This is a genomic window from Helicobacter sp. 16-1353 (assembly GCF_003288815.1).
GTDB lineage: Bacteria > Campylobacterota > Campylobacteria > Campylobacterales > Helicobacteraceae > NHYM01.
This window is the reverse complement of sequence record NZ_NHYM01000002.1, coordinates 115,343-173,013: the sequence shown is the minus strand read 5'-3', so window position 1 is coordinate 173,013 and position 57,671 is coordinate 115,343. Positions and strand designations below refer to the sequence as shown.

49 protein-coding genes (2 of these 49 running past the window's edge) are annotated in these 57,671 nt (G+C 34.8%); 31 read left to right on the top strand and 18 right to left on the bottom strand.

The genetic code is table 11. The features are described from left to right. The 8 genes from rplJ to polA form a co-directional block, all read left to right on the top strand. On the top strand, positions 1-301 hold the 3' portion of the coding sequence (rplJ, locus tag CCY99_RS02130) for a 50S ribosomal protein L10 (protein ID WP_112059760.1). The gene continues 179 nt to the left of window position 1, outside the view; 301 of the gene's 480 nt are visible here — the last part of the coding sequence; its start codon lies off the left edge, out of view; the stop codon is at positions 299-301. A 22-nt stretch (positions 302-323) separates the two neighbouring features. After that, a complete protein-coding gene (gene rplL / locus CCY99_RS02125) occupies positions 324-701 on the top strand; it encodes a 50S ribosomal protein L7/L12 (RefSeq protein ID WP_112059759.1) in 378 nt (125 codons plus the stop codon). 173 nt (positions 702-874) lie between these two features. Next, positions 875-9,529 (top strand): DNA-directed RNA polymerase subunit beta/beta', encoded by an 8,655-nt coding sequence (locus CCY99_RS02120; protein ID WP_112059758.1) that lies wholly within the window; start codon positions 875-877, stop codon positions 9,527-9,529. Between the two features lie 88 nt (positions 9,530-9,617). Further along, positions 9,618-10,004, top strand: a complete 387-nt coding sequence (gene rpsL / locus CCY99_RS02115; RefSeq protein ID WP_112059757.1) for a 30S ribosomal protein S12 — start codon at positions 9,618-9,620, stop codon at positions 10,002-10,004. Positions 10,005-10,014: 10 nt separating this feature from the next. Further along, the gene (rpsG, locus tag CCY99_RS02110; RefSeq protein WP_112059756.1) at positions 10,015-10,482 is read left to right on the top strand and encodes a 30S ribosomal protein S7; all 468 of its coding nucleotides are present in this window, start codon (positions 10,015-10,017) and stop codon (positions 10,480-10,482) included. A 29-nt stretch (positions 10,483-10,511) separates the two neighbouring features. Next, complete coding sequence (gene fusA / locus CCY99_RS02105; RefSeq protein ID WP_112059755.1) at positions 10,512-12,590, top strand: elongation factor G; 2,079 nt, start codon at positions 10,512-10,514, stop codon at positions 12,588-12,590. Positions 12,591-12,661: 71 nt separating this feature from the next. Continuing rightward, positions 12,662-13,411, top strand: coding sequence for an exodeoxyribonuclease III (locus CCY99_RS02100; RefSeq protein WP_112059754.1), 750 nt, complete (start codon positions 12,662-12,664; stop codon positions 13,409-13,411). Between the two features lies 1 nt (position 13,412). Further along, positions 13,413-16,094 (top strand): DNA polymerase I, encoded by a 2,682-nt coding sequence (polA, locus tag CCY99_RS02095; RefSeq protein WP_112059753.1) that lies wholly within the window; start codon positions 13,413-13,415, stop codon positions 16,092-16,094. 32 nt (positions 16,095-16,126) lie between these two features. Here polA and CCY99_RS02090 read toward each other — a convergent pair whose 3' ends face one another. From CCY99_RS02090 to CCY99_RS02065, 6 genes are all read right to left on the bottom strand, one after another. After that, positions 16,127-16,663, bottom strand: a complete 537-nt coding sequence (locus CCY99_RS02090) for a hypothetical protein (RefSeq protein WP_112059752.1) — start codon at positions 16,661-16,663, stop codon at positions 16,127-16,129. Next, the gene (locus CCY99_RS02085) at positions 16,660-17,169 is read right to left on the bottom strand and encodes a hypothetical protein (protein WP_112059751.1); all 510 of its coding nucleotides are present in this window, start codon (positions 17,167-17,169) and stop codon (positions 16,660-16,662) included. Before CCY99_RS02085 ends, CCY99_RS02090 begins: the two co-directional genes overlap by 4 nt. Further along, complete coding sequence (locus CCY99_RS02080) at positions 17,166-18,095, bottom strand: hypothetical protein (protein ID WP_112059750.1); 930 nt, start codon at positions 18,093-18,095, stop codon at positions 17,166-17,168. The genes CCY99_RS02085 and CCY99_RS02080 overlap by 4 nt, the downstream gene beginning before the upstream one ends. 99 nt (positions 18,096-18,194) lie before the next feature. Next, the gene (locus CCY99_RS02075; RefSeq protein ID WP_112059749.1) at positions 18,195-18,854 is read right to left on the bottom strand and encodes a lysophospholipid acyltransferase family protein; all 660 of its coding nucleotides are present in this window, start codon (positions 18,852-18,854) and stop codon (positions 18,195-18,197) included. Next, positions 18,847-20,157, bottom strand: a complete 1,311-nt coding sequence (gene miaB / locus CCY99_RS02070; protein ID WP_112059748.1) for a tRNA (N6-isopentenyl adenosine(37)-C2)-methylthiotransferase MiaB — start codon at positions 20,155-20,157, stop codon at positions 18,847-18,849. Before miaB ends, CCY99_RS02075 begins: the two co-directional genes overlap by 8 nt. Before the next feature lie 13 nt (positions 20,158-20,170). Further along, entirely contained in the window at positions 20,171-20,419 is a 249-nt protein-coding gene (locus CCY99_RS02065) for an HP0268 family nuclease (RefSeq protein WP_112059747.1), read from the bottom strand. 126 nt (positions 20,420-20,545) lie between these two features. Between CCY99_RS02065 and nusA the strand changes: the two genes are divergently transcribed. Further along, on the top strand, positions 20,546-21,709 hold the full coding sequence (nusA, locus tag CCY99_RS02060) for a transcription termination factor NusA (RefSeq protein WP_112059746.1): 1,164 nt from the start codon (positions 20,546-20,548) through the stop codon (positions 21,707-21,709). Between the two features lie 45 nt (positions 21,710-21,754). Here the strand turns inward: nusA and CCY99_RS02055 are convergent, their stop codons facing one another. Genes CCY99_RS02055 through CCY99_RS02045 form a run of 3 tightly spaced genes read right to left on the bottom strand, consistent with a single transcriptional unit; the run spans position 21,755 to position 24,647 of the window. After that, positions 21,755-22,318: a DJ-1 family glyoxalase III gene (locus CCY99_RS02055; protein WP_258443052.1), complete on the bottom strand. Its 564-nt coding sequence runs from the start codon at positions 22,316-22,318 to the stop codon at positions 21,755-21,757. 2 nt (positions 22,319-22,320) lie between these two features. Then, positions 22,321-22,977, bottom strand: a complete 657-nt coding sequence (locus tag CCY99_RS02050) for a metallophosphoesterase (RefSeq protein WP_112059744.1) — start codon at positions 22,975-22,977, stop codon at positions 22,321-22,323. A gap of 8 nt (positions 22,978-22,985) precedes the next feature. Beyond that, a complete protein-coding gene (locus CCY99_RS02045; protein ID WP_112059743.1) occupies positions 22,986-24,647 on the bottom strand; it encodes an ATP-binding protein in 1,662 nt (553 codons plus the stop codon). Positions 24,648-24,821: 174 nt separating this feature from the next. On the opposite strand from CCY99_RS02045, the gene CCY99_RS02040 reads away from it, so the two are divergent. After that, a complete protein-coding gene (locus CCY99_RS02040) occupies positions 24,822-26,387 on the top strand; it encodes an inorganic phosphate transporter (RefSeq protein ID WP_112059742.1) in 1,566 nt (521 codons plus the stop codon). Positions 26,388-26,428: 41 nt separating this feature from the next. Here CCY99_RS02040 and CCY99_RS02035 read toward each other — a convergent pair whose 3' ends face one another. Further along, entirely contained in the window at positions 26,429-26,923 is a 495-nt protein-coding gene (locus CCY99_RS02035) for a ferritin (protein WP_112059741.1), read from the bottom strand. Positions 26,924-27,080: 157 nt separating this feature from the next. Here CCY99_RS02035 and CCY99_RS02030 point away from each other — a divergent pair, with 157 nt between their 5' ends. Continuing rightward, complete coding sequence (locus CCY99_RS02030) at positions 27,081-27,857, top strand: transporter substrate-binding domain-containing protein (RefSeq protein ID WP_112059740.1); 777 nt, start codon at positions 27,081-27,083, stop codon at positions 27,855-27,857. Positions 27,858-27,861: 4 nt separating this feature from the next. On the opposite strand, the gene trpA is transcribed toward CCY99_RS02030, so the two are convergent. The 5 genes from trpA to CCY99_RS02005 are packed head-to-tail and all read right to left on the bottom strand — an operon-like array spanning position 27,862 to position 34,830. Beyond that, positions 27,862-28,620 (bottom strand): tryptophan synthase subunit alpha, encoded by a 759-nt coding sequence (gene trpA, locus CCY99_RS02025; RefSeq protein ID WP_112059739.1) that lies wholly within the window; start codon positions 28,618-28,620, stop codon positions 27,862-27,864. Then, positions 28,621-29,859: a tryptophan synthase subunit beta gene (gene trpB / locus CCY99_RS02020; RefSeq protein WP_258443043.1), complete on the bottom strand. Its 1,239-nt coding sequence runs from the start codon at positions 29,857-29,859 to the stop codon at positions 28,621-28,623. Positions 29,860-29,868: 9 nt separating this feature from the next. Next, positions 29,869-31,635, bottom strand: coding sequence for a bifunctional indole-3-glycerol phosphate synthase/phosphoribosylanthranilate isomerase (locus tag CCY99_RS02015; protein ID WP_112059738.1), 1,767 nt, complete (start codon positions 31,633-31,635; stop codon positions 29,869-29,871). Beyond that, positions 31,628-33,235 (bottom strand): bifunctional anthranilate synthase component II/anthranilate phosphoribosyltransferase, encoded by a 1,608-nt coding sequence (locus CCY99_RS02010; RefSeq protein WP_112059737.1) that lies wholly within the window; start codon positions 33,233-33,235, stop codon positions 31,628-31,630. The genes CCY99_RS02015 and CCY99_RS02010 overlap by 8 nt, the downstream gene beginning before the upstream one ends. Beyond that, entirely contained in the window at positions 33,232-34,830 is a 1,599-nt protein-coding gene (locus tag CCY99_RS02005; protein ID WP_112059793.1) for a chorismate-binding protein, read from the bottom strand. Before CCY99_RS02005 ends, CCY99_RS02010 begins: the two co-directional genes overlap by 4 nt. Before the next feature lie 132 nt (positions 34,831-34,962). Between CCY99_RS02005 and CCY99_RS02000 the strand changes: the two genes are divergently transcribed. The 18 genes from CCY99_RS02000 to CCY99_RS01915 all read left to right on the top strand — a co-directional run bounded on the left by CCY99_RS02000 (position 34,963) and on the right by CCY99_RS01915 (position 53,744). Further along, entirely contained in the window at positions 34,963-35,664 is a 702-nt protein-coding gene (locus CCY99_RS02000; protein WP_112059736.1) for an amino acid ABC transporter permease, read from the top strand. Continuing rightward, positions 35,651-36,457 carry an amino acid ABC transporter ATP-binding protein gene (locus CCY99_RS01995; RefSeq protein ID WP_112059792.1) on the top strand — a complete coding sequence of 269 codons (807 nt, stop codon included), beginning with the start codon at positions 35,651-35,653 and terminating at the stop codon, positions 36,455-36,457. Before CCY99_RS02000 ends, CCY99_RS01995 begins: the two co-directional genes overlap by 14 nt. A gap of 15 nt (positions 36,458-36,472) precedes the next feature. Then, a complete protein-coding gene (locus tag CCY99_RS01990; protein ID WP_112059735.1) occupies positions 36,473-37,225 on the top strand; it encodes an SDR family NAD(P)-dependent oxidoreductase in 753 nt (250 codons plus the stop codon). 219 nt (positions 37,226-37,444) lie between these two features. Further along, the gene (locus CCY99_RS01985; RefSeq protein WP_112059734.1) at positions 37,445-37,834 is read left to right on the top strand and encodes an NAD(P)H-quinone oxidoreductase subunit 3; all 390 of its coding nucleotides are present in this window, start codon (positions 37,445-37,447) and stop codon (positions 37,832-37,834) included. Further along, on the top strand, positions 37,816-38,325 hold the full coding sequence (locus CCY99_RS01980; RefSeq protein ID WP_112059733.1) for an NADH-quinone oxidoreductase subunit B: 510 nt from the start codon (positions 37,816-37,818) through the stop codon (positions 38,323-38,325). The genes CCY99_RS01985 and CCY99_RS01980 overlap by 19 nt, the downstream gene beginning before the upstream one ends. Positions 38,326-38,339: 14 nt before the next feature. Next, complete coding sequence (locus CCY99_RS01975) at positions 38,340-39,095, top strand: NADH-quinone oxidoreductase subunit C (protein ID WP_112059732.1); 756 nt, start codon at positions 38,340-38,342, stop codon at positions 39,093-39,095. Between the two features lies 1 nt (position 39,096). Continuing rightward, on the top strand, positions 39,097-40,326 hold the full coding sequence (gene nuoD / locus CCY99_RS01970; protein WP_112059731.1) for an NADH dehydrogenase (quinone) subunit D: 1,230 nt from the start codon (positions 39,097-39,099) through the stop codon (positions 40,324-40,326). A 23-nt stretch (positions 40,327-40,349) separates the two neighbouring features. Further along, complete coding sequence (locus CCY99_RS01965; RefSeq protein WP_112059730.1) at positions 40,350-40,643, top strand: NADH-ubiquinone oxidoreductase subunit E family protein; 294 nt, start codon at positions 40,350-40,352, stop codon at positions 40,641-40,643. 8 nt (positions 40,644-40,651) lie between these two features. After that, positions 40,652-41,428, top strand: coding sequence for a hypothetical protein (locus CCY99_RS01960; protein ID WP_112059729.1), 777 nt, complete (start codon positions 40,652-40,654; stop codon positions 41,426-41,428). Between the two features lie 13 nt (positions 41,429-41,441). Continuing rightward, on the top strand, positions 41,442-43,940 hold the full coding sequence (locus CCY99_RS01955) for an NADH-quinone oxidoreductase subunit G (RefSeq protein ID WP_112059728.1): 2,499 nt from the start codon (positions 41,442-41,444) through the stop codon (positions 43,938-43,940). A 3-nt stretch (positions 43,941-43,943) separates the two neighbouring features. Next, positions 43,944-44,924, top strand: coding sequence for an NADH-quinone oxidoreductase subunit NuoH (gene nuoH / locus CCY99_RS01950; protein WP_112059727.1), 981 nt, complete (start codon positions 43,944-43,946; stop codon positions 44,922-44,924). 9 nt (positions 44,925-44,933) lie between these two features. Next, entirely contained in the window at positions 44,934-45,677 is a 744-nt protein-coding gene (locus CCY99_RS01945; protein WP_112059726.1) for an NADH-quinone oxidoreductase subunit I, read from the top strand. An 8-nt stretch (positions 45,678-45,685) separates the two neighbouring features. Next, positions 45,686-46,243 (top strand): NADH-quinone oxidoreductase subunit J, encoded by a 558-nt coding sequence (locus CCY99_RS01940; RefSeq protein ID WP_112059725.1) that lies wholly within the window; start codon positions 45,686-45,688, stop codon positions 46,241-46,243. Further along, positions 46,240-46,542 (top strand): NADH-quinone oxidoreductase subunit NuoK, encoded by a 303-nt coding sequence (nuoK, locus tag CCY99_RS01935; RefSeq protein ID WP_112059724.1) that lies wholly within the window; start codon positions 46,240-46,242, stop codon positions 46,540-46,542. The genes CCY99_RS01940 and nuoK overlap by 4 nt, the downstream gene beginning before the upstream one ends. A gap of 9 nt (positions 46,543-46,551) precedes the next feature. Continuing rightward, a complete protein-coding gene (gene nuoL / locus CCY99_RS01930) occupies positions 46,552-48,390 on the top strand; it encodes an NADH-quinone oxidoreductase subunit L (RefSeq protein WP_112059723.1) in 1,839 nt (612 codons plus the stop codon). A gap of 9 nt (positions 48,391-48,399) precedes the next feature. Further along, the gene (locus CCY99_RS01925; RefSeq protein ID WP_112059722.1) at positions 48,400-49,923 is read left to right on the top strand and encodes an NADH-quinone oxidoreductase subunit M; all 1,524 of its coding nucleotides are present in this window, start codon (positions 48,400-48,402) and stop codon (positions 49,921-49,923) included. After that, positions 49,923-51,407 (top strand): NADH-quinone oxidoreductase subunit NuoN, encoded by a 1,485-nt coding sequence (gene nuoN / locus CCY99_RS01920; RefSeq protein WP_112059721.1) that lies wholly within the window; start codon positions 49,923-49,925, stop codon positions 51,405-51,407. The genes CCY99_RS01925 and nuoN overlap by 1 nt, the downstream gene beginning before the upstream one ends. 48 nt (positions 51,408-51,455) lie before the next feature. Then, a complete protein-coding gene (locus CCY99_RS01915; RefSeq protein WP_112059720.1) occupies positions 51,456-53,744 on the top strand; it encodes a tetratricopeptide repeat protein in 2,289 nt (762 codons plus the stop codon). A gap of 86 nt (positions 53,745-53,830) precedes the next feature. Here the strand turns inward: CCY99_RS01915 and CCY99_RS01910 are convergent, their stop codons facing one another. Then, complete coding sequence (locus tag CCY99_RS01910; RefSeq protein ID WP_112059719.1) at positions 53,831-54,409, bottom strand: hypothetical protein; 579 nt, start codon at positions 54,407-54,409, stop codon at positions 53,831-53,833. 175 nt (positions 54,410-54,584) lie between these two features. Here CCY99_RS01910 and CCY99_RS01905 point away from each other — a divergent pair, with 175 nt between their 5' ends. After that, positions 54,585-54,974, top strand: coding sequence for a hypothetical protein (locus CCY99_RS01905; RefSeq protein ID WP_112059718.1), 390 nt, complete (start codon positions 54,585-54,587; stop codon positions 54,972-54,974). Positions 54,975-55,159: 185 nt separating this feature from the next. After that, a complete protein-coding gene (locus tag CCY99_RS01900; RefSeq protein WP_112059717.1) occupies positions 55,160-55,852 on the top strand; it encodes an FkbM family methyltransferase in 693 nt (230 codons plus the stop codon). A 189-nt stretch (positions 55,853-56,041) separates the two neighbouring features. Here CCY99_RS01900 and CCY99_RS01895 read toward each other — a convergent pair whose 3' ends face one another. Beyond that, positions 56,042-56,272, bottom strand: coding sequence for a hypothetical protein (locus CCY99_RS01895; RefSeq protein ID WP_112059716.1), 231 nt, complete (start codon positions 56,270-56,272; stop codon positions 56,042-56,044). Positions 56,273-56,497: 225 nt separating this feature from the next. Continuing rightward, positions 56,498-57,671: the 3' portion of a TonB-dependent receptor gene (locus tag CCY99_RS01890; protein ID WP_258443086.1), read on the bottom strand. It continues 848 nt past the right edge of the window; only the last 1,174 of its 2,022 coding nucleotides appear in the window; the start codon falls outside the window, past its right edge — the gene reads right to left on this strand; its stop codon occupies positions 56,498-56,500.

The window sequence follows — 57,671 nt, the reverse complement described above, 5'->3', positions numbered from 1 at the left end:
ATTTAAAAACGCAAAAGTCGAAGGCATCGCACTCAAAGACACAAATATATTTTTGTGGAGCAAAGACCAAATTTCACTTGCCAAAAGTGCGCAGAAATTCGCAGATGACAACAAAGACAAGTTTGTTATAAAGGTCGGCTTTTTTGATGGGCAAGTTGTGGATTCTAAACATATAGAATCTGTTTCAAAACTGCCAAGCAAAGAAGAGTTAATCGGTATGTTGCTTTCGGTTTGGACTGCTCCTGCACGATATTTCGTCACTGGACTTGACAACCTAAGAAAGCAAAAAGAACAAGCATAAAAATTAAAAATAGGAGTTAAAAATGGCTATTACAAAAGCAGATGTTTTAGAATATATTTCTAATCTTTCAGTATTGGAATTATCAGAATTAGTTAAGGAATTTGAGGAAAAATTCGGCGTTAGTGCCGCTCCAACCGTGGTCGCTGGAGCAGGTGGTGGAGCTGGAGCAGCAGCTGCAGCAGAGGAAAAAACAGAATTTAGCGTAATTATCACAAATAGTGGTGAAAAGAAAATCAATGTAATTAAGGTCGTTAGAGAAGTTACAGGACTTGGACTAAAAGAGGCTAAAGATGCCACAGAGCAAGTCCCTCATACGCTAAAAGAGGGCATAAATAAAGAGGAAGCCGAGAGCATTAAGAAAAAGCTTGAAGAGGCTGGAGCAAAAGTGGAAATAAAATAGCCCTAAAAAATTAAGATATAAAGAAGTGTAAATTTATAAGAATATTCTAAATTGAAATAGTCTCTCAAAGACTATTTCAAAGATAATTCTTTTGAATATGAAATATTTTAAATATTGTAAATATTTATTTATAATATTTAAGGAATCTAAAACTACAATAGAGGTTATACAATATGCCAGCAACAATAAAATCAGGTAACAGGATACGATTAAATTTTGTTAAATCGCAAGAAGAATTACCTATCCCGGATTTATTACAATTACAACGAAATAGCTACGATTCATTCATATCTACGCAGAATCCAGAGGAAAGCGGAATAGATAAGGTTTTTAAATCTGTATTTCCAATCCACGATGCTCAAAATAGATTAACCCTTGAGTATGCTGGATGCGAATATGGCAAACCAAAATATACTGTTAGAGAGGCGATGGAGCGAGGTATAACATACTCAATACCTTTGAAAATTAAAGTTCGCTTAGTTTTATGGGAAAAAGATGAAAAAACTGGTGAAAAAATCGGCGTCCAAGATGTTAAAGAACAAAGTATTTATGTTAGAGAGATTCCGCTTATGACGGATAAAACTTCGTTTATCATAAATGGCGTTGAGAGAGTTGTAGTAAATCAGCTATATCGAAGTCCGGGTGTGATTTTTAAAGAGGAGGAGTCTGTTACTTCGTCAAATAAGCTAATCTATACAGGGCAGATTATCCCTGATAGAGGCTCTTGGCTGTATTTTGAATATGATACTAAAGATACACTTTTTGTTAGAATTAATAAGCGAAGAAAAGTTCATGTAACGATACTTCTTCGTGCTTTGGGGTATAATAAACAAGATATTATTAGAATCTTTTATCCACTCCTTGATGTGAAGTTTGAAAAAGGAAATTATTTAATTCCTTTTAATCCCAATGATTTTATTAATGGAAAGGTTAGCTTTGATGTTAAGGATAAAAATGGTAATGTAGTAGCTCAAGCTGGTAAAAGATTGACACCTAAAAAAGCTAATGCACTTAAAGAAGAGGGATTGGATTGGATTTTATATCCAACTGAGACGCTAGAGAATCGCTATTTCGCAGAGCCTATTATTGACAAAAATAGCGGAGAAATTATATTTGATACGCTAACCCAAATCGATGATGCGAAATTAAAACGATTAATTGAATTAAAAATAAATAAATTTAAAGTTATTAACGATACTGCATCGGGATACGATTCGTCTATTATCAATTCATTTATGGCAGATGTAGAATCCTTAAAATTGCTAAAACAAACCGAAAAAATTGATGATGAAAATGATTTAGCAGCTATTAGAATCTATAAGGTTATGAAGCCCGGCGACCCTGTAACAAAAGATGTCGCAAAGAATTTCGTCCAGCAGTTATTTTTTGATACTGAGCGATATGACTTAACCAAAGTTGGTCGAATGAAAATGAATCATAAGCTTGGCTTAAATGTTCCTAGCTATGTAACAATCCTAACTAGAGAGGATATTTTAGAGAGTATTAAATATCTAATTAAATTAAAAAATGGCATTGGGCGAATCGACGATAGAGACCACTTGGGTAATAGGCGGATTCGTGCTATTGGTGAGCTTTTGGCAAATGAATTGCACACTGGATTAATGAAAATGCAAAAGGCAATCCGCGATAAGCTTGCTAGCACAAACACAGACCATGAAAATATTATGCCACACGAGTTGATTAATTCTAAAACAATTACTAGCACTATTTTAGAGTTTTTCACTGGTGGACAATTATCTCAATTTATGGACCAAACAAATCCTCTCTCCGAAATTACGCATAAAAGGCGATTATCCGCACTTGGCGAGGGTGGTTTGGTAAAAGAGCGAGTTGGATTTGAAGCTAGAGATGTTCACCCTACTCATTATGGGAGAATCTGCCCTATTGAAACGCCAGAGGGGCAAAATATTGGGCTTATTAACACACTCTCTACTTTTACGCGTGTAAATGACTTGGGATTCATAGAAGCCCCTTATAAAAAGGTCGTAAATGGCAAGGTTACAAATGATGTTATGTATGTAACAGCTTCGCAAGAAGAGGGTTTATCCATAGCTCCAGCAAGCACGAAGTTAAATAGTGATAATAGCATCCAAGAAGATTTAATTGAGGTAAGAAAAGATGGTGAAATAATCTTAAGCGAAAAAAACAAGGTTGATTTAATCGACCTAAACCCTAGAATGCTAGTTGGCGTTGCCGCTTCGCTTATACCATTTTTAGAACATGATGATGCAAATAGGGCTCTTATGGGCTCAAATATGCAGCGTCAATCTGTGCCACTTCTAAAGCCAGATGCACCGATTGTTGGAACAGGAATTGAAAGTATTGTTGCAAGAGATTCTTATGAGGCTATAAAAGCCACAAGAAGTGGAGTCGTAGAGCTTGTAGATAGTAGAAATATTTATATAATGGGTGAAGATGAGAATGGTGCATATATAGACCATTATTCATTGCAGAAAAATCTACGAACAAATCAAAATACTTGTTTTTCGCAGATTCCAATAGTGAAAAAAGATGATTTTATACATAAAGGGCAGGTTATCGCAGATGGTGCGAGTATGGATAAGGGTGAGCTTGCCTTAGGGAAAAATATCAAGGTCGCATTTATGCCTTGGAATGGCTACAACTTTGAAGATGCGATTGTTGTAAGTGAGAAATTGATTAGAGAAGATGCTTTTACCTCGATTCATATCTATGAAAAAGAGATTGAAGCAAGGGAGTTAAAACACGGCACAGAAGAGATTACCGCTGATATTCCGCAAGTTAAAGAAGAGGAAATCGAGCATTTAGATATTAGCGGAATTGTAAAAGTGGGAACTTATGTTAAAGGCGGTATGATTTTAGTTGGTAAGGTATCTCCTAAAAGTGAGGCTAAGCCAACGCCTGAGGAGAGATTACTTCGAGCTATTTTTGGCGAGAAAGCTGGGCATGTGGTGAATAAATCGCTTTATTGTCCGCCGAGCTTAGAGGGTGTTGTAATTGATGTTAAAGTCTTTACTAAAAAAGGATATGCAAAGGATGCTAGAGCAATAAAATCCTATGAAGATGATAAAAATCGCCTTGACAGCGAATATCGTGATAAATTATCTATGCTTGATAAAGAAGAAACACTTAGAATGGTTTCGCTATTAAGTAAGGAAAAGCTATCTTCATCATCTACGATTAATAATGTCAAATATAAAAAAGGCAGTATTGTAGATAAAGATGATATAACTGCACTTGGTAGATTTGGACTTAATGCATTTGTGAAAAATTACTCAAAAGATATACAGAATCAATATGAGCATATAAAAAATAATTTTGCAAATCAAAAAAAGATTCTAGGTGAAGAATATCAAGAAAAGCTCTCTATTTTGGAAAAAGACGATGTTTTACCAAGTGGTGTTGTTAAAAAAGTCAAAGTTTATATTGCCACAAAGAGAAAGCTAAAAGTCGGTGATAAGATGGCTGGACGACACGGAAATAAGGGTATCGTTTCTACGATTGTTCCTGAGGTTGATATGCCATATACAGCAGATGGTGAAAGTGTAGAAATAGTGCTAAATCCGCTTGGTGTGCCATCTCGTATGAATATCGGGCAGATTCTAGAAACCCATTTAGGACTTGTAGGCAAACAACTTGGAAAAGATATAGAAAATATATTTAATTCTAATAAAAAAGATTTCATCACTAGCTTAAGAAATAAAATGTTAGATATTATAAAGGTGGTAAACCAGCCACAAACTATACAATTTATCAAAGATTTGAGTGATGAGGAATTAATTAAATATGCAAGAGATTGGAGCAAGGGTGTTAGATTCGCAACTCCAGTATTTGATGGTGTAGATGAGGAAACATTTAAAAAGCTTTTTGAATTAGCCAAAATTGATATGGATGGTAAAACCGAGCTATATGATGGCAAAACTGGCGAAAAGATGAAAGAGCGTGTAAATGTAGGATATATGTATATTTTGAAACTCCATCACTTAGTCGATGAAAAAGTCCATGCAAGAAGCACAGGACCTTATTCGTTAGTAACACAACAACCTGTTGGTGGAAAGGCATTATTTGGCGGACAAAGATTCGGTGAGATGGAAGTTTGGGCGTTGGAGGCATATGGAGCATCGCATACATTAAAAGAAATGCTTACAATAAAATCCGATGATATTGATGGTAGATATAATGCATATAAAGCTATTACAAGCAATAAATTAGTTGGAGAATCTGAGATTCCACAAACCTTTTATGTTTTGACAAAGGAATTGCAATCATTAGCACTTGATGTTATTGTTTATGATAAAGAAAATAATCAAATTCCACTATTTGAAGAGAATAAAGATTCTAAGACAAAGAGAGATTTTACTTCATTGCAATTAGTTTTAGCTAGTCCAGAAACTATACGAAGTTGGAGTTATGGAGAGGTTAAAAAACCAGAGACGATAAACTATAGAACGTTAAAGCCAGAGCGAGATGGGTTATTTTGTGCGAAGATTTTTGGACCTGTTAGGGATTATGAATGTATTTGTGGAAAATATAAAAAGAAAAGATTCAAAGATACTGTTATGGTATGTGAAAAATGTGGCGTTGAGATTACAAGCTCCAAAGTTCGTAGAAATAGAATGGGGCACATCGAGCTAGTTACGCCAGTAGCGCATATTTGGTATGTAAATTCACTTCCAAGTAGAATAGGAACATTGCTTGGTGTGAAAATGAAAGATTTAGAGCGAGTTCTATACTATGAAGCATATATTGTAAAAAATCCCGGCGAAGCATATTACGACCACGAGGGCACAAAGCCAGTTTTAAAATATGATGTGCTAAATCAAGAGCAATATGATAGCTTACACCAGCGATTCGAGCATACGAATTTTATCGCTGAAATGGGCGGAGCAGCAGTAAAAGAATTATTAGAAGACCTTGACATCGTTGATTTATTGACTAAATTAAAAGAGGATATTAAAAATACCAATAGCGAGGCAAAAAAGAAAAGTATTGCTAAGCGATTAAAAGTCGTTGAGAGCTTTATCAATTCTAAATCCAAGCCAGAGCATATGATGCTAACTGTGCTTCCAGTGTTGCCACCGGATTTGCGTCCATTGGTCGCACTTGATGGCGGGAAATTTGCCGTTAGCGATGTGAATGATTTATATCGTAGGGTGATTAATAGAAATCAGCGATTGAAGCGATTAATGGAGCTAGATTCCCCAGAGATTATCGTTAGGAATGAAAAGCGAATGTTGCAAGAGGCAGTTGATGCCTTATTTGATAATGGCAGAAACGCAAATGCCGTAAAAGGGGCAAATAAACGACCTTTAAAATCACTTTCAGAGATTATCAAAGGTAAGCAAGGGCGATTTAGACAGAATCTACTTGGAAAAAGAGTGGATTTCTCTGGACGAAGTGTTATAGTCGTGGGTCCAAATTTGCGAATGGACCAATGTGGATTGCCTAAGAATATGGCATTAGAGCTTTTCAAACCACATTTATTAGCGAAATTAGAGGAGAAAGGCTATGCCACTACTCTAAAACAAGCAAATAAAATGATAGAGCAGAAAAAAGATGAGGTTTGGGAATGTTTGTCGGATATTGTCAAAGGTTATCCTGTGCTATTAAATAGAGCTCCAACATTGCATAAGCAAAGTATCCAAGCATTTCACCCAAAACTTATCGAGGGCAAGGCAATCCAGCTTCACCCACTCGTTTGCTCGGCGTTTAATGCGGATTTTGATGGCGACCAAATGGCAGTGCATGTTCCGCTTTCTCAAGAGGCAATTGCTGAGTGTAAGATTCTAATGCTTAGCTCTACAAATATTTTGCTTCCAGCGAGTGGAAAGGCGATAGTTGCACCATCTCAAGATATGGTTTTGGGATTATATTACATTTCTTTAATAAAAAATAATGTTAAAGGGCAACATAAGTTATTCGGTAATATTGATGAAATAATGATTGCTATAGATAGTGATGAATTAGATATTAATGCTAAGATTAGGACTTATATTGGCAGTCGATTGATTTATACAACAGCAGGTAGAATGATACTATATTCTATTATTCCTGATAGCGTTCCAATTGATTTATGGAATAGGGTTATGAAGAAAAAAGATATTGGGAATCTAATAGATTATGTAAATAAAGAAAATGGACTATCAGTTATGGCTAAATTCCTTGATGATTTAAAGGATTTAGGATTTAAGTATGCCACAAAAGCTGGAATTTCCATTTCGGCTTATGATGTTTTAGTTCCTAATGACAAGCAATCAATAATCAATGAAGCCAAAAAGAAGGTTAAAAATATTCAATCCCAATTTGATAGTGGATTATTAACCGAGCAAGAGCGATATAATAAAATTATCGATATTTGGACAGATACAAGCAACTCAATGGGCAAAGATATGATGAAGTTAATTGAATCCGACAAAGACGGCTTTAACTCCATTTATATGATGGCAGATTCTGGGGCTAGAGGAAGTGTAGCACAGATTCGTCAGTTGTCTGCTATGCGTGGACTAATGGCAAAAGCCGATGGAGCGATTATCGAAACACCGATTATCTCTAACTTTAAAGAGGGCTTGAATGTATTGGAATACTTTACTTCAACGCACGGAGCGAGAAAAGGTCTAACAGATACGGCACTTAAAACCGCAAATGCGGGATATTTGACTAGAAAATTAATTGATGTTAGTCAAAATGTGAAGATTGTAACAGATGATTGTGGCACTCACGAGGGTGTAGAAATATCTGATATAACTGTGGGAAGTGAGCTTATAGAACCACTAGAAGAGCGAATTATAGGCAGAGTTTTGGCTGAAAATGTTATAGATTCTATAACAAATGAGATTCTGCTAATTGAGGGAACTCTAATTGATGAAAATATGGCTAAAAAAATAAAAGAAGCTGAGGTAAAATCTGTAATAATAAGAACCCCAGTTACTTGTAAAGCAGAGAAAGGAATCTGTGCTAAATGCTATGGATTAAATCTTGGTGGTGGAAAAATGGTAAATATCGGGGAGGCTGTAGGCGTTATCGCCGCACAATCCATCGGTGAGCCGGGAACCCAGCTAACTCTTCGAACTTTCCATGTCGGTGGAACTGCCTCAAGGTCGCAAGAAGAAAGACAGGTTATAGCGGAAAAAGAGGGCTTTATTAGATTCTATAATATAAAAACTTATACCAATAAGCAAGGTAAAACCATTGTTGCAAATAGGCGAAATGCAGCGATTTTAGTTGTTGAACCAAAAGTGAAAGCCCCATTTGATGGTGTTGTAAAAGTTGAAAATATTCACGATGAAACCATCGTAAGCATTATTGGTAAAAAAGAAACTGTAAGATACACAGTTAGAAAAAATGATGTAGCCAAGCCAAACGAATTAGCCGGAGTAAGTGGCAAGATTGAAGGTAAGATATTTATCGCTCACGATAATGGATATAATATAAAAAAAGATGGAAGTATTATTGAGATTATAAAAGATGGTTGGAATATCCCACATAGGATTCCATATGCTAGTGAATTAAATGTCAAAGATAATGCTCCAATTGCACAAAAGATAATTGCTAAAGAAAAAGGGGTATTAAAAATCTATAAATTAGTAGGCAATACCTTAGAGAGAATGAAAGATGTTAAAAAAGGGTTTAAAGTTACAGAGAAAGGAACTTTTGCTATTATCGCTGATGAAAATGACAGAGAAGCAGCTAGACATTATTTAGCAAGAGGTTCTATAATGCAAGTTGCTGATAGTGTTGAGATTGATATTGGAACATTGATAGCTAAGCCAGAATCCGATGAGCAGAAAGTAATCGCACAATGGGACCCTTATAATACGCCTGTTATTAGTGAAGTTGATGGTGTTGTGAGCTTTGAGCATATTATTTCTGGACTAACTGTAACAGAACAGATAGATGAAATCACAGGACAAAGTAACTTAGTTGTAAATGAATATCTACCTTCCGGATATAAACCTGCAATAGTAGTTACAACCAAAAAAGGAGAATCTTATAGATATCCAATTGACCCTAAAACCTCTATCGTAGTTGATGAGGGTAGCAATGTATTTGTTGCAGATATCTTAGGTAGAGCACCTAAAGCACTTGTCAAGTCTAAGGATATTACAGGAGGTCTTCCACGAGTATCCGAGCTATTTGAGGCTAGAAAGCCAAAAGACCCTGCGATTTTGGCTGAAATCGATGGCTCAATTAGCTTTGGTAAGCCGTTAAGAGGCAAGGAGCGATTAATTATCACTTCGCAAGATGGTAGAACTAGTGAATATTTAATCGATAAAAATAAACAGATTCTAGTTCGCGAGGGAGAATTCATGCATTCTGGGGAAAATATCACAGATGGAATTGTCTCTTCCCACGATATTTTGAGAATCTTGGGTGAAAAGGAATTGCATAAATATATCGTAAGCGAAGTCCAGCAAGTTTATCGTAGGCAAGGCGTTACAATCGCTGACAAGCATATTGAGATTATCGTCTCTCAAATGCTTCGCCAAGTTAGAATCGTAGATTCTGGGAATACACGATTTATCGAGGGCGATATAATCTCTAAGCGATTCTTCAAAGAAGAGAATGAATCTAAGATTAGATTGGGTGGAGAGCCAGCGATTGCTGAGCCGATATTGCTTGGAATTACACGAGCTGCGATTGGAAGTGATAGTATCATTTCTGCGGCATCATTCCAAGAGACTACAAAGGTTTTAACAGAGGCATCAATTGCCGCAAAAATCGATACATTGAAAGATTTAAAAGAAAATGTGGTTTTGGGTAGAATGATTCCGGTTGGAACTGGAATCTATAAAGATAGGATATTTAGGATTAAGAATAAACAAAGTTAAACTTATAAAATGCTTATTTTAAGAGAAATAAAAGATTTTGTTATATAAAATAAGTGTTTTTAAAATTTTTTGATAAGGAAATAAAGTCGTGCCAACTATAAATCAATTGATAAGAAACGAGAGAAAAAAGATTACTAAGAAATCTAAATCTCCAGCATTAATGGAATGTCCGCAAAGGAGAGGGGTTTGCACTCGTGTTTATACCACTTCACCAAAGAAGCCAAACTCAGCTTTAAGAAAGGTAGCAAAAGTGAAGCTAACTAGCAAGATTGAGGTTATTAGCTATATTCCGGGCGAGGGGCATAATCTACAAGAGCACTCTATAGTATTAGTTAGAGGCGGCAGGGTAAAGGATTTACCGGGTGTAAAATACCATATTATAAGAGGTGCACTTGATACTGCAGGTGTGGCGAAAAGAACTGTTTCGCGAAGTAAATATGGTGCTAAAAAAGTAAAAGCAGAATCTAAAAAATAAAGGAGTATGAGTGAGAAGGAGAAAAGCAGCTAAAAGAGAGGTATTAGGCGACCCTGTTTATCATAATAAGGTTGTTACAAAATTTATTAATAAAATGATGTATGATGGCAAAAAGAGTGTATCCGAAAAAATCATATATGATTCTTTTAATAAGATTGAGGAAAAAACTAATGAAAAAGGAATTGATATATTTCAAAAAGCTTTAGAAAATGTTAAACCTCTAGTTGAAGTTAGAAGTAGAAGAGTTGGTGGTGCTACATATCAAGTTCCTGTTGAAGTGAGGCTTGATAGACAGCAATCGCTCTCCATTCGCTGGATTCTAGAATCTACTAGAAAGAGAAATGAAAGAACGATGGTTGATAGATTGGCAAATGAGTTAATTGATGCTGCAAATGAAAAAGGCAATGCTTTTAAAAAGAAAGAAGAAGTTCATAAAATGGCTGAAGCAAATAAGGCTTTTGCTCATTATCGATGGTAATAAAAATTTATAAATAGGGGGACTATATTATGGCAAGAAAAACACCTTTAAATATGTTGAGAAATATAGGAATTGCCGCTCATATCGATGCGGGGAAAACGACTACATCTGAGAGAATCTTATTTTATACTGGTGTTAGCCATAAAATAGGTGAAGTGCATGATGGTGCTGCGACAATGGATTGGATGGAGCAAGAAAAAGAACGCGGGATTACTATTACTTCTGCGGCTACTACTTGCTTTTGGAGAGATTATCAAATAAACTTAATCGACACTCCAGGCCACGTGGACTTTACTATTGAAGTTGAAAGGTCTATGAGGGTTTTAGATGGAGCAATAGCGGTATTCTGCTCGGTTGGAGGTGTGCAACCACAGAGTGAAACTGTATGGCGACAAGCAAATAAATACGGCGTCCCTAGACTTGTTTTCGTAAATAAAATGGATAGAATCGGGGCAAATTTTTATAGTGTGGAAAATCAAATTTCCCAACGCTTAAAATCCCGCCCAATCCCAATCGCTCTGCCAATTGGAGCTGAAGATTCCTTTAAGGGCGTAGTTGATTTAGTGGCGATGAAAAGCTATATTTGGAATGATGAAACAATGGGTGCGAAATACGACACACTCGAGATTCCAGAGGATATGAAAGAAATATCTAATAAATATAGAGAAAAGATGATTGAAGCAGCCGCCGAGCAAGATGAAACTTTAATGGAAAAATATCTAAACGGCGAGGAATTAAGTGTCGAGGAAATCAAAAAGGGCTTAAAAATCGGCTGTCTTAATATGTCAATTATCCCTATGCTTTGCGGTTCATCGTTTAAAAATAAGGGCGTTCAAACACTACTTGATGCAGTTATTGATTATTTGCCTTCGCCAACGGAAGTTGCCGACATCAAGGGCATTAATCCAAAAAATGACGAGGATATCCGCGTAAAGTCTGGCGATGAGGGCGAGTTCGCCGGCTTGGCGTTTAAGGTTATGACAGACCCATTCGTAGGGCAGCTTACATTTGTTCGCGTGTATCGTGGGTCAATTGAGAGCGGAAGCTATGTGTATAACTCCACCAAAAAGACCAAAGAGCGAGTAGGGCGACTTCTTAAAATGCACTCAAATAAAAGGGAGGATATTAAGGAAGTTTATTCCGGTGAAATTTGTGCGTTCGTGGGGCTAAAAGATACGCTTACTGGCGATACGCTCTGCTCGGAAAAAGACCCAGTGATTTTAGAGCGAATGGAGTTCCCAGACCCAGTTATCTCAATTGCCGTTGAGCCAAAAACCAAGGCAGACCAAGAGAAAATGTCAATTGCACTCTCAAAGCTTGCCGAGGAAGACCCAAGCTTTAGGGTGAAAACCGACGAGGAAACAGGGCAGACGATAATCTCCGGTATGGGCGAACTCCACCTAGAAATCATTGTCGATAGAATGAAGCGAGAATTCAAGGTCGAAGCAGAGGTTGGAGCCCCACAAGTGGCATTTAGAGAGACTATCAAAGCTCCCGTTCAAAAAGAGTATAAATACGCCAAGCAATCTGGCGGTAGAGGGCAGTATGGGCATGTATTTATCAAGCTTGAGCCGACAGAGCCGGGTAGTGGCTATAAATTCATCAATGAAATTAGCGGCGGGGTCATTCCAAAAGAATACATTCCAGCCGTTGATAAGGGAATCCAAGAGGCAATGCAAAGTGGCGTCCTAGCGGGATATCCAGTGGTTGATTTCCAAATCACACTATATGACGGAAGCTACCACGATGTGGATTCCTCAGAGATGGCGTTTAAAATCGCCGGCTCAATGGCATTCAAAGAGGCTTGCAGAGCAGCTACTCCAACACTCCTAGAGCCGATTACAAAAGTTGAAGTTGAGGTGCCAGAGGAATATATGGGCGATGTTATCGGCGACTTGAATCGAAGAAGAGGGCAGATTAACTCAATGGACGATAGAATGGGGATTAAGCTAGTTAATGCATTTGTGCCGTTAGCCGAGATGTTTGGCTACTCCACAGATTTGCGCTCTGCTACGCAAGGGCGCGGGACTTACTCTATGGAGTTCGACCATTATGGCGAGGTTCCGGGCAATATTGCAAAAGCAATTATTGAAAAGCGACAGGCTTAAGATTCTCTAAAATTGCCAAATCTAGTGCATTTTTAAGAATCTAAGCGAATCTAAAGCGGAATCTAAATTTTATGAAACTTATATCGTGGAATGTCAATGGTTTAAGAGCGTGTTTAAATAAAGGATTCCGCGATTTTTTCGACGAAGCGAACGCTGATATTTTTTGCATACAAGAAACCAAAATGCAAAAAGAACAAGCCGACTTCACCTTCCCAAACTACCACAGCTTTTGGAATAGCGCGATTAAAAAGGGCTATTCCGGAACGCTCATCTTAACTAAGCAAGAGCCACTCTCACACTCCTATGGCATAAATGTCGAAAAGCACGACAACGAGGGCAGAGTAGTAACGCTCGAATATGATAAATTTTTCCTAGTAAATGTCTATGTGCCGAATTCGCAGAGGGAATTAGCGAGGCTGGAATATCGCATGAGCTGGGAGGACGCATTCCGCGAGTATTTGCACTCATTTAATAAGCCAGTTATCGTGTGCGGAGACCTAAATGTCGCCCATAAGGAAATCGATTTAAAAAACCCAAAGCAGAATGTAAAAAATGCTGGATTTAGCCCAGAGGAGCGAGAGAAATTTGGCGTTTTGCTAGATTCTGGCTTTGTGGATTCTTTCCGCCACTTTTACCCCGATAAAGCCGAAGCCTACACTTGGTGGTCGTATATGGCGAACGCTAGAGCGAAAAATATCGGTTGGCGGATTGACTACTTTCTAGTCTCCAAGGGTTTTGAGAAACATCTAAAATCCGCTACCATTTATAGCGAAATCTATGGGAGCGACCACTGCCCAGTGGGTATCGAGCTAACATTGTAATATGAAAACTTTATCCATTATTGATACATTTGGTTATTTTTTTCGTAGCTTTTATGCTATGCCAAAACTAAAAAGCAAAGATGGGCGACCTACTGGAGTTTTGCTTGGCTTTGTTAATCTCATTAATCAACTTTATAATGATGATTCCTCTTATATCGTTTTTGCATTAGAGGGAGAGGGGGATAAGATTAGACGACAAATTGCCCCAGATTACAAAGCAAATAGACCTGAAGCCGACCAAGAATTAGTTGAGCAAATCAAAGTTTCAATCGAGTGGATAAAAAAAATGAAACTTGCATATATTTCTATTGATGGATATGAGGCTGATGATGCTATTGCTTCATTAAATAAACTAGCAAATTCAAAAAATATTATTGTAAAAATTGTTAGTGTTGATAAAGATTTATATCAATTAATAGATTCTAATACTTATATTTATGACCCAATTAAAAAGAAAGATATTAGGGAGGCGGAGTGCTTTGAGAAGTTTGGCGTTTATCCAAAGCAATTTGTGGATTATCAAAGTTTGGTTGGCGATACCAGCGACAATATATCAGGAATCAAAGGCATTGGTGCGAAATCCGCCCAAAAGTTAATAAGTCATTTTGGCTCACTTGATGCAATATATGAAAATAAAAAGGAATTACAACATTTTTTAACCCCAAAGTTAATTGATAGAATTATTAATGATAAGGATTCCGCATATAGAAGTAGAGAATTAGTTATTTTAAGGGATAATTTATTGGATTTTTTTGATTTAGAATCTATGATTAAACCAACTCATAATCCATTATTTTTAATAGAAGAAGAGCTGAAATCCTATGATATAAATATACTATCAAAACTTACTCAAAATAGTAATTTTAAGGTTCCAAATAAGAGCCTTAATCTTAAAGATAATAATAATATTCATACAATCAAACCTTTTGCGACAAAAGCAATCTTAGATAAAAATGAGCTTTTCGATATTATTAATGCATTGAGTAAAGATTGTGTTGTGGCTTTCGATACAGAGACAGATTCACTTGATACAAAGAGTGCTAATATCATTGGGTTTTCATTCGCATCTAATTTGGATATAGGATATTATGTCCCATTAAATCATTTTTATCTTGGTGTTGAAAATCAAATCTCAATATCCGATGCAAAAATTGCACTACAAAAACTATTTTCAAACCATCACATAGTAGGACATAATCTTAAGTTTGATATAGCAGTAGTTTCACATAATTTTGATTTAGATATTTTAAATTATAGCGATACTATGATTTTAGCTTGGTTGGAAAATACTTCTCAAGTGTTGAATTTAGATTATCAAGTAAAGAAAAATTTTAATTACATTACGATTAAATTTGATGAGATTGTCCAAAAAGGTGATACATTTTCTAGTGTAAATATTAATACTGCTACTAAATATGCCGCACAAGACGCTATCTGCACTCTAGCACTATATTATTTTTTTCAAAATACCTTAGGTAAAGAGCAATTAGACATTGCTTTGAATGTTGAGTTTCCATTTGTAAAAACCATTATAGAAATGGAAAGTAATGGCATTAGCATCGATAGAGATTTTTTTGTTTTACTTAAAAATGAGCTTGGAGATAGGCTAAAAGAAGTTAGCAATGAGATTTATAGGATTGCAGAAGTGGAATTTAATATTAATTCCACAAGACAATTAGGCGAGATTCTATATAATAAATTAGGTCTAAAAAAAGGCAGAGCTTTAAAAAATAGTGGTTATAGCACTGATGAAAAAACATTGGAATCTTTGATTGATACTCATATAATTATTCCATTTTTATTGGAATATAGAGAATTAAATAAGTTGCTTAGCACCTATGTTTTACCAATCCTAAATCTTGCAAATAATAATAGAATCTATACTTCGTTTTTACAAACAGGAACTAGCACAGGACGACTTAGCTCTAGGAATCCAAATCTACAAAATATTCCAGTTAAAACTGATATTGGAAGAAAAATTCGTTATGGCTTTATTGCTAAAGATGGATATAAATTATTATCTGCGGATTATTCGCAAATAGAATTAAGGCTTTTAGCACATTTTTCAAAAGACCCAAATCTAATAGCTGCTTTTATGAATGATAAGGATATACATTTAGAAACAGCCCTAAAGATTTTTGGAGCATCTTTAGCTCAAAGTAAAAGGAATGTGGCAAAAAGTATTAATTTTGGATTGATTTATGGAATGGGGGTTAAAAAACTAGCCCAAACATTAAAGATTTCACAAACGCAAAGCAAAGAATACATAGAGAGTTATTTTAAGAATTTTCCCACAGTTAAAGATTATCTAAACAAACAAGAAGCAATAATATTAGAAAATGGATATTCACAAACTCTGTTAGGAAGACGAAGAATCTTTGATTTTCATAATATTGCAGAATATGAGAGATTGGCATTTTTACGCGAAGGTGTAAATTCTATTTTTCAAGGAAGTGCTGCTGATTTAATAAAATTATCAATGAATGAGTGTTATAAACAATTTAAAAATCGTGATGTTAAATTGCTTTTGCAAGTTCATGATGAGCTTATTTTTGAGATAAAAGAAGATGAAATAGATGTAGTGTCAAAAGAGATTCTAGAGATAATGAATAATATCTATAAACTAAATGTTCCCCTTAAATGCGGGATAAACATAGGCAAACGGTGGTCAGAATTGAAATAATAAGTAGAATCTATTTTAGTTTCAATCTAAGATTAGAATTGATAACTACTATGATAAATCTTAATCCCAAATTCTACTTTTAATATATTATTTTGTTTTGTTATATTTATAGGGAAATTTATCCTTACACTATTATTTACCAATTTTAAGTTTTCTATCAATGATATTATTTCTTGTGTGTTTTTAGCCTCTCCGCTAATATATATTTTATTGATTTCTATATTATCATTGTTAGATTCTGTCCCCTCATCAACTATCTTTACATTATTTAAAAATTTTGAAATATATTGTTGCAAATCCTCTACATCAATCTTATTTCTTATATTTTTATAAACTTGTTTATCTTTTTCTAGCATTGTTTGTAGATTATGATTTAGAATCTCGACATTATTATTGATTGTATAGTCTAGATTCTGTATTTTTTTGTAATCCAATGTCTGCATTCTATGATTTTGAATAATTGGCATTAAATAAAACAATATGCAAAATACTACAACCATTATATATACAATAAATAATATAATATTTTTACTCCAATCAATATCATTCAAAAATTCTAAGATTCTCATTGTTCCTCTTTTAGCACACTAATTGATGTGAAGTTATACCAACCATTTGGCAGTGGAAAGAAATCTACCCTACTTGTTGTAAAGATTGATTTTAATGGAGCTTGAAGTAGGAATGAATAAATTTCTCTAGATGGTGTTATGCCCTTTAAAACAAGTCTCTTTTCTTCTAAACTTATTTGTGTTATTGTAATTTGGTTTGGTATGAGTTCAAATAGCTTTAAGAGAGCGGATTTTAATTCACTATTGTAGAATTTATTCGTATTATCAAGATTTAGTTCATATTGAAGTCTATTTATATCTGCTTGTATTTTCGCAATTTGCTCATCTTGCGTGTTTATATTGCTTTCTGCTATCTCCATATTACTTCTTAATGTATTTCTTTCTATATTTAGATAAAGCCCACTTAGATAAACTATCATAACGCTTAAGATAATATAAAAAATCCAAATCTTTGTTAATCGTGAAATAATAGATTTTGGTAATGGTGAAGTAAAGCTATATCTCATAATTTTAATTCCAATTTGACTAATTTTTCTATTTCCTCACAAATATCAATTCGTAAAAAATGCGTTTCCATCATTGTATTATTTTTTAAATGTATTAGTGCATTATCATTTATGCCATATCCATCTAATATTAAAAGTTCATCAATGAAATCACTAGCATATCTATCATCTTTGTAAAAATTATTTAATGTTTCTTTTATGATTTCTATCATATGGTTTGCAATGGAGAGCTCACTCAAGCCACCTGTTGAAGAAATTTCATAATTTGTTTTATCAAAATCCTTGATTATTATATTTTCATCAATATCATCTATAGCATCAAATTCTATTGTATCATTTTGTTTTGTATCATTTTCTTTTATTTCATCTACAAAATTATCTTCTTCAAAAATAATATAATTACCAAAATAAATGCCATCTTTATCGGCTACAAGCAATGATGTAGAAGTTTTTTCTTGTAATATATATAATTTTTTTGCTTCTTCTAATCGATTTTTAATTTTTTCATAGATAATTATAAAAGGTGAAAATATAAAATCAACCCCATTTACCTTATTGAATTTATTTTTATAGTTTTGTATGCTTTCTTTGGATATATACACAAACCATTTTTTATTAATCAACATAATTGTAAGAGCATTTATATCTAATCCAAATTTATTAAATATATCTATTTTATTGCCATTTATTAAGCCTTGATTCGCACTTCTTGACATCGTCCCAATATAAGTAAAAGGATATTTATTTTTAATTCGTCTTATGTATTTTGCAGCCTCTATTGGAAAATCTGCATTAATAGTTTTATATGAACGCTCTTCTTGTTTCATATGTTTATTATTATGATAGGTAATTCTCAATCTACAAGTTTTCATATCTAAATCAATCGAGATAATGACTTTTTGATACATTCTACTAAAAAATGACAAAACCTATCCTTCAAAATTTATTTAAGATTCTACAATGTTGTGTGTAATTTTAAGATAAAATTAATTAAAAATATAGCTTATTGCAAATGCATACGATTTTTAAGTATCGTTGAAAATATCTTCTGGTTTGAGTGTCATTTTTTTATAAACTAATTCTTTTGCATTATCCAAATTCATTTCTTTATCTATCTTAAAACTTGGCATTGAATAGTATTTTATAGTGGAAAAAGGCTTTGGAATCTGGAATCTATCCCAAGTTTTCAATTCCCAGAATCTACTTGGAATAGTATGCACAACTACGATATTTATATTTGTTTTTTGTGCCATCGCTACCACACCATCGGCAATGCTATGATAGGGACCTTTTGGACCATCGGGTGTTATTGCCGTATCGTAGCCATTTCTTAGCTTTTCAAATGCTTGGATAAGCACCCTCCTCCCACCTTTTGAGCTTGAGCCTCGAATCGTCTTAAATCCAAAATATCCATATAATTTCACCATCAATTCCCCATCAAAATGCTCACTTGAGATAACAAATATCTTTGGAATTTTTCGCATTTTACGATATAAAAATGGGAGCATTAAAAACTCTCCGTGCCAAAATGTAAGAATAGCATTTGACTTTTTTATATCATTATGAATGTAGAATCTATTTTTGCAACTTATATATAAAACCCATAAAAATATCCAAACAAGTCTTGGTGCAATAAGTAAAATGATTTTTCTTTTTATTTTTTTACGCTTTTCTTTATCAAACATTAACTAAACTACCAAATAAGCTTCCATTTTCATTATTTGTGATGACTACATTATAGATTTCGCCAAGATTTAGTTTTTTATTTTGGATTTTTATTACGCGCCCATTATCACTTCGCCCTTCGCTCATTGTATCTTTGATATTTTCAATCATAACTTTGTGAATCTTATTAATCTCATTTTTTGCTTTTTTCTCTAAAATCTGCTTATGTAGATTCTGTAATATTTCTAATCTATTTGTCGCTATTTTAGAATCTATTTCTTTGAGATGAAACGCCAAAGTGTCCTTACGCGGTGAATATATGAAGCTATACATTGTGTCAAATTCTACTTCTTTTACTATCTCAAGTGTATCGTAAAAATCATTTTCATTTTCATTTGGAAATGCCACTATTATATCTGTTCCAATGCCTACATTAGGGCAGAGAGATTTTATCTTATTCACTCTATCTAAAAACCATTCTCTACTATATCCTCGTTTCATATCCTTTAGCACTTTATTTGAGCCACTTTGTAAAGGCATATGTATATATTTTACGATTTTTTCATTTCTAGCAAATTCCTCTATAAATTCATCGTCCATATGCAATGGATGCGGAGAGACAAATTTTATTCGTTTTATTTCTTTAATCTTGCTAATTTCTTGTAGTAAATATGTGAAATTAATTTTCTTATCTGTGGTTTTTGGCGGTGTGGAGAATCTAGCCCCATAATTATTTACATTCTGCCCTAGTAAGATTATCTCTTTTGCTCCGTTTTTAACTCGAATCTCAGCTTCTTTTAGAATCATTTCAAGTGGGATTGAAATCTCTTTTCCCCGCGTATGTGGCACAATGCAATAAGAGCATTTTTTATCGCAACCTATAGAAATATTTATCAAAGCCCTTATATTGGATTCCGTATTCATACAAAATTCATAATTCGATTCATCATAATTTATTTCAACTTCGACTGCTTTTGGATTTTTTATTATATTAGTGATTTTAGATACATTTCTAGCACCTAAAACAAAATCCACACTCGGGGCTTTTTTGATAATCTCCGCTCCCAACGCACTCGCCGTGCAACCACAGATTCCAATTTTTGCATTTGGTTTTTTAATATTTGCATAGATTCCAATTTCGCTAAAAAGTTTTCTTTCTGGTTTTTCTCGCACACTGCAAGTGTTTAATATGATTAAATCTGCTTCTTTTGCATTTTCTGTTAGGGAGTAATTTTCTTTCTCTTTTAATTCTGCTATGATGTGGTCGCTATCTCGCGTATTCATAGCACAACCAAAGGTTTTGATAAATAATTTTTTACTCAAATGCTACAATCTTTTAATAATTAATAATATGCAATTCGTATAAAAAACTATCTTTGTCAAGTCCGAATCTTAGCTCATTCCAATGAACTGATTTTGAGTTTTTCTCTAGTTGGGTTCGCATTTTTTGAATATCTTTTATGGAATTATCTTTATCAAGATAGAAAGTCGCACTTCCTTTTTCTTCAACTTGTTTTTCTATTTCTTCTAAAGAAATCATTTTTTGCTTTTCATTTGAATCTTTTCTAGCCAATTTTAAATCCATATAATTCCTTTTGTTTAATAAGAAGTTTAAAATTAAAGATTCTAGCAAATTTAGCTTAAAACTTTAAGCCTAATTTGATTATAATCCAAAGATTTTTTAAGCTTCATAAAAATAAGGAAATTTGTATTGGATAAAATTTTAGACATTATAGAGATTATTGCCTATGAAAAAGGGTTGCAAATTGACATAGTCCAAAATATAGTAAAAGATGAGATTTTAAAATTAGCTAAAAATAATATTGATAATGATATGAATTTTGTTGTTGATTTTGATAAGAAAGATAAAAATATTAAATTATTTTATAAACTAAAAGTTGTAGATGATGATGAAAATATATCCAAAGAGGATTCTAAGAAAATTATCAAACTAAGTGAGGCAAAACAACAAAGCGGAGCTGTATTAGTTGGAGATGAGATACTTTTTGAGATGGATATTGATAATTTAGATTTTAATAGAAGCACGATTAGCAATCTTTTAAAAGACCTTGAAAATAATATTGAGAAAAATATCGAAACCCAGATTTTTGATAATCTAAAAAATAGCGTAGATAAGATTGTAAATGGAATGGTTGTTCATATTGACCAAAATAGCGAAGATACTATTATAGAATTAGATTCTATTAGGGCTAGATTATTACGCAAAAATCGCATCAAAGGCGAAACTTTCAAAATAGGACAAAATATTTCTTGTATTTTAAAAAAAATCTATATTGATAAAAAATATGGTATTCAAATTGAGCTTAGTAGGACAACGCCAAAGTTTTTAGAAGAGCTTTTAAAACTTGAAGTGCCAGAAATTAGCGATGGTGAAGTTAGTATTATTAAATGTTCTAGGATTCCGGGTGTAAGGGCTAAGGTTGCTGTTCAATCAAATACTCCAAGAGTAGATGCTGTTGGTGCGACTGTAGGAGTAAAGGGAGTTAGGATTAATGCAGTAAGTAAAAAAATATGTGGTGAGAGCATAGATGCAATTGAGTATTCAAATGTTCCAGAGATTTTTATTGCAAATGCCATCTCTCCTGCTAAAATCACTAGTGTTAAAATAGTAGGAAATGAAAAAGCCATAATCTCTTTACACAGCGACCAAAAATCAAAAGCAATCGGCAAAGACGGAGTAAATATCCGCCTTGCTTCAATGCTACTTGGACTTGAGCTAGAAATAAATGATATTGGTTTAAATCCTTCACTTGAAAATCTAGCAAATTTTGAAACATCTAATCAAGAAAATAAAGACACAAAAGATATAAAAGAAAGCGGAAAGCAACTCTTAGAATCGTTATTCAAATCATAATTTTAGATTAACTTTTATCGATAGATGGCTAGATTCTAATAGAATCTAAGCATATACTTTATCCACTAGCATCTCATTTTTTACTTTATCATATGTTTTATCGCCTTTTAGGTGTCTAACGATTTCTAAGGCAAATAAGATTCCGCTTGCAGGTCCTATTGATGTTATTATATTCCCATCTATGCAAACTACATCTTCTATATGTTTGGCATTGGATTTTATTGCATTTTCGCAGCCCGGATAACAGGAAAATTTATTTTTTAGGATATTGGCAGCTCCTAGCACTATTGGTGCAGCGCAAATTGCTGCTATTAGCTTATTATTTTTATTTAGATTCTCTAAAATATCCAAAACTTCCTTGCTATTTTTTAGATTCATCATTCCTTCGTATCCGCCGGGTAGGACTATTCCATCTATATTTTTTAGATTTACATCAGCGATTTTACAATCTGCTTTTATGCTTATATTATGTGCTCCTTTTATGGAATCCTCATTTATAGCGGAATCTTTGGCTACTACTACATTTATCTCAGCTCTTCTTAATGTATCTACAATACTTACAAACTCAATCTCTTCAAATCCCTGCATAAGTGGAACTAAAACATTCATATTCACTCCTTGTAATTTTTTAAAATTTTACCTAATTTTATCGGTGAAAGCATTGTTTTTTCGCAAGATAGATTAATGCAGAATCTATTGTTTGTGTCTTTTGAATGGGTGTGTCCGTGAATGTTTAGTGAGCAATTGCTAAATCGAAAATAATCATCTAACACATCTCTAATCGCATCAAATCTATCATTTATTTTGCGATTAAATACGGGAAAATGGCTAAATAAGATTCTCTCTTTTTCTATATCTACAATAATACCATTTAGAAATATTTTTTCTTGGATTTCCCCATATTTTAGGCGGATTTTTTCCCTTATATGATGTTTTTCTGGAATCTTTAAGATAACCTTATTTTTTGTTTTCCAACCTAATTTCTTAAGATTCTCGAATCTTTTAACATCATTATTGCCGATTATAAGCCGTTTGTTGCCATTTAGTTTTTTGACATATGATAAGCCATCTTTAAAATACACATCTCCTAAATGCAAGATATTATCATCATCGCCTACTTTTCTATTCCAATTATCAACAATTAGTTCAAAATGGTTTTTATATCCCAAATGCCCAGCAATAATATTTCTTGAAGGCTCTTTATGGATTATGCTATCCTGCCCAAAATGTGTATCAGAAATCAAATAAGTGTCAATTGTAATATTCATTTTTACCTTTATTTTGCTATTTGTATGTCGATTTTTACGCCTTCATTAATATTCATAATATTAATTTTTCCAAATAAGATTTCTTCTACTAGCACCTTACAAGTCGGCAATCCAAGTCCAGTAGAATGATTTCTAGTTGGATAAAATGCATCAAAAACTCTACCAATGATACTATTATCTATTCCACCAGCATTATCTTCGATACTAATTAAAACATAATTGCTTAATTCTTCTATTGTAATATCAATCTTGCCATAAAAGTTTGTCCCTTTATTTATATCAATGCTTTTTAAAGAATTATTGATAATGGTTATTAAGACATATTTTATAGCATCTTCATCACAATAAACCTCTTTTACATCGCCTTTTTGGATAATCGTTATTATGGTGTTATTTATAATTTCTTTAAAAAATATTGTTTGTTGTATGGTTTCAAGTAAGGATTTAATATTCACATAGGTTTTTATATTTGCTGGTGTGTAGAATGCAATCAAATCTTTTATAGTTTTATTTATAAATTCCGAATAATCTACAATCTCTTGCGTTTCATCTTTTATATTTGAAAACATATTATTAATAATATTTGCTTGCTCGTTTATGTTTTTTGTGGCTTTGTAGATTCTGGCAAATAAAATATGTAGTAGATATACAACTAATCCTATTTTATTATCTTTTATAGCAATTATTCTATTTTTATCTCGTTTTGCTTCTAATTCTTTTCTTAGTGTAATATCTCTAATGCTTAAATATATGCAATCTTGATTATAAACCTTACACAAATGTGCATTAATTTCTACCGGGAAAACCCGATTTTTATCTAGCATTAATGTTTCAAATAATATAGGTTTTTCATTTACCATATTTTGAAGTATTGCTTCTACTCTTTCTTTTTCACTGATATGTAATAAATCATAAATATTTAATTTACTTAAATCTTTTTTATCTCCATAAAGTATATTTTTTATAATACTATTAGAATCTATATAGCCCAATACTTGCTTGTTAGAGCAATTATATGCAAAGATTAAGATTCCATCTTTGTTATTATCTAATAAATCTTGAAAACTCCTTTGTTTTTCTAATCTATTTTTTACCTCATTACTCATTTGCATTTCTAATTGTGTGCCAAAAAATTCTAACATTTTATTTCGCTCGATTATCTTTTGCAAGTATTCATTCAAAGCTGTTATATCAAGCTCAATATTGGCATAGCCTATAGTTTGTGCATTTTTATTTTTAATACTTTCTTTATATGTGAAATATTGTTTTATTGTATTATCAACCTTAACTTTTATGATTTTCATATCATTTTTAGGATTTAATAGATTAATGTTTATATTTAGATTCTCACAATATTGGCTCATATCTATTGTTTCTAATACCATTCGATTTTTTATATTTGTGGCTATTTGATTGTCATTTTTATCTGTTATTGCTAAATTTATAGGGAGATAGGGAACTAATAGCGAAATATCTTCTAATGAAAGATTTTCACTATGATTTGTATTGGTTTGTTTATAGTGTTTATATTTTATAAGTGCAATAATCAAACTTAAGATAATTACAGAACAGGCGATTAATATATCACCCTGTATTGCTAGATATAAGGATATAAAAATATTTAATATAACAACATATAAAAAACTATTATCACGAATAATAAAGCCCAAAAGCAGAATCCTTGCTATAAATTAAATAGCAAATTTTACATTATTTAATTTTTTAATACAATAAATGTTGATATGAATGATTCATTAAGATTTCTTAAAGTGTATAAATTATAAATTAAGTATTATATAAAGTATAATTATAAAAACTAAATGCTATTAGAAGAGGGTGTATTAATGGATATGAATAATATTGGCACAATAGAAAAAGCCACTCAATTTGGAATGAAAGATGCCAGAAAACTAGGCATAGTTTTGGTTTTTATGTTTTTTGCTTCAGTAGTTGCAATATTTTTCAGCGAAAGTGATAATAATATTCTCCTTATAGTAAGTGTTGTTGTCGGTATGTATATGGCTATGAATATTGGGGCTAATGATGTTGCAAATAATGTAGGACCTGCAGTCGGCTCAAATACAATGAGTTTGGGTTTGGCTATTGTAATAGCTGCTATTTTTGAGGCATCAGGAGCTATTATTGCAGGTGGCGATGTTGTGGATACTATACGCTCTGGCATAGTATCACAAGAAGCCTTTAGTGATATTAATGTTTTTATCTCAGTAATGCTTGGAGCACTTATCGCAGGTGCTTTGTGGCTAAATTTAGCTACATTTGTTGGAGCTCCTGTTTCAACTACGCATTCTATCGTAGGCGGACTTCTTGGCTCATCTATAGCGGCTGGAGGATTTGGAATAGTAAATTGGCGTGCAGTATTAGAAATCGCCTCAAGTTGGATTATATCTCCTATAGTTGGTGGATTAATAGCAGTTATTTTTTTATATATTGTAAAACGAACCATAACTTATCAAAATGATAAAAAACTTGCAGCAAAAAAGAATGTGCCTATTTTAATATTTATTATGTCTTGGTCTTTTTGTTTATATCTTTTGCAAAAAGGGCTATCAAAAATATTGTATATCAATCTACCATCTCAAATAGCCATTTCTTTTGTAGTTGCTATTCTTATTTTTATCATTACAAAACCTCTAATAAATAAAAAAGTTGATTTATTGCAAAATACAAAAGATTCCATTAGTGAGCTTTTTACTATTCCTTTGATATTTGCAGCAGCACTTCTTAGTTTTGCACACGGAGCGAATGATGTCGCAAATGCTATTGGTCCTCTTGCTGCCATAAATCAAGCTTTAAGCAATGTAATGGAGGCAAAGTCTAATGTTCCTATATGGATTATGGTTTTAGGTGGACTTGGAATCTCAATCGGTCTTGCTTTATATGGTCCAAGATTGATTAAAACTGTTGGTAGTGAGATTACAGAGCTTGATAAAATGCGTGCTTTTTGTATTGCATTATCTGCTTCTATAACTGTTTTAGTTGCATCTGCATTAGGACTTCCTGTAAGTTCAACACACATTGCTATAGGGGCGATATTTGGAATTGGATTCTTAAGAGAGTATTTGAAAAGTAATTATAAAAAGATGGAGCAAGAGATAATCCAAGCACATAAAGGCAAAGATGCTATTATTGTTGAGAATTTTTTAAATGATTTTAGAAAGGCATCCATAAAGCAAAAACAAGCTATTTTGCAACATTTAAAAGAAAATAGTAAAGGTGTAAAATTAAACAAAAAAGATAAAAAGGCACTTAGAAAGAGTGTTAAAAGTGAAATAGTAAAACGAGCAGCTATGACTAAAATCGTAATGGCTTGGATTGTAACTGTGCCTGTATCAGCTATCGTTGGTGCTTTTTGTTTTTATGTAATTGTGCAATTTGCAGATAAATTTTAAGTTGTCCTTAAGATTTTAATCTCAAGGACATTTATAGCGGATTATTGTCCAGCTAAGCCTTTTATATATTGGTCTATTAGATATAAGCTAGTATCACTATCACCCGCAAGTTTGATTTTATCTTTAATGCCTCTAAATAATGTTTCTTCTTCGTGTTGCTCGGCTACATACCATTGTAAGAAATTAAAAGTAGAATAATCTTTTGTGGTAAATGCAAGCTCAACTAATTCATTGATTGATTTTGTAACCTTTAATTCGTGCTCGTATGTTCTCTCAAATACATCAAGCAATGATTTAAAATTAGATTCTGGCTTGTCTATTTTATCAAGTGTAAGTAGAGAATCTGTTTCGTTTAGATATGTTATAAGCTTTGTTGCGTGGCTGTTTTCTTCTTTTGCGTGTTCAAATAAAAATAAACCAGCTCCATCATATCGATGAGTATAGCACCAAGAACTCATATTTAAGTATAGATTCGATGCTGACATTTCTTTTACAACTTGCTCGTTTAGCTTTTTAATAACTTCTTTTGATAGCATTGTGTTTCTCCGTTTGATTAATTTAGTATGGATACATTGGGATTATATAGCAAAAAACATAAATACAATATTTAGAATCTCATTTCTAAGTAAAAAATCATTTTAAAATTGTAGAATCTTATTTATATAAATTTGATTTCAATAAAAAGGTTAGCTTATGAATTTTAGAATCTTAATTGTATCTTTAATTGCTGTTATAGCATTCATCGGGTGTAATAAAAAAGATACTTTAGTGATGGCAACTTCGGCAAATTTTGCTCCATTTGAATATATCGATGGTGGAGAGTTTAAGGGGATTGATATAGAAATAGCACAAAGAATTGCTAAAGATTTAGATAAGGAATTGGTAATAAAAGATATGGAGTTTGATTCTGTAGTGCAGTCCATTTCTTCAAATAACGCAGATATAGGCATATCAGGACTAACTATAAATAATACAAGAATGCAAGTAATTGATTTTAGCGATACTTATTTTAGTGCTTCACAAATGATAATCACAAGGGACAATGACGCTAGATTTGCAAATCTAAAAACAAAAGAAGATGTGGTAAAAACTATAAATAGTTTGGAGAATCTAAAAATTGGTGCTCAAGTTGGCACTACAGGAGAATTTTACGCTAAAGGTGATAAGGATTGGGGGTTTGATGGATTCCCAAAAGCACAAACCTTAAGTTTTACAAATGGAGCGATGGCAGTTACTGCTATGCTAAATAATCAAATTGATATAGTGATTATTGATGAGATGCCCGCTAGAGTGTTGGTTCAAACAAATAAAGGTGCAAAATTAATCGATATTTCTTTAACAGATGAGAAATATGCCATAGGTGTAAATAAAAATAAAAAAGATTTATTGGATAATATAAATGCCATATTAAAGAAAATGCAAGAAGATGGCAGTATGCAGGCAATTATCAATAAATATTATGCACAATAATATTTTAAGATTCCGCGCTTACTAGCTCTAGGGCTTTATTTTTTAGCGCGTTGTAGAGATTGTCGCTGTTTGTTTGATTTTTAGCGATGATTTCAACGAAAACTGACCCAGCGACTACGGCATACACATGCGGGGCTAATAGGCTAGATTGTTCTCTTTTAGAGATTCCAAATCCAGCTAGAATCTTTGCTTTATTTTGCCTAATTTTTGCTATAAATTCTAGCGTCTCAGTGCTAATTATGGTTTTCTCCCCAGTTATCCCGCTTCGTAGTGCGGTGTAAATATATGGGAAGTTCGCACTTACTAGCTTTGAAATTCGGCTTTGGCTCATAGATGGGGCAGCCACAGGGATATTTAAAACCCCATATTTAGAGCAAATCGCCCCCAACCCCTCGTCATTATCAAATGGCAAATCTGGGATTATCACCCCACTAACGCCCACATTTTTAGCATTTTTTATAAAGTTTTCTATCCCCGGAGTTACTATAAGCGAGGCATAGGACATTATAAAAATGGGGATTTTTGGGTAGAGATTATGGATAGATTCTATGAAATTTAGAGCATCTTTGGTTTTATAGCCCCTTTCTAAGACACTAGAGCAGGCGTTCTGTATCGCCTTGCCATCGGCGGAGGGGTCGCTAAAAGGGAGCTGGATTTCTAAGATAGAAGCTCCGCCATCGATTAGGGCTTTTGCTGCGCTTAGGGCTAATTCATCGCTTGGATAGCCGGCTACTAGGTGAGTCATAAGATTTATCTTTTTCATTTACTGCCTTAAATTTTTTAGTTCATTTTGTAGGAAATTTTCCCATTCTTTAGGGCGAAAAATAGGCGAAGTGATGAAAATATCCTTATCGCCCCGCCCAGACATATTGATAATAATCGCCTTTTCTTTCTCAATCTCTCTAGCTAATTTTATCGCAATAGCCCCAGCGTGCGCACTCTCTAGTGCGAATAAAATTCCCTCATTTTTGGCAAATAAATTTAGTGCTTCTAGCGCCTCTTTGTCGCTAATAGCATAAAACTCAACTCTGCCTTTTTTGCCTAAATCAGCCAGCTGGGGACCAATCCCGGGATAATCAAGCCCCGCAGAAATCGACCTAGTCTCCGCCACCTGCCCGTCGCCATCAAGTAAGAATCTACTCTTATATCCATGCACTATGCCCTCTTTTGCGCCTCCTTGCATACGAGCGGCATTCTCCCCTACATTCTTGCCAATGCCACCGGCTTCAGCTGCAATTAGGCGGATATTTTCATCATCAATAAAAGCCGAAAAAAAGCCAATGGCATTTGACCCACCGCCCACACACGCACATAGAGCCGCGATATCTAGCGATTTTGCCTGTTCCTTAACCTCTTCGCCAATTATTGCTTGAAAAGTGCGGACAATATCTGGGAATGGCGCTGGACCAAGAGCTGAGCCTATCAAATAATGCGTATCCTTAAAGCTGCTCGCCCAGTCGCGCATAGCCTCATTTATGGCGTCTTTGAGCGTTTTTGCCCCCACATTTACGGCTCTAACCTCCGCGCCATACATCTCCATTGTAAGCACATTTGGTTGCTGCCTTGCGACATCGACTTCGCCCATATACACGACGCATTCAAGCCCTAGCTTTGCTGCAGCTGCCGCACTCGCCACGCCGTGCTGACCTGCTCCGGTCTCAGCGATTATGCGTTTTTTCCCCATTTTTTTAGCCAGTAACGCTTGGGCTATGGCGTTATTTATCTTGTGTGCCCCAGTGTTGGCAAGTCCCTCTAATTTTATATAAATTTTCGCACCGCCTAGCTTTTCGGTGATATTTTTGGCATATATTAGTGGCGTTGGACGCCCGATGTATTCGCTCCTTAGGGCGTTAAGCTCATTTAGGAAGCTAGAATCTTTGATAGCTTTTTTAAAGGCGTTTTCTAGCTCATCTAAGGGCGCTCTTAGCACCTCGGCTACATATTTCCCGCCATAATCGCCAAAATAGCCGTTTTCACTCATATTTTTTTCTATATTTTGCATTTTTGCCCTTTATTTCAATTTCTCAAATAATAGCTTGATTTTATCCCTATCTTTCACGCCCGGCCGTTGTTCTAGCCCACTGCAAATATCAATTAGCTCTGGTTTAAAGGCATTAATGATATTTTCTATATTTTCCACATTTATCCCACCGGCAAGCCAAAGCGGAGCTAATCTCTTTGCTTTTTCTACTAGATTTTTATTGATTTGGATTCCGCTTGTGGAATGCGTGGAATCCGGTAAATTTGTGGAATCTGTGGGGTGCGCGGAATCTTTTAAATGCGTGGAATTCGCCGAATCCAAGCCCGGCTTTATAGAATCTGCCAAGATTCTAGGATTCCCCAAATGTAAAAAATCTTTGATAGATTCTATATCGCTTTCATTTTTTAGGCTCTTTGCCGCATAAATGGGGATATTTGGGTGCTTGGCGGTGAAATTTTTATATTCCTCCAAGCTACAATTATGATATTGTATTGCATCGAAAATCCCATCATTTGCGAGTTGAATCGCAGTTTTGCCCTCTTTGGAATTAGATTCCGTGATGACGCCAATAAATAGCGGAATCTTTTGAGTGCTTTTTTCTAGCTCAATTTTTATTTGTTTGATAGCCTCATAATCTATGTTTCTAGGACTTTTCAAGCTACAAATAAAGCCCAGCATATCGGCATTTATAGCCAAAAGCGCGTCATTTATATTTGTTATACCACAAATTTTTATAAGCGGAGAATTTGGGATTTTTCGCTTATAAATTATATTTGCGATTTTCTCCCAAAATAGGGCGGATTGCGGGATTTGGGATTTGTTAGATTCTATAAATTTCGCGGAATCTATAGAATCTAGCGAATCTAATAAATCTAATGAATCTTTGGAATCCACAAAATCCCCAGATTCCACAGAATCTAGCACATTTGATAAAAAGCTACTAACGATTGATTTTGCTAAATCTGGATTTTTTGCTACAGATTCGCCAACTAGGATTCCATAAAAGTCCCTTTGTGCGATAAATTTAGCAGCTTCCGCACTCCCAATCCCAGATTCAAACACGATTTTTTCGCCCATTTTGTATTGATAGAGCAGATTGCGATAAACAGAGGGTTTTAGCGTATCAATGCTAAAATTCCGCAAATCTCTACTATTTATCCCAACCACAATTTGAGCGGACGAAATGGCGGAATCCCGCACAGAATCCGCCGAATCTAGCGAATCCGCAGAATCCGGCGAATCTGCAAAATCTAGCGAATCTAGCGAACTCGCCACATATCGCAGTTTCTCCACACATTCCAAACTTGCAATTTCAATAAATGGCGTTAAGCCAAATTTTACGCACTCCGCGCTAAAAGAGAGCAATTCTTCTTTACTTAAGATTCGAGCGATTAGCAAAACCGCATCAGCCCCACAAAGATAGGAAACCCTAATTTCTTCCCTAAAAATTATAAAATCTTTCCTTAAAATCGCAATATCGCTCATAGCCTTTGCGACCTTTTGCAAGTCATCTAATGAGCCTTTGAAAAAGTTCCGCTCGGTCAAAACGGAGATATTTTTTGTGCCAGATTCCCTATAAGTTTGAGCCAGAGTCAGCGGATTTAGATTTATTGCAATATTGCCTTTTGAGGGCGAGGCTCTTTTTATCTCTAAAATTGTGCCTTTTTCACGCATAAATGGCACGATATTCCGCACTCTTTTTAGCGGAATCTCACTCCCCAGCCCAAAGCCCATTTTTGCTATATCTTGCCTTTTTTGGGCGATTATCGTGGCTAAAATATCATTCACATTATTCATTAGCACACTCTTTTATTTCGTTTAATTTTGCTAGTGCTTTTTTTGTTTCTAGTGCATTTTTGGCATTTTCATAGCCCTCTTTTAGGCTACGCGACTTACCCCCGATATATAGCGTAGCAGCGGCATTTAGCAAAATCGCCTCTTTTATTGTTTTATGTTTATTTTCTAGTGGATTATTTAGGATTTCAAGGGCGATTTTTGCGTTATGCTCGGCACTCCCGCCTTGCAATTCATCAGTGGTGCAGCCACTTATCCCAAAATCGCTCGGCGTTATGCTATAAGAGTGCTTGATATTATCCTCTCTAATTTCCGTGATAAATGTCCTAGCACACGGGGAAATCTCATCAAATCCATCTTCGCTACAAACGACCATAACGCGCTTCGCCCCTAGAATCTTAGCTGCCTCTGCGACCACATCAAGCAGTGTCGGGGAATAAACGCCTATCATTTGAAACGTCGCATTTGCTGGGTTTGAAAGCGGACCGATAAGATTCATAATCGTTTTAATGCCAAGAGTGGCACGAACGCTTGAAGCGTGTCTCATCGCACTATGATAGATTGGCGCAAAGAGGAATCCAAAGTTTGTTTTCTCAATGATTTGGGCGGTTTTTTTGGGCGAATTGTCTATTTTTATGCCGAGTGCCTCGTAGAAGTCCGCTGCCCCAGACTTGCTAGAAACGGCTCTATTGCCGTGCTTTGCTATGGCAAGGTTACACGAAGTAGCCACAATTGCTGCCATTGAGCTAATGTTAAAGCTGCCTTTTTCATCGCCCCCAGTGCCCACGATGTCTGTTAATTCTAAATTTTCTTTTAGTGGAATTGGCTGCTTTTTACGAACTAAAACTTCCGCACACCCGGCGATTTCACTCGCACTCGCACCCTTTGCAGCAATCGCCGTTAATATCGCCGCACTCGCTCCCTCACTTGCAAAGCCGTCTGTCAAATCCTCCATAAACGCCATTGCACTCTCTTTTGTCAAATCTTTTTTGTTTATTAAGGTGTTTAAAATAATCGTCGTAGGGAGATTTTCCTTTCTATAATTTAAAAACGCCTTAAAAAGCTCATCGCTATTTTTTGAAGCAATTGATTCCGGGTGGAATTGAACGCCCTCGATTTGGTATTTCTTATGGCGAATCCCCATTATATCGCCATCGCTTGAAGTGGCTGTTATCTCAAAGTCGCTTGATAGGCTACTTTCCTCAATGACTAGGCTGTGGTATCGTGTGAATATTCCCTTTTTGCCAATTAGACGGAAGATTCCCTTGCCATCGAGCTTTATTTCCTCGACTATGCCGTGCTTTATATGTTTGGCATTGATGATATTTGCGCCAAATGCATATCCTATCGCCTGATGTCCTAGACAAACCCCAAGAATGGGAATCTTCCCAGCGTAGTATAAAATCGCATCATTGCTAATCCCAGCACTCTTGGGACTTCCTGGACCCGGAGAGATTATCAAGCGAGTAGGCTTAAAAGATTCAATATCTTTGATAGTGCATTCTTTAGAGCGGAGTGTTTTAATCGGCTCATTTGTGAGCTTGGAGAGATTCTGCACGATATTATATGTAAAGGAATCGTAGTTATCAATCACAATAATCATTTTATTTCTCCCATAGTGTTTGCAAGGGCGTTTGCGGGGTTTAAAGCTTGTGTTAGCACGGAAATCATTGAGTTTAGCTTCTCATTTGTCTCCTCCCACTCTCGCTCTGGGATTGAATCATAGACAATCCCAGCTCCAGCTTGAAGATTCCAAATATTCTCTTGCCTTAGTGCACATCTAATAGCAATGCAAAAGTCCAATCCGCCCTCTATATCCACATATCCTATCGCTCCGGCGTAGAAATTACGCTTGGTTTTTTCTATGCTGGAAAGTAGCTCAATCGCTCTTATTTTAGGCGCTCCGCTAACTGTGCCGGCTGGGAAAGATGAACGCAACACTTGCATAGAAGAAATATCTTTTTTCACCTTGCCATTTACTTGGGAGACTAGATGAATCACATGGCTAAAAACCTCACATTGCATAAAGGAAACCACCTCCACCGAGCCTATTTCACACACTTTCCCCAAATCATTCCTAGCTAAATCAACTAACATTAAATGCTCGGCTTTTTCCTTTTCATCGCTTAATAATTCTAGTTTTAGCCTCTCATCTTCGGCGTCGTTTTTCCCTCTTCGTCTTGTTCCGGCGATTGGGCGGATAGTGGCATTCCCACCCCTCACCCTAACCAAGCTCTCAGGCGATGCCCCCACAATCTCAAAATCCCCAAAATTTATGTAAAACAAATATGGCGATGGATTACTTAGCCGAAGTCGCCTATACGCCTCTAGCGCGTCAATCTCGCATTGTATTTGAAGCCGCCTTGACGGCACAGCTTGGAGTAAGTCGCCATTAGTGATACACTCTTTTAAATGCAAAACTTGTGCGATAAACTCGCTTTTAGATTCCTTAATATCAGTTAGAATCTTAAAATCTACTGGATAGCTAGAATCTTGCGAAGCGGGAATCTGGGCGATTTGCGACCCGGAATCTTGTGCGACGGGAATCTGCAAGTATGAAAAATCAAGGTCATTAATGCGTTTTTTTAATCGCTCAATTGCCTTATTTAGGTCGATTTCATGCTCGTTGTAATTTAGCCCAAAGATATGTAGTTCCTCGCTAAAATGGTCGAAAATGATATAAATATGCCCCACGATAAAGATAGATTCTGGAATCTCCAATGAGTCTGTTTGTGTTTCCAATACAATCGTGTCGCATTTCGCACAGAACTCATACCCAAGATAGCCAATGCCGGAGGCTGGAAGCGGGATATTATTATTCGCTCTTTTATTTTGTGCTGCGATGTAGGATAGAATGTCTAAAATGTCCGGGGAGTTTTTATAATCCTTAGAATCCGCCCTAGATTCCGTCGTGGATTCCGTAGATTCCGCCTTAGTCGCAGAATCTGCCATAGATTCCGCAGAATCCACATTAAGATTCGCCGGTTTTTTCTCGCCATTGATGATAAACCACACGCCAGATTTATCTTGGAATATCTTAAACGCCTCCTCCACCATTAGAATCGAATATCGCTCTTTTCCGTGCGAAAAACTCGCAGACTCCAAAATCGCTTTTGCCCCTAGCTTAAAAGCGAGTGAAAATGGCGTATATCTATCGCTTGATAATTTCTCATATATCGCATCATTTCGCTTATCCACAATATCTCCGTTATTATAAATTTCGTTTGGAATTATAATGAGTTTTGCATAACTTGTAATCAAAAATAAAATAAATTCTATACAATACACTTTTACATTTCTTTAAATATCGAAGTTATAAGGGTTTATATTTTGGGTGATAAAATAGATATTTTTTATAATCAATTTATACTGAAAGATGGTTATAAACTAGTTTTAGAGGGGCTTGGAACGACGATAATATTAAGCATTTGTGCTTTGATTATTGGTTTGATTGTGGGGACTTTAGTAGCTATTTTGGTTACAAAAAAAGATAAAACTTTATTGCATAAGATTCTAGTTGTTATTGCAAAAGCTTATGTTGGTTTCTTTCGTGGGACGCCTATAGTCGTTCAATTATTATTTATTTATTTTGTAATTTTGCCTCTTTTTGGACTTGGTGGGCTTAGTGCGTTGATGGTGGCAGTATTTATTTTTGGATTAAATAGTGGGGCATATGTAAGCGAAATAGTTCGTAGCGGAATCTTAAGCATTGATGTGGGACAAAATGAAGCAGCAAGGGCTTTAGGATTAAATCAAAAACAAGCAATGAGATTTGTCGTATTTCCACAAGCGTTGAAAAATTCCCTCCCACCACTTGGAAATGAATTTATCGCTTTATTAAAAGAAACTTCAGTGGCAAATTACATAACTGTGCATGATTTGACTTATGCATTTAAAGCAATCGGTAGTGCGAGTTATGAATTTATGGTGCCTTATTTTTTCCTTGCTTTGTGTTATCTTATGTTGGTATTAATTGCATCATATTTAGTAAAAATATTTGAGGGGAAATTGCGTGCAAGTGATAAATATTAAGCATTTAAGCAAGGTTTTTAAGGATAAATTAGTTCTTGATGATATAAATCTAGAGATTAAAGATAAAGAAAAAGTAGTTATAATCGGTCCAAGTGGTAGCGGGAAATCCACCCTTCTTCGGTGTATGAATCTATTGGAGATTCCAAGTAGTGGTGAAATATGGTTTAGAGATAAGAGAATCTCAAATATTGATATTTCCTTATATGATGAATTTAAGGGCTTAAATAATAGGGATTTAAAGCATAAAATAAAAGAATTTGATAGATATTATAAATGGAATCTTGATGAAGCTAGAACTAAAATGGGAATGGTTTTTCAGCATTTTAATTTATTTAATAATCTAAATGTTTTAGATAATCTAACATTAGCTCCAATAAAGCTTAAAAAATACTCTAAAGATGAGGCAGAAGCAGAGGCATTGCTACTTTTAAAACAAATTGGATTGAGCGATAAAAAAGATGAATTTCCATCTAGATTATCCGGCGGTCAAAAACAACGGGTTGCAATAGCAAGGGCATTAATGAATAAGCCAGAGATTCTATTATTTGATGAGCCTACAAGTGCATTAGACCCAGAAATGGTTGGCGAGGTATTAGATTTGATAAAGAAATTAGCACAAAATGGTATGACTATGGTTTGTGTAACGCACGAAATGGGCTTTGCTAAAGATATTGCAAGTTATGCCATTTTTATGGAAGATGGGAAAATTGTAGAAAAAAATAATGGAAAAGAGTTTTTTAATAATCCAAAAAGTGAGCGATTAAAATACTTTCTAAGTCATATAAAGCATTAGAATCTAAGGAAAATTATGTTTAAAAATATCATAATAACTGGTGCAAGTGATGGCATTGGCTATGAGCTTTGTTTGCTATTTTCACAATATGGAGCGAGAATCTACGCAAATGGCAGAAGTGTAGAAAAACTAGAAAAGTTAAAAGCCAAATGTTTAGAAATCGGTGCAAAAGAGGTTAGTATTTTTGCTTGTGATGTAAGTAATAGGGATTCTATAATCAAATGGTTAGATTCTATTTTCAATAGCAATAAAAATATTGATTTAGTTCTTGCAAATGCAGGTATAGCAAGAGCTAATAATGCATTGGAGAGCGATTTTAATGTCTTAGAAGTAAATATATTAGGTGTTGCTAATACAATCTTGCCGTCAATAAATTATTTAAAAATGCAAAGTATTTCTTCACAAATCGCTATAACAGGCTCTGCTGCGGGATATTTTGTTATGCCTAGCTCGTATTCGTATTCTAGCTCGAAAGTTTTTTGTAATGCTTTGGCAGAAGGTTTATATCTTAATCTTAAAGATTCTAATATCGCTGTGAGTATTATAAATCCGGGCTTTGTAGATACGAATCTTATAAAAAATGCAAAATACAAGATATTTTCTAGTATCTCACCACAAAAAGCAGCTAAAATTATTCTTAGTGGTTTAATTAGGAAAAAAAGAGTAATATCTTTTCCATTCTTTATAGTATTTTTAGCAAGGTTTTATAATATATTACCCATATCTATAAAACGAATGTTTCAATTTATATTACCTAAAGGACTTTAATGATTTTAAATAAAAGATATTAGTAAATAATAATTTTTATTTAAGTTTTTTATTTTAAAATGATTCTTTTAATTTAGAATGTTGATTTTTAAGAATCTTTGGAGATAAAGCGGAATTTCTTAAGCTAAAAGATTTTAAAGCAATATGCTAAAGCGTTTATATGCAGTTGTCTGCAAATAATAATGGAAAGAAGTAAAATAATTTTTTGGAGTTAAGTTTATGAGTCATTCTACATTTGCATATCCTTATTTTGGTGTTTTTGCCCTATTTATTGGGACATTTGTCGCCTTTGGTTTGACATTATATTTACAGCGATTAATAAGCACAAAAATCGCAAGCAAAAGCCGAGAAAAGCTTAAACTTAGCCAATATGAATGTGGTGTTATAGCAAATAAACAGCAAAATAAAATTTCTTCTCGTTATTATGTTATGGCTTTGCTTTTTATTTTATTTGATGTTGAGATTATTTTTATGTTTCCTTGGGCTGTTGATTTTAAAATATTAGGAATGTTTGGCTTTGTCGAGATGATATTATTTATTTTTTTATTGTCTATAGGATTTATTTATGCGTGGAAAAAAGGAGCATTCTTGTGGCAAAGTATAAAGTAGATTATCTAAAAAACAATGATATTCCAGTAACGCTAACAAAATTGGATAATGTCCTAAATTGGGCTAAGGCGAATTCACTTTGGCCTATGACTTATGGACTTGCTTGTTGTGCTATTGAGATGATGGCAAGTGGTGCTTCGAGATATGATTTTGATAGATTTGGCGTGATTTTCCGTGCTTCACCTAGACAAAGCGATGTTATGATTGTAGCTGGCACAGTTACTAAAAAACACGCAGAATTTGTCCGCCGCCTTTACGACCAAATGCCAGAACCAAAGTGGGTGATTTCTATGGGGAGCTGTGCGAACACTGGGGGAATGTTTAATACCTATGCCACCGTTCAAGGCGTAGATAGGATAATTCCAGTGGATATTTATCTCCCCGGTTGTGCTCCGCGTCCGGAAACTCTGCAATATGCAGTTATGGTTTTACAGCAACATATTCGCTCTAAAAAGGCGATTATTAAGCCGATTAAAAAGCGATTAGTTTAAAAATAGGGGTTAATATGCAGGATTTACAAAAAAAAGTTTATCATAAGAATCGTTTTTATAAAGCACCACAAACACTTCGAATAAATCCTAAAGATTCTAAATTTAGTGATATTTTTAGCGAATTAGATTCTAGGTTTAAGATTCTGCAATCTTATGTGGAGAATGGTAATTTAGTCATTTATGTAACTAAAAGTGATATTTTAGAAGTATTGCAATTTTTAAAAGATTCCACTTTTGATATATTAAGCGAGATGAGTGCTATTCACCTAAATGACGACAGTTTTGATGTTTTTTATCAACTTTTATCGATGGATAAGATTCTAAGAATTAGAGTAAAAAGCAATACTAAAGATAGTATAGATTCTGTAAGTTTAATATATAGAAATGCGATTTGGTCGGAGCGGGAAGCTTATGATATGTTTGGGATTAGATTCCTAAATCACTCTTTTTTAAAGCGAATCTTAATGCCAGATGATTGGAGTGGACATCCACTAAGGAAAGATTATCCACTTCAAGGCGACGAGAATGCCAAATGGTATGAGGTTGATAAGATTTTTGGCAAGGATTATAGAGAGGAGATTGGGGCAGAGCAGAGGGATTCTTCATATATTAATCCGGAAGATACTTTTAACTTCGCACATATGGGATTTGAAGTCCCATATGGAACACCCCCAAGCAATACTCCAAAAGAAATAACATATCAAGAAAACAAAGGCGTATTTGCAGTAACCAAATTTGATAAGCAAAAACAGCTAACTAAAAGGCGATAGAATGGCACAAATTTATACGAAATTAAAACCGCAGTTTGAAAATATCGCCTTTGAACGCGATGATGATAAAATGATATTAAATTTCGGTCCCCAGCATCCAAGTGCACACGGGCAGTTAAGGCTCATTTTAGAGCTTGATGGCGAGATAGTAGTAAAGGCTACGCCGGATATTGGCTATCTCCATAGGGGTGTTGAGAAAATGGCAGAAAATATGATTTATAATGAATTTCTGCCAACCACAGATAGATTGGATTATATCAATGCCACTTCTAATAATTATGCTTTTGCATTAAGTGTAGAAAAACTTCTAGGATTAGAAATACCGCGTAGAGCACAAATAATTAGAATGATGTTATTAGAATTAAATCGCATTATTTCTCATATATTTTTTATATCTGTTCATGGAATGGATGTTGGAGCATTATCCATTATGCTTTATGGCTTTAAAGAGCGAGAATATGGGTTAGATTTGATAGAAGATTATTGTGGGGCTAGATTAACCCACTCAAGTATTAGAATAGGTGGCGTTCCACTTGACTTACCAAAAGATTGGTGTGAACATCTAAATATTTTTTTGGATAGATTACCAAAAGAGATAGGGATAATAGAGGGTTTGCTAGAAAAAAATAGAATTTGGAGGGCGAGATTAGAAAATGTGGGCGTGGTAACAAAGGACTTAGCTAAAAAGTGGGCTTTAAGTGGTGTTATGCTTCGCTGTTGTGGGTATAAATGGGATATTAGAAAAGAAGAGCCATATGAGTTATACGATGAGGTTGAGTTTGACATTCCCTATGCTAATGATGGAGATAGCTACGCTAGATATTTATTATATATGGAGGAGATTCGGCAATCAAGCAGAATCTTACGCCAATTAATAAAAATGTATAAAGATACAAGCCCAGAGATTATGGCGGATTGTCCGCAATATATCTCAGCCCCAAAAGAGCAAATAATGACACAAAATTATTCGCTAATGGAGCATTTTGTGTTAGTTGCACAAGGAATGCGTCCGCCAATTGGAGAAGTGTATGTCCCTACTGAATCTCCAAAGGGAGAATTAGGATTTTTTATCAATTCTATAGGTGAGCCATATCCATATAGATTAAAGATTCGCACCCCAAGCTTTTTTCATACAGGTTTATTGCAAGATTTATTACCGGGGCATTATTTGGCTGATGTTGTTACGATAGTTGGTTCGGCGAATATTATTTTTGGCGAAATTGATAGGTAGAAATTGATAGATAAAGGTAGGCGATGAAACGATATGATTTAAGGCAACTTAAAGCGGATTTTTTGCCAAGACTTGGTGAGCTTGTGCGGGGCGATTTGAGCGATGGCGAAGTTGGGATTTTTCTATTTGAGGTTGGGGATTTTAGTAATATCCAAAAAAGTGCAGATTTTGTAAAAGAAAATAATTGGACGCTGATGAATTCGCTTAGGTTTAATGAGCTAGATTGGACGATTGTGGTGAAAAAATCTCCACCTAAGATTGCAGAAAATGTGGAATCTAATGAATCCATCAAATCTAGTGAATCTAGTGGAATCTAGGAATTAAAATGTTTAAGTTAGATTCTCTTACTCAACATAATCCAATCCCAATTGATGAGAATTTTCTAAAAAAATATGATTTTATTATAACACTTGGTGCTTTTGCTAAAAATATTAAAAGCGATATTTGTATTCACCCGTTTTTAGATGTTTCTACAAATTTATATATTCGCTATGAAGCAGGGACAGAAGAGGGCGTAGCGGCGTTATTTTTATATGAATTTTATAATGGAGTAAAACTTAGAAATTATATTAATGAATTAGATTATGGATATTTGACTTCCGAGACAAATATAAGCGAAGAGGAGATGCTTCATCTAAAAGGACTTTTAAGTCAAAGACGAAATCCACTTTTACTCATTGGTAGCGATTTCTATATACATCCAAGAAATGAAAATATTATAAATATTTTTTCTAATCTCCTTAATCATTCAAAACTAAATATTGTTTTATTGTCAAAGGATAATAATATGGCTTATAATATTAATACTACAAATATTGCATTAGAGCCTATAGGGAATCTTCCGGAAAATAATGGCTGTATTATATATGTTGATTACAGATTGGAAAATGAAGCAATACTAAAAATTTCAAATGAATTCGCAAGGGTTTGGAAAGTAAAAAATAATGATATTATTAAGATAAAATTCGATGATTTTGATATTTTGGTTAAATGCAGATTAGATGATAAATTCGGTGGTGTTATTGGAATCTTAAACTACACAAAAGATATAGATTGTGGTTATAGATATAAACAAGTAATTATTACTAATAAAAGCAATTAAAGAAGAGGTAGTTATGGCAAAAATCACTATTGATAATGTCGTTTTAGAGGTAAATGAGGGCGATTATATACTTGAGATTGCTCGCTCAAATGGGATTTTTATCCCAGCTATTTGCTATCTTAGCAAGTGTTCGCCTACTTTGGCTTGTAAATTATGTATGGTGGAGGCTGATGGAAAACGCGTGTATTCGTGTAATGCAAAAGCAAAAGAGGGTATGAATATCACCACAAACACGCCAGAAATCGCCAAAGAGCGAAAAGCAATTATGCAAAGCTATGTCATAAATCACCCGCTAGAATGCGGTGTGTGCGATAAAAGTGGCGAGTGTGAGCTACAGGATTTTACGCATTTAATGGGCGTGGACAACCAAGAGTATTTTGTAGCAGATTCGCCAAAAGCCCTAGATTCGTGGGGGAGTGTGAAGTATGACCCAAATCTTTGTATTTTATGTGAGCGATGTGTAACGACTTGCAAGGACAATGTGGGCTTGGCGAATCTAAAAATGGTGAAAATGGACTTAAACGCCCCAGATTCTGGCTATTGGAAAGAGCGAATGCCAAAAGATGCTTTTAGCGTGTGGAATCGAAAGCAGAAGGGGATAATTGGCTTTGTGGGGGAGAGCGAGTGTGAGGACTGCGCGGAGTGCGTGAGCGTGTGTCCTGTGGGTGCTTTGGGCGTAAAAAGTTTCCAATACACCACGAATGCGTGGGAGCTGGATAAAACGAGTTCTACTTGTGCGTTATGCCCTAGTGGCTGTAAAATTATCTATGAGAGCAAGAAAGATACAAGCGGAAATCGCAAAATCTATCGCGTAACAAATGACTTTAACTTTAATCCAATTTGTGGAGCAGGGAGATTTGCGTGGGATGTAGATTCAGCGGATTCTGGCGATTCTTTAGATTTGGCGGATTCTGCGGAATCTTGCGAGTGTGGCGAATCTATGATTAAAGCCACAAATGCGATTAAAAAAGCTTCTTATATTGCAGTTGGCGGAAATGTAACGAATAATGAAGCAAGATTTTTGCAAATTTTAAGCCAAAAATTCAAGATTCCATTAGTTAATCCGCTTTTAAAAAAATATAGCGATTTCTTAGGCGTTTTAGGGTGCGAGGTGGAATCTTTGGCTACTTTAGAGGATATTTCCAAACATAAGGTTTTATTCTCGCTTGGTGGGGCTTTGCGGGACGAAAATCCGCTGATTTCTTATAAAATCAATAATGCCCTAAAAATGCAAAAAGATTCTTCGCTAATCTACGCCCACGCATTAAAGGATAAGGCAATTCAAAAATACTCAAAAAATGTCGCCTATGTAGGGATTACGTCAAATAGCGAGGATATTTTAACCTTAGCCATAGCAAATATTTTGGCTCCGGAGATGTTAGAAAAAAATCCGCTAAAAAATAGCAAAAAAACAATTGAATATAAAACTATGGGTGAGAAAACTTCGCAAGTTAAAGAATTAGTAAAAGATGAAAATGGAGAAGAAAAAAAGGTAATCAAGGAAGTAAAAGAGCAAGTTGAAGTAGTCGAAAATAGGGAATATTATGGGATTTTAGAAAATATTGGCTTAAATTATGAAAGCCATTTATCGCTAGAATCCACCCTAAAAAAATCAAAGCCTTTGATAATCGTAGGCAGCGATATTTATGCAAATCCAAACCTTAAATTTATGGCAAAAATCTTGGGGAATCTTGTGAGGGATTCTAAGATTAGCCTTTTGGTTATCCCGCCTAGTGCGAATGCAAATGGGATTTGCTCGTTGCTTGATTTGGAATCCGCTGGAAGTGGCTATAGCGTGGGCTTTAGAGCGAGGGGTGATTTTAGGCTTGATTGCATAAATGCGGATTTTAAAATCCCATATTTTCATAGCCTAAATGATAGTATCACAAATATTGATTATAAGATTCTCCCACTAAATGCGGTGTTTGGGGCGAAATCTAATTATTTGGAAAAACTAGCAAAATCTTTGGGATTTGAGTTTAAGATTCCAAAGCAGAATCTAAATAATGATTTTGGAAATGATGGGGCGGATTTACGAGGCAAAAAGGCGGAATCTAAAAAAGTGGCAGAAACTAAAGAGGCGATTGAGTTTGTAGAATCTGCAAAATCTAAAGCAGATTTTAATGCCTATCTAAAGGACTTAAACGCACATTTTTACCCATATACGAGATATAGCAAGAATCTAGATTCTAAGATTGGAATCTATACTTCAAAAGAATATAGTTTAGAGCTAGATTCGCTTGGTATTAAAGAGGGCGATGAGGTGCAACTTATTATCGAAAATGCTGGAGATTCCGTGAAACTTGCAAATGCCACAAATGCTGGAGATACCACAAAGGATTCTACAAAAGTCGCAAACGCTGGAGATTCCACCCAAATCATCGCTAAAATCTATGTGGATTCCAATATGGAGGATAATTTCCTAGCCATTTCGCCCCAAATTGAGGGCATAAAAACGCTTTTTGGCGATGTCAAATATCTAAAAGTGCAAATAGCTAAAATTAAGGGATAAAAAATGAGTTTTTTAGAAATCATTATAAAAATCATTGTGATTTTGCTGGTATTTTCCGCTCTAGCTGGGTATGGGACATATTTAGATAGGAAGATTCTAGGACTTATGCAAAAGCGTCTTGGTCCCACACATGTCGGTCCGTGGGGACTTTTGCAAGTCTTAGCAGATGGGATTAAGCTATTTTTAAAAGAAGATATAGCTCCACAAAATGCCAATCGATTTATTTTTATGTTAGCCCCAGTTGTGGCAGTTGCTACGGCATTTATCGCTATGGCTCCCGTGCCGTTTTTACCTGAATTTAAGCTTTTTGGAGAGACTATCCGCCCAATTGTTGCAGATATAAATGTGGGATTGCTTTTCGTGCTTAGCGTGGGGGCTGTGGGAATGTATGGACCACTTCTAGCTGGAATGAGCTCAAATAGCAAGTATTCGCTAATCGGTGCTGCAAGGGCAGTTTCCCAGCTTTTAAGCTTTGAGGTGGTAAGCGGATTAGCGATTTTGGCTCCAATTATGATTGTTGGCTCACTCTCGCTAATTGACATTAATAATTACCAGCAAGATTCTATTTTTGATTGGCTTATATTTTCCCAGCCATTGGCGTTTTTACTCTTTTTAATCGCTGGATATGCCGAGACTAATCGAACGCCCTTTGACCTCCTAGAGCATGAAGCAGAAATCGTCGCAGGATATATCACCGAATACAGCGGACTAAAATGGGGAATGTTTTTCATCGGCGAATACGCCAATATGTTCACGCTTTCTTTCATCATCGCAATCGTATTTTTCGGCGGATTTAACCCAATTGGCTTTATCCCGGGGGGAATTGCAATTTTACTTAAAGTGGCGTTTTTTATATTTTTATTTGTTTGGACTAGGGCGACCTTCCCACATGTGCGACCAGACCAGCTTATGAGCGTGTGCTGGAAAGTGCTAATGCCCCTTGCAATCATCAATATTTTAATAACTGGCTTAGTTTTAATATAAAGGACAGATATGAAAACTCAATATAAGCTTATCTCCGCCCCACCGCCAAAATCGCTAAAGCGATTTTTTAAGCGAAGTGTTGGGCTGGATTTATTCGCGGGGCTTAAAATCACGCTAAAAGAGCTATTCAAACCGCGCACGATTGTAACGATAAAATATCCGCTAGAGAAAATCCCGCTTTCCCCACGATATAGAGCCGTGCATAATCTTATGCGGCTTTTGGAGAGTGGGAATGAGCGATGTATCGGCTGTGGGCTATGCGAGAAAATTTGCGTGAGTAACTGCATTAAAATTAACACTTTTTATAAGCCAGATTCTAGGGCGATAGAGTTTAGAAGCACGGATTCCGCGGAATCTGGGGAATCTGGGGAATCTGGGGAATCTGGTGCAGTTTCAAATGCGGATTTAAGTGCAGATTCCGCCCAAGATTCAAGGCAAAATCCACTTAAGAATCCAAAAATACTTGGCGGTAGAAAAGCAATAGAATCCTATAGTATTAACTTTGGGCGTTGCATTTACTGCGGATTATGTGCGGAGGTATGCCCAGAACTAGCCATAGTGCATGGCGATAGATATGAGAATGTAAGCGAGCAGAGGGCACATTTCAAGCTAAAAGAGGATTTATTGACCCCGCTTGATAAGGCAATCGCTGGGAAAATCGATGAATATAGTGGCTATGGCTCAATTAGCCCAAATGCCGACAGCAACATCAAGCAAACGCCGCTTGGCTACGCCCAAAACGCCCAAAATTAGGAGAGGAAATGTTTGAATTTATCTCGTTTTATTTATTTAGCATTTTAATTATATTTTGCTTTGCCGTGGTGGTTTTAAGCTCAAATATTTTATATGCGATGACCGCGTTAGCAAGTGGAATGATTTTTATCTCTGGGATATTTTTCACGCTTGGAGCAGAATTCCTTGGTGTGGTGCAAATCTCCGTTTATACTGGGGCGGTTATGGCACTATATGCCTTTGGAATGATGTTTTTTGATAGTGCAAAAGAAGTAGAAGAAAATATAAGATGGAATAAGATAGCTTGTGTTCTTAGCTTTGGCATTGCTGTTATGCTTGTTGTTATTATTTCACTTCCAAGACTTTTAAGTATAGCTCAAGATAAGATAGATTCTATTAATAATACCAATATTGAAGGTAATGTCGAGCAAATAGGTATTGTTTTATTTACAAAATTTTTAGTTCCATTTGAAATCGCTGCTTTAATGCTTCTTATAGCTATGATTGCAGGGATTGCACTTGCTAGTAAAAAAATAGGAAACCAAATAGATAATGAAAATATACCAGATGAAGGGAAAAGTCTATGATTACATTAAACCATTACTTGCTTTTAAGTGTGTTAGTGTTTGTGATAGGTTTAGTTGGCATAATGAGGCGAAAGAATCTCTTAATGTTGTTTTTTTCAACAGAGATTCTGCTAAATGCCGCAAATATAGGATTAGTTGCCATTAGTAGCTATTACAATGATATAAGTGGGCAGATTTTTGCCTTTTTTATCATTGCAATTGCCGCAAGTGAGGTGGCTGTGGGCTTGGGACTCCTTATCGTTTGGTATAGGAAAAATAAGAATCTAGATTTAGATAATCTAAATCAAATGCACGGATAAAGGGAAAATATGTTACTTGCTATTATACTTTTTGCGCCTCTATTTGGGAGTTTGTTTGCAAGTTTATTTGCTTTTAAGAAAAAAATGCTTATTGCAGCAATTGTGCCTGTAATTGCACTTACTATATCACTAATCTCAGCATTTGTGTTATTTCCAAATATTGTTGATGGTTATGTTGAGTATATAGATATAAGTGATTGGATAATCGCAGGTAGCCTAAATACAAGCTTTGGTTTTATGGTAGATGGCGTTACGATGATTATGATTTTGGTCGTTTTGGTTGTTTCGCTATTGGTGCATATCTATTCTATCGGCTATATGAGCCACGATGAGTGCTTTAATAAATTTTTTGCATTTTTAAGTGCATTTGTTTTTTCTATGCTTGTGCTTGTGATGAGCGATAACTTCTTGGGGCTATTTATCGGCTGGGAGGGCGTTGGACTATGCTCGTGGATGCTAATTGGATTCTGGTATAAGCGTGAATCTGCCTCATTTGCGGCAAATGAAGCCTTTATAATGAATAGAATTGCGGATTTAGGAATGCTTCTTGGAATCTTTTTGATATTTTATTCATTTGGAAGTCTTAGATACATTGATATTTTCCCATATGTTGGAGATATAAGTCAATTTACATTAAATTTAATTGGAATCTTATTGTTTATCGGTGCAATGGGGAAATCCGCGCAATTCCCACTCCACACTTGGCTAGCCGACGCGATGGAGGGACCGACGCCAGTTTCCGCCCTAATCCACGCTGCTACAATGGTAACAGCTGGGGTTTATTTAGTAATTCGTGCAAATCCAATCTATGACTTAATACCAAATGTAAGCACTTTTATCACCTATCTTGGGGCGTTTGTAGCGATTTTCGCTGCGACTATGGCGTTGGTAAATCGCGATTTAAAACGAATTATTGCATATTCCACGCTCTCGCAATTGGGCTATATGTTCGTGGCTGCGGGGCTTGGGTATTATTGGATTGCGTTATTTCATTTGATGACCCACGCATTTTTTAAATCCCTCCTTTTCCTTGGGGCTGGGAATGTAATGCACGCGATGAATGATAATTTGGATATTACCAAAATGGGCGGACTTTATAAGCCCATGAAATGGACGGCGATTCTAATGACTATCGCTTCTATCGCACTTGCTGGAATCTACCCATTTGCTGGATTTTTCTCCAAAGATAAGATTTTAGAAGCCGCATTTATCGATGGGAGCTGCTTCTTGTGGGCGGTATTGTTGCTTGGGGCGTTGCTTACGGCATTTTATAGCTTTAGATTATTAATGCTGGTATTTTTTACGCCAAAGCGATATGAGGATTCGCTCCACCCGCACGAGGCGTCGAGCATTATGATTTTATCGCTTCTCCCACTTGGAATCTTGGCTATTTTCATTGGCTTTGTAGAATCTAATTTTCATCATTATTTAGAAAACTATTATTTGCCACTGAAATCTATGGAGATAGATTCTGCTACTCTTGCAATGCTAATTGCATTTGCTTTGGTTTTCGCATTAACTGGTATTATTATGGCAATTATTGCTTATAAAAAGGGCTTTAAATTAATAGCAGAATCTAATCCAATCTATAAGCTTTTATTCAATCAATACTATATCCCAAAAATTTATAATGATTTTATAATGAAGCCATATAAAGGGCTTTCACGCTTCTTTTGGAGGGAGATTGATTTACGGATTATTGATTTTGTAGTGGATTTTATCGCAAGAATTTTTGTATGGAGTGGAGAGAAATCGCGAATAACACAAAGTGGAAATTTATCACAATCATTAATACTAATGATATGCGGAATATTCACTCTATTAATTATTTTATTATTAATATTTTAGGGATAATAAATGGAACTTTTATTAAATATTGTTTTATTTTTGCCAATATTAGCAGCATTGTTTATGTTTAGCAGGAGAGTTGATAATAATTTTGCTAAACCTTTTGTTGTAGCTGTGTCTATATTTGAGCTATGTTTGGCATTGTGTCTTTGGCTTTTATTTGATGATGGAAATGCTGGTTTTCAGTTTGTAACACAAATAAGCCTAATACCTAGTTTTGGTGTGAGTTATTATATTGGAATAGATGGAATATCGCTATTTTTGGTAATTTTAAGTGCATTTATGACACTTATTTGTGTAATCTTTATCCATAATGTCGAAAATATTAAGAATTTTCTTATCGCATTATTATTTTTAGAAAGCATTATGATTGGGGTGTTTATATCGCTTGATATGATTTTATTTTATTTATTTTGGGAGTTTTCGCTCGTGCCTATGCTCTATATCATCGGTGCGTGGGGAAGTGAACGAAAAATCTATGCTTCGGTTAAATTCTTTTTATATACATTTAGTGCCTCTCTTGTGATGTTATTTGGAATCTTATATTTTGCATATTTATATTATAGTGCCACTGGAATCTTAAGCTTTAATTTGATGGATTGGTATATGCTCCAGCTTGATTTTGATATTCAAAGGTGGCTATTTGTTGCATTTTTCATTGGTATTGCAGTTAAGATTCCAATGTTTCCACTCCACACTTGGCTTCCATATGCACACGGACAAGCCCCAACTGTCGGCTCGATAATCCTAGCGGCGATTCTGCTTAAAATGGGTTCATATGCATTTATTAGATTCTCCCTCCCACTTTTCCCAGATGCCTCTATTTATTTTATTATTCCAATTGCGATTTTATGCGTGATTATGGTAATTTATACGGCGATGATTGCCTTTGCACAAGATGATATGAAGCAGGTTATCGCTTATAGCTCTATTTCGCATATGGGCGTAATCGTGCTTGGGACATTTTCATTGAGTGCTGAGGGCGTGAGTGGCTCAATATTTTTTATGCTAAGTCACGGAATTGTTAGCGGAGCGTTGTTTATGATGGTGGGAATGCTCTATGATAGGACGCACACGAAGATAATCGCCGAATATGGCGGAATTGCGAAAGTTATGCCGAAATTTACGCTAATCTTTGCAATAATCCTTATGGGAAGCGTTGGATTGCCTTTGACTATGGGCTTTGTTGGGGAGTTTTTAAGCTTACTTGGATTTTTCAAGGTAAACATTATTCTAACCATTCTAGCTGGAAGTGGGATAATCTTAGGGGCAGTTTATATGCTACATTTATTTAGAAATGTATTTTTGGGTGAGATTAAAATAGGGCGGAATCTAGAGCTAAAAGATATAGATGTGCGTGAGAAAATCTCATTAATCCCGCTAGTTTTAATCGTCATTTGGCTTGGAATCTATCCTAAGCCCATTTTAGATAGGATTGATTTATCAGTTAAGAATCTTGTTTCATTTATGTATGAAAAATCTATTTTAAATGAGAGCAAGGAATTTTTAATAAAAGTAAATAGGAGAGATTAATGCCTGATTTATCATTTAGTGCACTTAATGTAACTAGTATATTACCGATGGCGATTAATGTCATTGGTGGGATTATTATTTTAATCATAGATTTATTCCTTAAAAAACCTAATAAGGCTTTATATATTATCTTAAGTTCGATTTTTATCCTACTTAGTTTATTATCTCTTTTATATATGAATTCTACTGCTATTGGCTTTTTTGATTTAGTGATTGTAGATGGATTAGCTGTTTTATCGCAGATTATCATTTTGGTGGCTTCTCTTTTATTTATATTTTTTCTTATTTCAAAAGATAGATTCCCGGAATTTGAATGCGGAGAATTTTATATATTATTTCTATTTATGATTGCTGGGTATCAATTTATGGTTTCAAGCGATAATTTAATACTTATTTTCTTAGGTTTGGAAAGTTCATCTTTGGCTTTATATGCCCTAGTTGCTCTCTCAAAAAAGCAAAAAGCACTAGAAGCTGGGATTAAATACTTTACACTTGGGGCTTTGGGAAGTGGATTCTTTGCGTTTGGATTAATGTTTATTTATGCAAGTAGCGGAAGTGTGGATATTTTCGATTTATCTACTCCTATTAGTGGATTATTAGTGCTAGATTCAAGTGGGAATGAATATTTTCTATCGCTAGGATTTATATTTTTACTAGGTGCAATTGGTTTTAAACTTTCATTTTTTCCATTTCATACTTGGGTGCCAGATGTATATGAGGGCTCAACTCCGCCACTTGCATTTTATATGTCTATAGCTACAAAAATTGCTGGATTTGTAGTGGCAATTAGATTATTTAATGTATTTTTAAATACAGATATTCCTTTTATTAGCGTGGCTTTGTTTGTGATTGTGATTTTAAGTATGACAATACCAAATATTATTGCATTATTGCAAACTGATGTCCAAAGAATGCTCGCATATAGCTCTATTTCTCAAGCTGGTTTTGGTTTGGCTTGTATTTATATAAATACCGAGCAAAGTATGGTGGCATTATTTTTGTATTGGATTCTATTTTTATTTACGAATTTGGGGGCGTTTGGATTGCTTTGGCTAACGCATAATAAGAATAAAACTTGGGATTCTCGCTTTACTTCCCCTTATACTAAATTTAGCGGTTTAGTTAAACTATCCCCAATTATTGCTGTTAGTTTTGGGATTTTTATGCTATCTTTAGGTGGGATTCCGCCATTTGGATTATTTTGGGGTAAGCTATATTTGATTAGCTCAAGTGTCAATGCTGGACATAATATCTTAGCATTGATTTTGCTTTTAAATTCAGCTATTGCGATTTATTACTATATTAAATTAATTGTTTTTATGTTCTTAAAAGAGCCAATTACAAAAGATTCTGGTATATACCATCAAAATGCTTCTTATCCTATGATTGGAATTATTGCTATTGCTCTTATTGTATCTATTTTTGCTATATTTTTTATAGAAGGTTTTCTTGGTATAATTACAAACTATCTTTTTAATTTTTAACATAAGGATTGGGCAATTTTAAGGATATTTTTAAGCTTTATTCTTCTTATGGTTTATGCATCTGCCTTTAGTATAGAGGTAGATTATGGAATAGAGAATAATAAGAGATTCTCTATTGTTACATTAAAACACAGCGAAAAATTTCCTTGCAAAGAGCATATAGATATAAATGGTCAAAATATTTTAGTTGAATGCACTATTAATAAAACGCCCGTTTCTAGTTTTCCTAAGAGTAAAACAGAATTTTTTGAAATATATTCGAATATCGATGATAATAGATTCTATTTATCTATAAAACCGCTAAAAAGACAGAAATTATTTGCAAATTTTATGGATTTAAAAAAAGATATTGCTATCCCAAAAGAGCGACCAAGTGAATCTAAGATTTGGCAGATTGTGGGCTATGGCGATGAGATTCCATTTCTTTCAAATAAAACCTATAGTGGCATAAACTTCCCCATAAATATCCCCAATACCGCACTTCCATATATCGGTGAGCTAAATATTGATATGTCTCCGTTGATTTATGATGAGGGACCTGATTTGGGTTTATTTTTAAATATTCGCTCTTCGTATAATAATAAACATTATGATGAGGTTATAAAACTCACAGATGAAATGCTACAAAGCTATAGCAATAGCATTTTTATTCGAGATTCTATGCTTTATAAGATTCGAGCAATGCATAAAAGTAATATTCCCCCTGATGATACTTTGCAACTTGCAAAAGAATGGATAAAGGTATATCCTGCAGATATTAATGTCCCAGAGGTGCTATATATTATTGCCGATAGCTATGGAAATCTTAGGATATACAATGAAGCAAGATATTATTTTGATAGGATAATTGACGAATATCCAGATTCCAAATATGTTCAATATGCTCTTGTTGGTATTGCAAATAATTTAGCCATAAATGGAGATAAAAAACAACCAGAAGTTTTATTTGTAAAGGCATATGAAAGTGCAAAAGATTTAGATACTGCTTCGTATGTGGCTTATAATTGGGGAAAATATGAATTAGAAAATGATAATTTAAGTGCGGCAGATGATTTATTTTCAAGAATAGTTAATGCGAATCCAAGCTATTTCCTAAAAGATATAAATGAAAGCTATAAATCACTCCAAATTTGGGCTAATAATAAGCTATACAATGTCGCTGCAAGGGCAGGGGAGAGTATGCTAAATCATTTAGGAAATGATGATTTTAAAGAACAATTGATGATGGATGTAAGCCTTTGGTATGAGTTGGATTCCAAACTACAAGAATCTCATAAAATCAATACAGAATTTTTGGAGATTTTTAAGGATTCCACTAATGCAAAACTCATAAAAGAAAGAGATGACAATCTACTATTTGGCTTAAATGATGGCGATTTACTCAAGCAAATAGAGCAATATGATTATTTAATCGCCACCTATCCAAATACACAAAATTCTAAGATTGCGTATGAAAAAAAGGCAAAAGCTTTGTTTGATTTAGGTAAATATAGCGATGTTGTAGCACTAAAAAATAATCTTGATAATAATAACATAGATGTTAAAAATTCATATATTAAGCTAATTGAATCAAGCAATGATTGCAAAAGTATAGTGAATTATTATATTTCTTCTAATTCGCTACTTATAACAAATAATGCCAAAAAAGTATTTGATTGTTTAATGGAATCTTCATTATATGATTCTGCTTTTCAACTCTCATCTGCTATGCTAAAAGACGCACCAAGCGGATTAGAGAAACTCACTTGGCTTTATAATGAAGCAAAAGTATCCTATGCAATGGGCGATTTTAATAACGCTGCTTTGGCTAGTCGTGATGCTTGGAATCTCTCAAAAACATTTAAAGAAAAGCAGGATTCAGGGATAATTTTATTTTTATCATTAGCTAATCTTAATAGAAAAAGTGAAGCTATGAACGTTTTTGATGAGTTGTTGAGCGTTTTTCCAAATAATAAAGAAATGATAGAAGTATATTATAAGCTATTAAATTGGGCGATAGAATCCAATGATAATATTGCCTTAGAGCGATATGCAAAAGAGATTATGAAACTACAAGATAGATTTAAAACATATGAGCATTCCCCATTTGTAGAGCTAAATTATGCTGATGTGCTTTTTAGAGATGGTCGCTATACACAAATGTTGGATATTTTAAATAATATTTCACTACCATTAAATAATGATGAAACACAAAAAGTGCGATATATGAAAGGCTCAGCATATTACGAGTTGGGAGACAATACCCAATCAAAAAATGAATTTAATGAATGCCTAAAAATTGGCACTCAAACATCATTTGGCAAACTTTGTAGTGAGGCTTTGGGGCTTTTAAACTAGCCCATTTTAAAGCGGAATTTTTAATTATTAAAGATAGGATTAGGGCGAATGCGTTTAGATTCTAATAGAATCCTAAAAAATATTAATTAAACGCTAAAATACATCGCAATGATAGTTATTATTAACCCCGCAAATAAAATCCTAAATGCAAACTTTCGATTTTTCTTACAAAATGAGGTCATAATCAGCCCAGAGAGATAGAAAATAACCATTGAAAGCCCAAAGCCAATAGCAATCAAATCAAAAAAGCTAATCTTAAATCCAAAAACATCATTTTTCTCGCCCTTTGCCTTATGCATAAGCACTAGGATTCCATAAATGCTTCTATCTGTTACCTTTACAACCGCTCCATTATTATTTTGAGTAAGTGAGATTTGATACTTAGTATTTCCCATAATTACGCTATTTCGCCCAGATTTTAGCTCGGTATTGCTTGGGATTTTTAGATTATTTTCACTCAATACTTTTATTATCGCTTCTAATTCTTCACCCTTTTTTGGGGCAGATTCTAGCTTAAACTCATAGATTTTCGCCCCGCTATCTTGCTTAAAATCAAAGATATATAAAACACCCGTAAGAACATAGATAAACGCCGCTGGTAGGAAAAATAGGCTAAGATAAGTATGGATTTTCATCCACATTTTTTTGGTGATTTCAAATTTCATTTACGCCAACCTTTGCTTAAAATAATTTCGTATTTAATAACAATTTTGTGAATAATTTGTGAAATAATTTATAAAACTAGGAATTATAACCATTTTATTGCGTTTATACTATATAAATTTAAGGTCTTTAAGTTTCGCTATAATGTGGGTTTTAAATCTAAAAAAAGGAAAGCAAATGGTAAATTTTATGCTCCGCGTTAGGCGAAAATTAAAGAGAATGTTGGGCAATGGCAAAAACCGTATTCGGCGGAAAGTCCAAAGGCTGCTTGGCATAGATGAGGTGGTGAATGCGATGAGTGCGGTGAATAATTTCACGCTTTCACGCGATATTATAAAAGAGCTGGATATCCCCAAAGTAGCGAAAGAAGCGATATTTTTATCAATGTATCCAAGCCCAAGAGGTGCAATCCAGCTAAGCTACAATGTGGAAAATATCAAAAGATATTTGGATTTGGTGCGACCGATGTGCGTGAATCCAGCTAAATTGAAGCGAATCGGTGGCGAATATGACGGCGGATATGTAATGCTTACCCCCCCCCCTATAAGCTCACAAAAGACGCTTTAAACTCCACAAATCACGCAGAATCTAAAACAGCAAATTCCGCAGAATCTGCAGAATCTAGCACGGAATCCAAACTCACAGAATCTAGCGCGAAATCCACAGAATCCAACACAGCAAAATCCACAGAATCCAACGCCCCCAAAGCCCTATCACTCGGCGTTTCGCCATATTCCCCTTGGGATTTAGAAATGGCAAATATGGGCTATAAAGTCTTGCAATACGACGCAAGTATAGATTCCGCTCCGTATAATCACCCAAATATCACATTTATTAAAAAGTTCGTGGGCGTGGTTGAAAGCGATGATACGATTAGCTTTGAGCGTGTGGTGCGGGAAAATGGGCTGGATAAAAGTCACCATAATATTATGCAAATTGACATTGAGGGCGCGGAATGGGATATTTTAAGGGAGGTTGATTTGGGCTTTGTGGCGCAGTATTTTCCGCAGATTGTGTTTGAGTTTCAGGGCTGTAACCCCGAATATCCCCTAAAATTGAAAAAGCGACTACCAGCTTTAGAGAAGCTAAGGCGGTATTACACGCCTATCCACACGCATTTTAACAATAATGGAAGTATTTTTTATGGCAAGGGGCTATTTTTAAGCAATCTAATTGAGGTGAGCTATGTTAGGAATGACTTAGTCGCTGGGTTGGTTAGCGACTTAGATTCTAATAATTTAGCGGAATCTAATTGCGTGTATTTGGATTTTGCAGATTTTAGAGCGGATTCCGCAGATTCCGCAAAGAGTGCGAAAAATCCGGCGAATCCAAAAAATACAGAGAATCTAAACAAAATTCCATTTAAAAAAGGGCTTGGCTATCTAGCTGGATTAGATTCTCCAAATATCAAAAATTACCCAGAGATTCCAATAATTTTTCATTAATTACTTTATGATTTCGCAAGGAGCGAATGTATTCCTAAAAAAGATACAACTTAAAATCCTTTAGTAAACTCTAAGGATAAATTATTTTCTAAAAATTATTATTAATTTGATATTTTTAGTTTTTTAAACACTTTAAAAATTGGTAAATAAAATTAGTTTATTGTCTATCATAGGACTAAGATTGATAAATTATTTATTTACCAAGCAACCATCTTTATATGGAGTTTCACTCATAAGTGCCCCATTTATGTGATAATATTTTGCCAAGCCATCCATCTTGCCATCTTTATATGGAATTTCACTTATAAGAAATTCATTTATATTATATCGTTTTACTACATCTGCCTTACCATTTTCATATGTAACTATATCCACTACACCTTCACTTACTAAATGTGCTCTTTCTATTCTATTTTTCATATTTCAACCTTTAAAATATAATGACTTTAGAAATTATAATGTGTAATATTAAACAAATCTTTAGGGTTGCATTACATTATTTAAAATTCAACAAGATTCCCAATTTTTTAAAATTATATTTCAATTTTTATAGAAAGTTTACTTTCTTAACTAACTCTTTAAACGAAAGCTTTGCCAAAGAGAAACTTAAATATTCATCAAAATTTCACTTCTAGTAATCCTATCTTAAAAATCCGCTTTGAGATTCACCCAAAAGTTTCGGCTTGGAATCATTCGTTGATATAGATTTGTATAGTTTGCTCCGCCATTTGTCGCCACATAATCCACGAAATTCGTATCAAGCAAGTTATTTACCACAAAGCTAAGCGTCCAAGCCACATTATTTTGCCTCGTGGAATCTAACGCAGAATCCGCAGAATCCCCACTTAAGCCAACGCCAGAATCAGAATCCCCAGCAAATCGATAGCTAAGCCCTAAATCCAGCAAATGCACATTTTTATAATACGCCCCAATCCCAGCATTTGCGGTGTGTGCGTTTGAAGTGGGCGTTGTGAATTTCCCAATCCATCGCAAATACATATCAAAGGCATCGATTTGATAGGAGATTTTCGCAGAGCCATTGTGTCTTGGGACGAGATTTAGCGGGAGACCTTTATCAACTCCTGACATTTGCCTTGTGTAGGTGTATGCGTAGGTCGCATCAAAGCCAACTCCATAGAATCTCGTTGTTTTAAAGCTAACTTCCGCCCCACTTGAAAATGCCTTATCCACATTTTGGTATAACACACATTCCCCAGCAGAGCAGACTCCATATCGTGGCATATTTGCTCCAGTGGTGTAGCTTACGCCATCGATTGCATCGCGGAAATCCGTGTAGAATCCAGTCAAAGAAATATTTGCAAAATCCGTGTCAAATATCAAACTCGCCTCGTAATTCCAAGTTTTCTCCGCTTGTAGGTTGCTATTGCCGTATGTGTAAATATTGCTAGAGTTTGAGGTGGATTCCGTGTAGCCATCGTAGAGATAGGCGATTGCAGGGACTTTCATACCACTTTGAACGCCCATTTTGATGGTGAGCCAATCGCTAGGATTGATATTAAGGTAGAATCTAGGATTTGGCATTGCGTTATAAAGGTCGCTATAATTTATCCTTAAGCCCAAAGTAGCGGACAATAGCTCAAATGGCAAATATTCCGCCTCGCCGAAAATCGCCACTTGATTTTGATGACGCACAAAATCCGTGCTTCGTAGTTCGAGCTGCTCATAGCTATAATTTAGCCCAGCATACACCATAATCGCCCCTTCACCCACGCCATAGCTATCTCTCCAAGTGCTATTTAAAACCGCATTTTGATAGTCTTGCAAAGTGCCTCGATTGTGTGGTCCTTTTGTATCGCCG

Bases quoted from the DNA above. Each gene is read 5' to 3' on its own strand.
- CCY99_RS01945 (WP_112059726.1), top strand. From the start codon at position 44,934: ATGAAAACTCAATATAAGCTTATCTCCGCCCCACCGCCAAAATCGCTA.
- trpA (WP_112059739.1), bottom strand. From the start codon at position 28,620: ATGAAAAAGATAAATCTTATGACTCACCTAGTAGCCGGCTATCCAAGC.
- CCY99_RS01910 (WP_112059719.1), bottom strand. From the start codon at position 54,409: ATGAAATTTGAAATCACCAAAAAAATGTGGATGAAAATCCATACTTAT.
- CCY99_RS01915 (WP_112059720.1), top strand. From the start codon at position 51,456: ATGGTTTATGCATCTGCCTTTAGTATAGAGGTAGATTATGGAATAGAG.
- CCY99_RS01900 (WP_112059717.1), top strand. From the start codon at position 55,160: ATGGCAAATATGGGCTATAAAGTCTTGCAATACGACGCAAGTATAGAT.
- nuoN (WP_112059721.1), top strand. From the start codon at position 49,923: ATGCCTGATTTATCATTTAGTGCACTTAATGTAACTAGTATATTACCG.
- CCY99_RS02040 (WP_112059742.1), top strand. From the start codon at position 24,822: ATGGATATGAATAATATTGGCACAATAGAAAAAGCCACTCAATTTGGA.
- rplL (WP_112059759.1), top strand. From the start codon at position 324: ATGGCTATTACAAAAGCAGATGTTTTAGAATATATTTCTAATCTTTCA.
- CCY99_RS02085 (WP_112059751.1), bottom strand. From the start codon at position 17,169: ATGAGATATAGCTTTACTTCACCATTACCAAAATCTATTATTTCACGA.
- CCY99_RS01940 (WP_112059725.1), top strand. From the start codon at position 45,686: ATGTTTGAATTTATCTCGTTTTATTTATTTAGCATTTTAATTATATTT.
- polA (WP_112059753.1), top strand. From the start codon at position 13,413: ATGAAAACTTTATCCATTATTGATACATTTGGTTATTTTTTTCGTAGC.
- CCY99_RS02030 (WP_112059740.1), top strand. From the start codon at position 27,081: ATGAATTTTAGAATCTTAATTGTATCTTTAATTGCTGTTATAGCATTC.
- CCY99_RS02090 (WP_112059752.1), bottom strand. From the start codon at position 16,663: ATGAGAATCTTAGAATTTTTGAATGATATTGATTGGAGTAAAAATATT.
- CCY99_RS02015 (WP_112059738.1), bottom strand. From the start codon at position 31,635: ATGAATAATGTGAATGATATTTTAGCCACGATAATCGCCCAAAAAAGG.
- CCY99_RS01965 (WP_112059730.1), top strand. From the start codon at position 40,350: ATGAAACGATATGATTTAAGGCAACTTAAAGCGGATTTTTTGCCAAGA.
- CCY99_RS02120 (WP_112059758.1), top strand. From the start codon at position 875: ATGCCAGCAACAATAAAATCAGGTAACAGGATACGATTAAATTTTGTT.
- CCY99_RS02010 (WP_112059737.1), bottom strand. From the start codon at position 33,235: ATGATTATTGTGATTGATAACTACGATTCCTTTACATATAATATCGTG.
- CCY99_RS01895 (WP_112059716.1), bottom strand. From the start codon at position 56,272: ATGAAAAATAGAATAGAAAGAGCACATTTAGTAAGTGAAGGTGTAGTG.
- CCY99_RS01990 (WP_112059735.1), top strand. From the start codon at position 36,473: ATGTTTAAAAATATCATAATAACTGGTGCAAGTGATGGCATTGGCTAT.
- CCY99_RS02065 (WP_112059747.1), bottom strand. From the start codon at position 20,419: ATGGATTTAAAATTGGCTAGAAAAGATTCAAATGAAAAGCAAAAAATG.
- CCY99_RS02075 (WP_112059749.1), bottom strand. From the start codon at position 18,854: ATGTTTGATAAAGAAAAGCGTAAAAAAATAAAAAGAAAAATCATTTTA.
- CCY99_RS01975 (WP_112059732.1), top strand. From the start codon at position 38,340: ATGCAGGATTTACAAAAAAAAGTTTATCATAAGAATCGTTTTTATAAA.
- CCY99_RS02035 (WP_112059741.1), bottom strand. From the start codon at position 26,923: ATGCTATCAAAAGAAGTTATTAAAAAGCTAAACGAGCAAGTTGTAAAA.
- CCY99_RS01925 (WP_112059722.1), top strand. From the start codon at position 48,400: ATGGAACTTTTATTAAATATTGTTTTATTTTTGCCAATATTAGCAGCA.
- nuoD (WP_112059731.1), top strand. From the start codon at position 39,097: ATGGCACAAATTTATACGAAATTAAAACCGCAGTTTGAAAATATCGCC.
- CCY99_RS01955 (WP_112059728.1), top strand. From the start codon at position 41,442: ATGGCAAAAATCACTATTGATAATGTCGTTTTAGAGGTAAATGAGGGC.
- CCY99_RS01905 (WP_112059718.1), top strand. From the start codon at position 54,585: ATGGTAAATTTTATGCTCCGCGTTAGGCGAAAATTAAAGAGAATGTTG.
- nuoH (WP_112059727.1), top strand. From the start codon at position 43,944: ATGAGTTTTTTAGAAATCATTATAAAAATCATTGTGATTTTGCTGGTA.
- nuoL (WP_112059723.1), top strand. From the start codon at position 46,552: ATGTTACTTGCTATTATACTTTTTGCGCCTCTATTTGGGAGTTTGTTT.
- CCY99_RS02050 (WP_112059744.1), bottom strand. From the start codon at position 22,977: ATGAATATTACAATTGACACTTATTTGATTTCTGATACACATTTTGGG.
- CCY99_RS01960 (WP_112059729.1), top strand. From the start codon at position 40,652: ATGTTTAAGTTAGATTCTCTTACTCAACATAATCCAATCCCAATTGAT.
- CCY99_RS02055 (WP_258443052.1), bottom strand. From the start codon at position 22,318: ATGAATGTTTTAGTTCCACTTATGCAGGGATTTGAAGAGATTGAGTTT.
- fusA (WP_112059755.1), top strand. From the start codon at position 10,512: ATGGCAAGAAAAACACCTTTAAATATGTTGAGAAATATAGGAATTGCC.
- CCY99_RS02100 (WP_112059754.1), top strand. From the start codon at position 12,662: ATGAAACTTATATCGTGGAATGTCAATGGTTTAAGAGCGTGTTTAAAT.
- CCY99_RS01985 (WP_112059734.1), top strand. From the start codon at position 37,445: ATGAGTCATTCTACATTTGCATATCCTTATTTTGGTGTTTTTGCCCTA.
- trpB (WP_258443043.1), bottom strand. From the start codon at position 29,859: ATGCAAAATATAGAAAAAAATATGAGTGAAAACGGCTATTTTGGCGAT.
- nuoK (WP_112059724.1), top strand. From the start codon at position 46,240: ATGATTACATTAAACCATTACTTGCTTTTAAGTGTGTTAGTGTTTGTG.